This window comes from Victivallis vadensis (assembly GCF_003096415.1).
Taxonomy (GTDB): domain Bacteria; phylum Verrucomicrobiota; class Lentisphaeria; order Victivallales; family Victivallaceae; genus Victivallis; species Victivallis vadensis.
The window spans coordinates 173,015-227,857 of the sequence record NZ_QEKH01000003.1 but is presented as its reverse complement, the minus strand read 5'-3'; the positions used below and the strand labels follow the sequence as shown (position 1 = coordinate 227,857).

The following is a 54,843-nucleotide window of genomic DNA, read 5'->3' as shown; positions in this document are numbered from 1 at the left end:
TTCCACGGCTCTCCGGCGTGACCCCTCCCCCTTCCTATCAGGAATTCCGGGAGAAGGTCCGCACTTTTACGGCACGGATAAGAGGCTGAAAAAACAACTGCATTTCCATAATTTCTCACTTGCATTTTTCAGTAATAGTAACTATATTTATTTATCACCCGAAAAGAGGCGGCATCCAAAACAGCCGCCCGATAACACAGAAAAAAGGATTTTGAAACCATGAAGAAATTTGTCTGCACCATCTGCGGTTATGTTCACGAAGGCGATGATGCTCCCGAAAAGTGCCCGCAGTGCGGCGCCGCGAAAGGTAAATTCATCGAAAAGGCCCCGGAAGGAAAAATCGCCTTTGCCGACGAACACCGGATCGGCGTCGCCAAGGATGTCGATGCAGAAGTTCTCGAAGGGCTTCGCGCTCATTTCACCGGAGAATGCTGTGAAGTCGGCATGTACCTTGCGATGAGCCGCCAGGCCGACCGCGAAGGTTATCCCGAGGTTGCCGAGGCCTACAAGCGCATCGCTTTTGAAGAGGCTGAGCACGCCGCCAAGTTCGCCGAACTTCTCGGCGAGGTGGTCGTCCCCTGCACCAAAACCAACCTGACCATGCGCGTCGAAGCCGAAACCGGCGCCTGCGCCGGCAAGCTCGCGATCGCCAGGCGCGCCAAGGAGCTCGGTTACGATGCGATCCACGACACCGTTCACGAGATGTGCAAGGACGAGGCGCGCCACGGCGCCGCGTTCGCCGGATTGCTGAAGCGCTGCTTCGGCAAGTAATCTTTCTGTGCCGTTCTATGGACTCCGGAGCTCCTCGGTGAACTCCGGAGTTTTTTTATCCAGTTTCAGTTCAAATTTCCGCTTCGGCTTGAATTTAACCGGGAAACAGGTTATTTTTTACAGATAACTCAAATAGTTAACCTGTTCATCCCGGAAGGAATGTCCCCTATGTCCGTTGTCGTTACTTCGTTCTGCGGTTTGTGCGTATTGCTGGTATTGGGAAAAGTGCTCAGGACACTGGTGCCCCTGCTGCAGCGCCTTTATCTGCCCGCTTCGGTGATCGGCGGTCTCCTCGGCCTGCTCTGCCTGAACCAGCCTTTCTGCCGGATACCGCAGGAGTGGTACGCTTACTGGACCGATATTCCGGGCTTCCTGATCAACATCGTATTCGCCGCATTGTTCATCGGTGCGAAGCTTCCCAGACTCGGTGATGTCTGGAAGCTGGCCGCTCCGCAGTTCTGCTACGGCCAGCTGGTCGCATGGGGGCAGTATGTGATCGGACTCGGCCTGGCGGCGGTGCTGCTGATTCCGGTGTTCCATGTGGACCGCGCGTTCGGCACATTGCTGGAAATCGGTTTTGAAGGCGGGCACGGCACGGTCGGCGGCCTGAGCGCCACCTTCGACCATTTCGGCTGGCCGGTCGGACGTGACCTCGGTTATACCACCGCGACGGCGGGCATGGTGCTCGGAATCGTGATCGGTATGGCGCTGATCAATCTTGCGGTGCAGCGCGGCTGGGTCAAAAATGTGCGGCAATTTTCGGAGCAATCCATCCACGAACGGCGCGGCATTTACCCGAAAAAGGCGCAGCCACCGGCGGGACGCCAGACCGTATTCAGCGACTCCGTCGACTCGCTGGCGCTGCATATCGCGGCGATCGGCATGGCGGTACTGATCGGTTACGGAATCAAAATCCTGCTGGTCGCACTCAATACCGTGATGCCGGCCTCGGTGCAGAATCTTCAGGTGCTGCAAAGTTTTCCGCTGTTTCCGCTCTGCCTGATCGGCGGGCTGATCCTGCAAAAACTGCTGATATCGATCCGCCTCGACGCATTGGTCGATCACGGTCAGATCCAGCGGCTGGGCGGCGCGGCGCTCGATTTTCTGGTAGTGGCGGCGGTCGCGTCGATCCGCCTCGACTTCGTGGCGGCGTATTGGATGCCGTTGCTGATTCTGATCGTCGCCGGAACACTGTGGAATGTATTCGGTGTGCTCTTCATCGCTCCGCGCCTGTTCAGAGACGCATGGTTCGAACGGGCCATCGCGGAGTTCGGCCAGTCGATGGGCGTGACCGCGACCGGTCTGCTGCTGCTGCGCACGGTGGACCCGGAAAACAAGACCGTGGCGGCCTCCGCGTTCGGTTACAAACAGCTGCTGCACGAACCGATTATGGGTGGCGGTATCTGGACCTCGCTGGCGCTGCCGCTGGTAATTACGCAGGGCAACCTGACCGTCTGGCTGATCTGCGTGGGAATGATGATATTCTGGCTCTGTTTCTGGTATCTGGTAATCCGCCGCCAAGGGCATGTGTCGCGGTAAAGCCCGGTCATTCCACCGGAACGCCCAGACGAACCAGAAACGCGCCGAACATGGCCAGCAGATTCACCAGAGCATGAGTCGTTATTGCGGCCGCCAGGTTGCGGGTTTTCAGATAAACCAGCTGAAAGACCAGTCCCATCAGGAACAAAGAAGGAAAACCGAGCAGGAAAAAGTGAACGGCGGAAAAAAGCAGCGAGGTCACAATCAGAGCCGTCCATGCTCCCAGCGGCCGCAGCACTCCGTAAAGGCCGCGCCGGAAGAAAATCTCCTCCGAAATCGGCACCAGGATTATCACAACCGCTCCCATTGCGAAGAAACTTCCCCACCCGGTCTTTTCCGCCATTTCCAGCAGGTTCTGCTTTTCGATATGGGAGACCTTTAACAATTTGAGAATCCGCCCCCAGATGAAATTCAGCTGAATACTGCCGGTCAGGATCACGCAGAAGCCCAGCAGGCTCCACAACAGATCCTGCCATTTCAGGCGGCGGACTCCCAAGCGGGCGCCCAGAGTACGCAGCGGGCAGTCAAAGCCCAGAAACGCCAGATAAATGCTCAACGCTCCGACCGGAGCCGTCAACGCCCCGGTCCAGATTGCTTCATCCCGTTCGCAAAGTCCGCTGGACATCAGAAAGAATACAACCGGAAACGGAATCAGGAAATAGCCGATTGCGCCGGCGATCAACGCTCCGATGCCGATCGGCAAAGAAACCCGGCGCCGCCAGGGAATTCTGGTCGGGAACAACTGACGTCGCATCCGTTTTCCTCCTTGAAGTTCAGCAGTTTCCGGTAACCGAGATCTCCCGCTCCGTATCGGAAATATGCCGGATCCTCACCTGGATCGCATCGCCGGGGATGATATCCGCGATCCGTTCCGGCCATTCGATCAACGCCAGCGAATCCGGGTCGTCGAGAAATTCATCGACGCCGAACGCCAGTGCCGACGCGGAACCGGCGATCCGGTAAAGGTCCAGATGATAGAGCATTCCTCCGCCCGGCAGCGGATACTCCTGAATGATGGTATAAGTGGGGCTGGAAACCGGCTCCGTGATCCCGAGACCGCGGGCGAAGCCGCGTGAAAAAACGGTTTTTCCCGCCCCGAGGTCTCCATCCAGCGTCAGCACCCTGCCCCGCGGCAGCTCTTTCGCCAGTGTTTCAGCAAAGGCTTCCGTTTCCGATTCCGAATGACTCAACAACTTCCGATCAATGTTCATAACCGATTTTCCTGTTCCGGGAAAGTATAGTTCCGGCAGGGGTGCGCACTTCGCCGTTCCCCTGCTCCGCCGTCCCGATGCAATGGAGCGGCGCAAAATCCGAAGGCCAGTCCCGTTCCAGCTCTCCGCACCGGTCCTGCGGAACCGTGAATAAAAGCTCGTAATCCTCGCCGTCGCTGAATGCCGTCTCGCGGACGGCACCCGCCCGAAGCGGCACCTTCCCGGGATTCATCACCAGATCGACCTGCGACGCACACGCCAGCCGGACCGCGTCCAGCAGCAGCCCGTCGCTGACATCGAGCATCGCCGTCGCGAAATGTTTCCGCGCCAGCAGCCGCCCTTCCCGGAGGCGCGGAGTGAAATTCAGGTGATGGCCGCTCGTCAGGGAGTTGCCGAATTCGCCGGTCACATACAGCCGGTCTCCCGGCCGCGCTCCTGAACGCAGAATCACTTCCGAAGCGGCGATTTCGCCGAGAATCGTCAGGCTGCCGGCTTCGCCTTTGTTTTCCAGTTCAGCGAGATCGCCGCCGACCACCGGCACGCCGAAAGCGGCTCCCGCCTCATGAGCTCCCCGGCAGAATTCCAGAAGCCATTCCTCGGAGTGCCCGTTCACCGCCAGCGCCAGCAGCGCCCACTTCGGAGTTCCCCCCATTGCGGCAATATCGCTGAGATTGCGCTTCATCAGTTTCGCTCCGGCGGCCGCCGGACTGGTGATGCCGGAGTAATAGTGGACGCCGCCGATCACCTGATCGACCGCGGCCAGCAGCAGGAGCTCGCCGGAGGCTTTCAATACGGCACAATCATCTCCCGGGCCGGTCACCACATCCGGAGTCTGCGTCAATGTCGGCAGCAGCCGGTTCAGGATTTTTAATTCGTTCATCATGATGAAGTCAAATATAGTTGAAAATCTCCGTTTTGCAACTGGAAAAAGCGGCTTATCCGGCCAAAAAACGGGAAAGGCCGTTCCGGCTTCCCTTGTAAATCATCGGCATAAGATTATATTAAATTGAAGAGAGTAATGTTGCCGGGGGCGTGCCGAAGCCGGAGCGCCGGAGTTTCGCGTTTCATATCTTGAGGAGTAAGAGTTCATTTATGTGTGCCATCGCCGGAATCATCAATCATCATGCCACGCCGGACGTCGAACGGATCGTTCGGAAGATGTGCAACCAGCAGGCCCATCGCGGACCGGATGGCTCAGGCTTTTTCTGCAACGACGAAATCGCCTTCGGGCACCGTCGCCTGGCGATCATCGACCCGGCGCATGGGGCGCAGCCGATCTCCAACGAGGACGGCAGCGTAGTCGTGATTCTGAACGGTGAAATCTACAACTACCGCAAACTCCGGCAGGAGCTGGAGAAGCGCGGACACGAATTCAAAACCGACACCGACACCGAGGTAATCGTTCATCTGTATGAAGAGCTGGGCAGTGAATGCGTCGGCATGCTCGACGGAATGTTCGCTTTCGCCGTCTACAATTCCCGGACCCGCCGGGTGTTGCTGGCCCGGGACCGAATGGGGAAAAAGCCGCTGCTCTACTTCATGACCGGCGATACGCTGATTTTCGCCAGCGAACTCAACGCCTTGCGCTGCCACCCGCAAATGCCGCGGGAGCTGGATGAAACGGCGATCAGCGACTTTCTGTCTCTGCACTACATCCCCTGCCCCAACACGGTTTATCGCAATGTGCGCAAACTTCCCCCGGCCCATCAGCTGGAACTGCGTTTCTCCGAAGGGACCGTGTCGATCCGCAGTTACTGGCACCTTGACTATTCGTTGAAGCAGAATGAGTTGAGCTTTGATGACGCCGCACACGAATTACGCAGGCTGGTGGAACGGGCGGTGGGAAAGCGCCTGATGACCGATGTGCCGCTCGGGACGTTTCTTTCCGGCGGCCTCGATTCGACCATTGTGGCCGGCCTCGCGGCAAGATTTCGCGCTCCGGCGGAAACCGATGCATTCACCATCGGCTTTGAAGTCGCCGCTTACGATGAACGCAAATGGGCTTCGGCGGCGGCACGGTCGATCAACAGCCGGACCGGCGGAAAGCTGCGCCATTTTGAACAGGTGGTGGATCCGTGCGATTTCGCATTGCTGGAAAAACTCGCCGCCCACTACGGCGAACCCTATGCGGATGCGTCGATGCTGCCGACCTATCTGTTGAGCCGGTTCGCCCGGGAACACATCACCGTGGCTCTCTCCGGCGACGGAGCGGACGAGGTGTTTTCCGGTTACGAACGGTATCTGGCAATGCGGTATGCGGCCCGCGTGGATGCGCTGCCGGGGCCGGTGCGCAAGCTGCTGTTTCACGTACTGGTGCAGACCTTGCCGGACCGTGGCGAACGCACTCTGCTCGGCCGGACCCGCCGGCTGCTGCACATGCTGGCAAGCCAGCCGGAACGCCGCTACTTCGATATGCTCGACCACTGCCCGAATCCGATGAAGCAGGCGCTGTTCGGCGAACGGTTGCGGGGTGTGTTGCAGCATGATTCGGCGGAGCTTTTCGATTCGCTGCAATGGGAACTGACCAGCGCCAATCGCTTCGAGCGGCTCGCGGAGCTTGATCTGCACGCCTATCTGGCGAATGACATCCTCCCCAAGGTCGATATCGCCTCAATGGCCGCATCGCTGGAGGTGCGTTCCCCGTTCCTCGACCGCGAGGTGGTGGAGTTTGCCGCCAAGCTGCCGTTCGATTATAAGCTGCACGGGCGCAATCGGAAACGCATCCTGAAAGCGGCGTTTGCCGATCTGGTCCCCCCCGAACTGGCGGAGCGTCCCAAAAAAGGCTTCGGGGTACCGGTGTCGCTCTGGCTGCGCGGCGAATGGCGCGACCTGGCGGCGACGGAGCTGTTTGAAGGCACGCTCGTTTCGGACGGCTTCATCCAGCCGAAAACACTGCATACTTTGTGGGCCGCCCACCAGAGCGGACGCCGCGACCACGGCTATTTGCTCTGGGGCCTGCTGATTTTATCGATGTTCTTGAATCGCAACAAATGAAGAGGAGGAGTTCAAGATGCAGAAAGAAAAACTGGTGATTGTTGGAAGCGGACCGGCCGGCTACACCGCCGCGATTTATGCGGCGCGGGCCAACCTGAATCCGCTGTTGTATTCCGGCATGCTGCCCGGAGGCCTGTTGACCCAGACCACGGAGGTCGAAAACTTTCCCGGGTTTCCGGAGAGCGTCCTGGGCTTCGATCTGGTCACCGCCATGCAGGCGCAGGCGGAACGCTTCGGCACCCGGATCGAATATGACGCGGTGGAGAAGTTCGAGCTTACCGACGGCGGCATCCAGAAGTTGATCCTGCCTTCCGGCGATGTGGTGGAAACCGAGGCGCTGATCATTGCGACCGGCGCCAGCCCGCGCTACCTCGGCCTCCCCAATGAGGAACGGTTGCGCAACCACGGAGTTTCCGCCTGTGCCACCTGTGACGGCGCGTTCTTCAAGGATGTTCCGGTAGTGGTGATCGGCGGCGGCGATTCCGCGATGGAGGAAGCGACATTCCTGACCCGGTTCGCCAACAAGGTTTACGTGGTGCACCGCCGGGACGAACTGCGCGCGTCGCCGATCATGGCGGAACGCGCCCGGGCCAATCCGAAGATCGAATTCGTGTGGTCCAGCGTGGTTGAGGACATCCTCGGGCAGGAGTCGGTGGAGGGAATCCGGGTCAAAAGCCTGAAAACCGGCGCGACCTCCGAAATCGCCTGCAAGGGATACTTTGCGGCGCTCGGCCACATTCCGAATACGGCGCCTTTCAAGGAGTTCATTCAATTGGACGAACACGGTTTCGTGGTCCTTTCCGGCGACTCGTCGCGGACCACGCTGGCAGGCGTTTTTGCCGCCGGAGATTGTGCGGACCCGCACTACCGGCAGGCGATCACCGCCGCCGGAATGGGCTGCAAAGCCGGTATGGACGCCGAGCGTTATCTGGAATCGAAGGAGTGACTTACGCAGGAACCGCTGATCATCTATTCGCCCCGCCGCACCCGGATCGCCTTTTCCGTCCGTCCCGAAGACGGCCGGCTGGAGATCCGGGCGCCGCAGGGAGTTTCCGAAAAGCGGCTGCTGGAGATCGCGACGGCGAACCGCGCCGTGATCGAGGATCTTTACCGCCGCATGGAGCATTACCGGGCGCGGCTTCCGCGCTTCCGCTTCGTCGAAGGGGAACATTTCCTGCTGCTGGGCCGGGAGTATGAATTGCGCTTCAGCAGGCGGATTCTCGCTTTCGACGATGCGTTCATCGTTCCGCGGGGAGACGGGGAAGCGGTCAAAAACGCGCTGGAAAAGCTCTATCGCCGGCTGGCCCGGGAGATGATCGGGCGCAAAGTCCGCGAGCAGGCCGACCGGTTCAACCTCACTTACCGCACCATCAGGATCGGCGGAGCATCGACCCGCTGGGGCTCCTGCAACCGCAACGGCGACCTCAATTTCACCTGGAAGCTGATTCAGTGCCCCGAGCCGGTGGTCGATTATGTGATAATTCACGAACTGGCGCACCGGCTGGAGCTGAACCACTCGGCCCGCTTCTGGGCGGCGGTCCGGCGCATGTGTCCGGATTACAAGGCGCGGCAGCAGTTTTTAAAAGAAAATGCCGCCCGTTTTTCCGGCTGGTAAACGGGAGGCCCGTCTCAGGCTTTCGGCCGGCAGACCGGCAGCCGGAGCGTGAATGTGCTCCCCTGCCCCACGGTACTGTGCACTTCCGCGGAACCGTGGTGCAACTGCATCACATGCTTCACGATGGCCAGCCCGAGACCGGTTCCTCCGGCCTTGCGGCTGCGCGCCTTGTCCACCCGGTAGAACCGCTCGAAAACGCGCGGCAGGTGTTCCGCCGGAATACCGCAGCCGTGATCGGCCACTTCGATCACCGCCTCGCCGCTCTCCTCCCGGGCCGTGATCCTGACTTCGGACTTCTCGCCGCTGTGCTTGATCGCATTGTCAATCAAATTCAGGATGGCCTGTTCGACGAGCTGGACATCGATCAGCACTTCCGGATCGGCGGAGGTTTCCACCACCAGCTTCAGGCCGGCGGCATCCGCCCTGGCCTGCGCCAGCTCCACCGCGGTTGAAATCGGCGTGGAAACATTCACGGGAACCATATTGTAGCCGTCGCCGACCGCGCGGCACTCCAGCTGCGACAGGCTCAGGATATCCTGAACCAGCGCATTGAGCCGCTCGGAGTGCATCTCAATGATCTGCATGAACCGTTCGGCACTCTCCGGCTCGTGGATCGCCCCGTCCCGCAGGGTTTCCACCGCACCGCGGATCACGGTCAGGGGCGTTTTGATCTCGTGGGACACATTGGCGACAAAGTCGCGCCGGAAGTTTTCCAGCTTGCGCAGCTGCGTCATATCGTAGATCACGAGCAGGATGCCGGAGGCCTTGTCTTCGGACCATTTCAGCCGGGTGCCGCGCACCCGGAGCTGCTTATCGCCGGAAGGAAGCTGGACCGGAAATTCCGCTTCGACCGGAGCCCCCTCTTTTTTCAGCTTTTCGATGAAAGCGGAGATTTCCAGATTGCGGATAATCCCGCTCACCGGCAGGCCGCATGGCTCGTCTTTCAGCTTGAAAATCTGCCGGGCGGCAGTATTGATATCGATCACATTGTCCTGCCGGTCGAGTACGATCACCCCTTCGGCAAGCGCGGCGAAGATCGCATCACGCTCGCTTTTTTCTCGCGAAATTTCATTGATCCGTTTTTTCAGCTCTTCGGCCATCCGGCTCAGGTGTTCGCCCAATTCCCGGAGTACGCCGCGCTCCGGAATCGGCAGCCGGGTGTCGAGATCGCCGCCGGAGATGCGGGCCGCCGCCCGGCAAAGCTCCCATACCGGGCGGCTGACGGTGCGGAAAATCACATAGCACAGGATCGCGGCCACCAAAGCGGTCACGGTTATCGCCAGCAGGATATCCAGACGCGCCTGCCGCACCACCTTATCCAGATTATGAATCGAGAAAGCGGTGCGCAGCACGTAGGTTTTGCCGTCGATTTCGATCGGCGCGGCACAGTAGATCAGGCGGCGCCCCAGCGTGGAGCTGTGCCGAATCGTCGCATAAAACGGGCGGCCGTCCCGGAAGGAGTTGATCGCACCGATGATTTCGGGGCGCATCCGGTGGTTGTCCATTCTGGCCGGTTCCTCTTCCGAATCCGCCAGCACCTCGCCGTCGGGAGCGATCAGGGTGATCCGGGTTTCGGTGGCTTTGCCCTCTTCCTCGTAGAATCTCTGGAGCTGCCGGCGCCGGTCATCCTGAATCAGTTTCCGCGACTCGCGCGAGAGAAGCCGGGCGCGGGTCTGCAGCTCCATCTCCGTTCTGGTAATATAGAGCTGCTCCAACGACGTAGACTGACGCCACAGGAAAATCACCACCCCCAGGATAACTACCAGAAAAATCACCGGCCAGGACTGAATAAAACTGTTTTTCATATTCTCTTCCCGGAGTTGCGGTTCAATCCTGTACGAACCGGTAACCGACGCCGCGGACCGTTTCAATCAGGTCGCCGTGCGTGCCCAGTTTCCGGCGGATGCTGACCATCTGTACGTCGATGGCACGCTCCGTCACCGGGTAGTCGTCGCCCTTGACCTCATTGACGATCTGGCCGCGCGTATAGACCCAGCCGGGGCGGCGCGCCAGCAGATAAAGCGTTTCGAATTCGGAGAAGGTCAGCGTCATCGGCCGTCCGTCCAGCAGAGCCTCCCGGGTGCCGCGGTTCATGCACAGCGGACCGCGCTTGATGGTCCCGGCGGCGGCCTCGGCATCGGAGGGCTTCACCCGCCGCAGCACCGATTTGATCCGGGCGATCAGCACCTTGGGGCTGAACGGTTTGGGGAGATAGTCGTCCGCCCCCATTTCAAGGCCGATCACGATGTCGCTCTCCTCGGATTTCGCGGTCAGCATGATAATCGGAATCGCACTGGTGCGGGTATCGCTCTTCAGCCGGCGGCAGACCGCCAGCCCGTCCATTCCGGGAAGCATCAGGTCGAGCAGGATCAAATCGGGTGCGAATTCAGTCGCGGCGGCAAGCGCCTCCTCACCGGATTCGCAGCATCTGACGCGATCGTAACCATCCTTGTTGAGATTGTAACGGATCAACTCCTGAATCGCCTCTTCGTCCTCGACGACCAATATTTTTTCTTTACCCATCAGAAAGCCTCCAACTTGTTATGGAAGTTAATGTACCATGGAAATGTTCGGGTAAAATACGCAACCGGTTAGATTCCTGTTAGAATCCGTAAAAAACAGCCCCGTCCGGAGTATTTCGGGCGGGGCTGTGCAAGAATACTATTTGGAAAGTGTTTTGAGCCGGTACTTGCCGCCCGGAATATCCTCCACGATGAATCCGAGTCCGGCAATCTCATCTCGGAGCCGGTCGCTCTCGACAAAGTTTTTCGCTTTCCGTGCTTCGATGCGGGCTTCGGCCAATGCGGTCACTTCCGCCGGAAATTCTTCCGTTTTGACCGCGTCGACTTCAAAACAGCCGATGATCCGGTCGAACTTGCGGAATGCCGCCAGAACTTCGGCCCCGCCAGCGGCGGTCAGCTCTCCGGCATCCGCCAGCCGGTTCGCGGCGCGCTGCAGGTCGAACATCGCCGCCAGCGCTTCGGAGATATTCAGGTCATCGCCCATCGCCGCCGCGAATGCCTGTTCCGCCCCCGCGACGGTTTGTGAAATCTCCGTGCCGTCGCCCGTTTGGGCGATTTCCCGCATGCGCTGGAAAAATTCATCGAACCTGCCCAGTGTTTCCCGGGCCTGCTCCAGCGCCTCGAAAGTAAAGTTCAGCTTCTTGCGGTAATGGGCGCCGATCAGCACCCAGCGGATTTCGCGCCCCTTCCAGCCCTTCTGCTGCAGATCGCGCAGCGTGAAGAAGTTGCCGAGCGACTTGGACATCTTCTCGCCGTTGACCATCAGATGGGCGCAATGCAGCCAGTAGTTCACCCACTTCTTGCCGGAAGCGGCTTCGCTCTGGGCGATTTCGTCCTCGTGATGCGGAAACATGTTGTCGATGCCGCCGGTGTGGATATCAAACTGATCGCCGAGGTATTCGCTGGACATCGCGCTGCATTCGATATGCCATCCCGGGCGGCCCTTGCCCCAGGGCGAATCCCAGGCAACGTCGCCGTCGTTTTCGTCCCATGCTTTCCAGAGCGCGAAATCTGCGACGGAATCCTTCGCATATTCATCATTTTTGATGCGGACGCCGGAGCGCTGGTTTTCGCGGTCGATTTTGGCGAGCTTGCCGTAATCCGGGAACTTGTCGATCGAAAAATAGATCGATTTGTCCTCCGCCTGATAGGCGAACCCCTTCTCCATCAGCACCGAAATCAGCCGGATCATCTGGGGAATATGATCGGTGGCGGCGGGATAAACCTCCGCCGGTTCGATATTGAGCGTTTTCAGGTCTTCAAAAAAAGCCTGCTTGTATTTCGCGGTGAATTCGCGCAACGGCAGCCGGGCGGCGCGAGAATCGCGGATGGTCTTGTCGTCCACATCGGTCAGGTTCATCACCTGCCTGACGGGATATCCGAAATACTCCAGCGTGCGCCGCAGAAGGTCCTCGAACATATAGGCGCGGAAATTGCCGATATGGGCGAAATTGTAGACCGTGGGGCCGCAGGTGTACATGCGCACCAGTTTGGCGTCGATCGGCTGGAACGGAACGACTTTGCGGTCCATTGTGTTGAAAAACTGCAAATCCATGAAAAACTCCGATTTTTAAATATCCGGCCGGCTTCCGCACACGCTCCTGTGTAAGGAAGATTCAATCCGGTAAACAATCATAACATGCTATAATTTACCCGGAGAACCCGAAAAATACAAAAAAAAACGTGACTTTTTTATAAAACTTCCCTGTTTTTGTTTTGCCTTTTGGAAATTTTGAGGTTATATTAGCAATATCACCAGCGGAGAGATGGCTGAGTGGTCGAAGGCGACGGTCTCGAAAATCGTTATACCCTCACGGGTATCGAGGGTTCGAATCCCTCTCTCTCCGCCATTTTATTTATCATCTTGCTTCATGATTGTTTATTGAATTGCCGGTTTTATCTATTTTCCGACTTCCGCCTGAATATTATGAAAAGGAACTTTCATCGATGAACGCAGTGCAGGAACAGTCAGAGGAAGCGGCAGCCGGAAAATCTTACCGGGCGACTGTGCTGGCTTGTTATACCGCCAATTTCATCGGCGCGCTGGTGGTCAACCTGACCCCGATTCTATTCATCCCACTGAAAATGCTGTATGGACTGAGTTATACTCAGTTCGGCATCCTGCTCGCCGTCAATTATGTAACGCAGGTACTCTCCGATATCGTTTTCAGTTGGCCCGCGGACCGGTACGGCAGCCGGCCGTATCTGCTCGGCGTCGTCACCGACCGTGCCGCCGGATTCCCGCTGCTGAAAGAGCTGCAGCAGGCCGGCGGGCTTTCCTCCGAGCAGTTCGGCTTGCGTTCCGGGCTGCTGTTCGGCGCTTTTTTCCCGGCAGGAACTTTCTTCCTGCTGTTGTGGTTCAGAAAATATGGAAATTACCGGAAAACAGGTGATCAATAATGATTCAAAAAGATACCGCACTTCTGATTATCGATATGCAGCAGGATTTTGTCAGGGAGGGAACGCCGCTGTGCGTAGCCGGAGCCGCGGCGACGGTTCCGGTCATCGCCTCTTTGCTGGCGGATTGCCGCAACTCCGGCCGCATTGCGATTTTTCATATCGTCAGGGAGTATGAACCGGATGGAACGGACCTCGAACGCTGCCGTCTGGAGTCATTCCACCGCGTTCCCGGCGCGATCCGGGGGACGGCCGGTGCGGAAATCGTCCCCGAACTTCAGCCGCATCCGGGAGAAACGGTGATCGTCAAACCGCGTTACAGCGCTTTTTTCCAGACCAAGCTGGATTTATGCCTGCGCCGCCTTGGAGTCGATTCCCTGCTGATAGCCGGGACGCAATATCCGAATTGCATCCGCGCCACGGTGACCGACGCGCTTTCGCTGGATTATCAAGTCACCGTCATTTCAGACTGCTGCAGCGCCCGGACGCCGGAGATTGCGGAAGCCAACCTGACGGATATGCGCAATCTCGGCGCCCGCTGCCTGACGTTCGCCGAATGGCATCTGGAAATTTCAGGCCACCTTCTTCCGTCATCCTGTTGATCCGGCAGAAACCGGCGGAAGGCGTTACTTTTCATTTTCCGTTTATTTCTTCAGAAAGCCGAGCGCTTTCCTGCACAGCGCATCAAACTCACTGCTGCAGAAACCATCCTCATGATCAGCTTGGCTGAGCGCTTTGATCAGAGTTTCCGGAGAGCTTTGACCGTCAAGATATGCTTGCGCCGGAGCGGCAATCGATTTCCAGTCGGATTGGGCGAATTTACGCAGAATCCCCTGCAAAGCCCAGCGGCGGCACTGTTCAATCCGTGCTCCCGGCGGATTATCGCCATGTTCCTTGTCCTCGCATGAATAAGCGTAGAGTTGCCTGCAAGGCAACTCCGGACATTCTCCGCAATGGAGATATCCTCTGCTCTGGCAACATTTCGCCACAATGCATTCCCCATGGAACGGTACTCCCGCCGTGGCAATACAACCGCCGCAGTTACAACTTTCCCTGAAACTGCACACATCGCACCGCAAACCGCAGCGCGAAGTAATTGAAGTCATCATTTTACATTCTCCCGGATATTTTGAAATTATCATCACATCTTTCCATTCCTTAAAATATAATTGCTTTTAGTAAAAGCAAACCATTGTTGTTTCCGGTAATTGAAAACTTCGCCTGTCAGATGGGGGATTACGGTTGACCGAAGAGGTGTGAATCAAAGAAGCCCTTGCCGCCGCGAGCGGCCGCCCAGCCCGCCGGCTCCCGTACCGGCGAACCTCCGTGCTCTTTGCACTCAACCGCGGAAAGTTTCAGCAGGACTCCGGGCTGTTCACCGCCGAAGATGATTTCGACTTCCATACAATACCTGAAGTTCCTCGGGAACGCGTATCAGCTCCGAAGGCGAATAATCGCACGGGATTCGTAACACTCCGCAAAAAAAGAGAATCGGGGTGTCGTCCCCGATTCCCGCATATTGGGATTCCGGTCGTTTTACAACGTGATTTTCCCTGAGACCACAAGGCAGATCGCGAGCACGTCCAGCGCAAGCAGGATCGCCAGATACCATTTTTCGGAAGTCAGGAAGATCGGCGTATTGTCGCCGTGCGCGACCTGCTCTTTGCGCGCCCAGAAAAACAGCGGCACGCCCAAGGTCAGAAAGATCGGAACCATTGCGACATAATTCAGTCCGCCCGCGTAGAACATGAACAAACAGAACAGGAAACCGACAATTCCGCTGATCGTCGCCAGCACGATTCCCCTGGCGGCATATTGCCGGTACTGTTCCGTTTTACAGAGCTTGAACAAAAACAGAGTCGTCGTCAGGTATGCCGGAAGCATCACCAGCGAGCTTACGCTGTACATGGCCTGCCACGCATTGTTGGCGAAATGAACGACCAGCATCGCAATCTGCATGATGATGGTGCTCACCAGCAGGCCGACTCCCGCCGTGCCGTTTTTATTGACCTTGCTGAATGCTTTCGGGAACGTCCCGTTCAGCCCCGCCGCCAGCGGGATTTCCGCACAGAGCAGTGTCCAGGCGATCCAGCTGGTCAGAACGGAGATGATCAGTCCGATATTCATCAGCCATTCGCCCCATTTGCCGACGACGATCGCGAGCACGCCGGCCGTCGACGGATTCGGAATGCCTTCCAGCGTATGCTGGGTGGTTATGCCGAACGGCAGCACGGACAGCAGCATATAAAGGCAGAGGGCGGCCAGAAAACCGACCAGAGTCGCCTTGCCCACATCGGCCGGATTCTTCGCCCGTCCCGACAGAACCACGGCGCCTTCCACGCCGATGAAGCACCACAGCGCCACCAGCATCGGGGCTTTGATCTGCGCGGCGACCGATCCCAGATCCTGCGAAGCGACTTTGGCGGAATTTCCCCAGAAGTTCGCATCGAACTGCGTGAAACTGAACGAAAACAGCAGAATGATGATGAACAAAAAGAGCGGGAACATATTGCTGGCCGTTCCGATCAGGTTCACCAGACTGGCTTTTTTGACGCCGGCCAGCACCAGGAAATAGTAGAACCAGATCAGAACGGAACCGAAGATCACGGAATTCCAATTATTTCCTCCGGTGAAAACTCCGGGAAAGAAATAGTTCAACGAATCCATCAGAATCACGGCAAACGCCACGTTCCCGAATATGGTCATCAGCCAGTACCCCCAGGCAGTGATGAATCCGATGAATTTGCCGAATCCCTCCCGGGCATACATATAGACGCCGGCCTTCAAATCGGGCCGGATGTCCGACAGGATCCGGAAGGAATTGGCGATGAAATAGACGCCCAGCCCCACGATCAGCCAGGCGATGATGACCGGACCGGCCGCGGATGACTGCGCCGTGTTTTGCGGCAGGCTGTAAACGCCTCCTCCCAGCATGGAACTGACAACGACGGTGACCAGGGCAAAAAAACCGAGCTTTGCCGTGGCGGTTGTCTTGTCTTTGCTCTGTGTGTTTTCTTTTGACATAAGACGAAACCCCTCTTCTGGTTTTACTCAAATGCAAATTCAATCGCCCCGCCCTTTCAGGCGGGGCAGTCTCTCTTCTTTACATCCGGCCTTTTTTGATCGCGCCGGACACCTTGTGCGGCCTGAAAGACGTTTTCTGCCCGGCCGGGAGTTTTTTATCATCCTCGATGATTACCCTTACCCAGAAATCGCCGTTCTCATCGACGTTCACCCCCTGAATTTCATGTTCGAAGCCGGGGAAGTTTTTGTCGAATTCCTGCAACGCCTCAAGATATCCGATGATTCCTTTGTCGTCTCCGGAAATTCTTTCTCCGGGCATAAGCAACGGAATCCCCGGGGGATAAGGCACCAGCATGCCGGCGGCGATCCGGGACGGATAATCCTTGAGTCTGACATGCTCGACCTTGTAGCGCACCACCTTCTGATAGGCTTCCGCCGGCGACAGAACCGCTTCCGGGTCGGTATTGGCCGCCTTGTCCAGATGATCGATCAGGCCGAGTCTGCTCATCATATCGTGCATGGACTGGCACAGTTCCTTCAGCGTCATCCGCGCATATTCAGGTGAAATCTCCGCCAGCGACGGTATCGCGTCGGCGACCAATGCGCCGTTGTCATACAGCCGCTTGAACTCAAGCAGACTCTCGATCAGGGTCCCCCATTTGCCCTTGGTGGTGCCGACCGAGAACAGAATCAGCAACGTGTAATCACCGGTCCGGGCGATCTCCGTTCTCCGGTCATCCAGGAACTTGGTCATGATATAACCCGGAATACCCGTTTTCTGATATTTGCCGTCCGGAGTAATGCCGGGACAGGTGATGGTGACCTTGACCGGGTCGAGCATACAGTCGGTATCCGCGATATCTTCCCTGGCAAAGCCGTGCCACTTCGCATTCGGATCCAACGCCCAGCAGGAAGGCTCACGGCTCAACAATGAAACAGGAGCATCCTCAAAAGAGTACTTCCTGCCCGTTTTCGGGTCTTTGACTTCGACCGGCTGCATGATATCGAAGAACCAGTCCGCCGGATTCTTCTCTTTGATTTTACGTTTGATGCTCACGACCGCTTTCCGGAACGCAATCGCATCTTCGATAGACTCCTGCACCAGATGGGTTCCCGAACTCCCCTTCATCATGGATACGGCGACGTCAATCGATGCGATGATCGGGTAATACGGCGAGGTCGTCCCGTGCATCATGAACGAATCGTTGAAGTCGTCGAAATCCAGCGGCGCGCGGTCGCTTTTCTTCACATGAATCATCGAAGCCATGGAGAGAGCCGGAAGCATCTTATGCGTGGACTGAACCGCGAAAATAGTCGGCATATTCTTTATTTTTCCACTTACTCCCATCGCGAATCTTTCCGCATAAATCGGATGGAACTTCGCATATGCATACCATGCCTCATCAAAATGGATGCGCGGCACGCTGTCTTTCAGGGCATCGACGACTTTGCCGGCATTGTAGCAGAAACCGTCATACGTGCAGTTGGTCACCACCGCGTAGGTGGGCTCCTGCGACACCGCGTCTCTGGCGATCGGACTGGCTTTGATCAGTTTCTTGATATGCTCTTTGGACATCCGCCTGGCCGGAATGGGGCCGATCAGGCCGTAGCCGTTTCTGGTCGGCTTCATATAGACCGGACGCGCCCCGCAAAGAGTCAACCCGTGATTCAGGGACTTGTGGCAGTTTCTGTCGACTACGGTAATCTCATTGGCGCCAACCGCTCCCTGCGCTACAATCCGGTTGGAGCCGGATGAACCGGCGACGGTATAGAAGGTCCAATCCGCCCCGAAGGTTTTCGCGGCGATCTCCTCGGATTTCTTCACCGGACCGGCGTGGATCAGATAGTCGCCCATTTCCGACGTCGCCACGCCGATATCGGCGCGGAACATATTTTCACCGAAGAAGTTGAAGAACTCCACGCCGATGGGATGCTTCAGATAGGCCATCCCGCCCATATGCCCCGGACAATCCCAATAGTAATCGCCGTCCTGGGTAAAATCCTTCAAGGTTTTGAAGTAAGGCGGCAGCAGATGTTTGTTGTACTGAAAAATGGCGGTATAAATCCGATTGGCGGTAAACTCGGGAGTTTCGGAAAAAAGGTAAATATATTCCTTGACCTCACTGATCAAATCGAGCGGCAGCCTCGAAATCAGGTCCTCCCGGGTCAATGCGAAAACCGGCAAAGTCTCAGACACGGCGCGAATCGCCTTGATCAGCTGGACCGTCTCCTGTTCCGTACTGCTGTTTTCTGCGTCCAGATAGATGCCGATTGCGCTGTATTTGGGACTTTCGCTCAAAAGCGTGAGTCCGTTTTCCAGTGACCAGGCATAATGTACATCAAGGTTCAGGTCGGCCAATGCTTTCCCCAGGTTTTTAAGTGCGGCGACGGCCGGATGCTCTTCTGCCCAGTTCACAGAATTCGCGATAAACAGAATGTTTTTATTGATCTTCATTTTTCTCCTCCAATTGTACTTCGGTTTCCAAATCCGTCGAATGACAAGTTCCGTCCAATTCACCGGATTTCATTTTCATTTCCACTTGATTTTTGTCGCGGCACTCCTCCCCTTCTTGAATCATCCCTCTGGCGAAAAACAAAATCAACTCAAAGCAGCAATTAATTCACCATATCATATAAATACAAATACTATAATGCTACATAATACACCTATTTTTATTATTTTCAAATTTCCGCCTCAAAAAGCCTTGCAGGCCGGATTGATTTTTCTGTTCCGGGCAGGTAAATTATCCACACGGAACCTGATTATTTCAAGCGAGGAAAATAATGAGAGAAGAAGAAAAAATTTTCAACGGAATCCTTTTCAGTCCCGGCGATCCGGAACTGAAAGCAATCAAACTGCGTTCCCACAAATTAAGCGCGGCATACAGCAGAACCGACGAAGACGATGTCGAAATCCGCGCGGGACTCGTCAAACTGATGCTCGCGGAATTCGGCGAAGGCAGCTTCATGCAGGGCCCGGTATTTTTTCATTACGGCAAGCACACGAAGATCGGCAAGCGTTGTTTCTTTAATTACAATCTGACCATCCAGGACGATGCCCCGGTGGTGATCGGCGATGACAATAACTTCGGGCCCAACGTCACGATCGTCACGCCGGTTCACCCCATGCTGCCGGATGAACGCCGGGTCATCCTCGACAGGGACGGCACTCCGCGTCATCTCTGTTACGCCCGGCCGGTTACCATCGGCAATGACTGCTGGCTGGGAGCCAATGTCGTAGTCTGCCCGGGAGTTACGATCGGCGATGGATGTGTGATCGGCGCCGGAAGCGTCGTCACGCGGTCCATTCCTCCCAACTCCTTCGCCGCAGGCAACCCGTGCCGCGTCATCCGCGAGCTTTCCGAAACCGACAGCATGCAATACAAACCGGAAATCCTTGCAGACAATCAGATCGTTCCTCCCACCAAGTAAACCTCTCGGGGATTTCGCTCCTTTCGGAGCGAAATCCCGGTTCAAGAAACTTGTACGCGGCGTAAAGCTCTTAGAAATGTATGGGCTTCCCCTGTATTTGTTGAAAGCGCATCACTTCCCGTGCGACTGATAGTACACCGCGATCTTGGCATCCAGTGTGCAGATATGCTTGTTCAGCCATGTTTTCAGCAGCTCGATCACCTCGCCGCAGAAGGTGTGCAGGTCTTTTTCTGCCTCCAGCCGGGTGGAAAAACTGTCCACCACGTCGCGCAGCGCCTGATGCTGCGCCGCATGATTCGCCAGCTCGGGATAATCGATGGAACGCATGAAAAATTCCTCGTCGTCAAAGTGAGTCACCGTGTAATCCACCAAAGCGGCGAACTGTTTTTCCACCTCTCCGCGCTCCGGCTCGCCTTTCAGGTAGAGGCGTATGAACTTGTTGATGCACTCGAACAACGCCTCATGCTGGGCGTCGAGGCTGGCGATGCCGATTTTCATCGGCACGGATGCCGCATTCTTATTTTCCATCGCAATTCTCCTCTCCCCGGAACGCCGTGTTTTTCCTTGCGAACCCGGCATGGCGGGGCTTTGTCCTCTTTTGTAACTCTATATGATTTACAATATAGCACAAACTTCTAAGAAAGCAATTCTTCCACAGTTCCGAACGCCGTACGAAGCCATCATTCAATATTCAACTTCACACAGGCGCGATATTGCTTCGCCGATTTCATTGCGCAGCTTTGTCAGCACATCGGGGTCCGGCAGCAGCTTTTCCGAATTCCGTCCTCCGGCATTCGGGATCGGCGCGAGCTGTTTCGCCCGTTCCAGAAGCGCCTTCGCCGGGGCGTCGTTCTTTTCGTTCGCCAGTCTTTCCAGCAGCAGGTAATAAGAGCCGTCCTCGATTCCGTCGCGCAGCGACTCCAGCCGAACCGTGCTGACCGGCCCCCTAAGCCCGATCGGTTTGCCGGGATAGAAGATGTATCCGTCGCCATTCGGATAGCGGATCCGCTGCGGCTTGCCCGGCACGTCGCTCTGGGTATGAACCGCGTGAATCCCCCACTCGAAGGGATTGCGGGTCAGCCAGTCCGCGCCCCAGAATTCATAGCCGCGCGTACCGTATTTCCACGCGAACAAAGGCAGCATGCGTTCAATCGCGTTGTACGGAGTGTCAAGGCACATGTGCCCGTCGGTGGTGATCAGCAGCTGCGCCCCGGAGTCGCGGAGTTTTTTCAGGTTCTCCTCGGAAATCTGTCCCTGAACCCCGATGCCCCACACATCGAGCTTTCCCAGCCACTCCGGCACATATCCCCATGTGCTCGCGTAAATTTTCACTTCCGGTTCGGCCTCATGGAGCATGTCGCACAGCGCGATCATCTGCTCCTTGATTCCCGGAACCGAGGTGTGAGGTTCATCTGAGATATAGAGGATGAAGCGGTCCTGCCACCCCTTCCGCCGCAGATGCTCCATCATCAGCTTGAGCGCGGCCTGGCAGACCCGGCGGTATTCAGCGGTGAATCTGCCGCGGTCCACGCCCCGGTACGGCCATTTTCCTTCATACGGCTGCACGCCGAGAAACGGTTTGGGCGGATGCCCCCAGCCGAAATGCTCCCGGAACAGCGGCAGGTAGGCCAGCGGGATGTTCCACTCCTCAAACCAGACGCGGGCCGCCTTGTCAAATTCAGTGAAGTCGGCTTTCACCTTGCCGTTTTCCAGCCGGAACCTCGGCTTGGCCGGAATTTCATCGAAGCTGATTCGCTTTCGGGCCAGAAACTCCGCCGCCTCCATCGGCGTATACTCTTTAAACTGTCTGCCCGTGCCGTGGCGGTTGTCGAAAATGGCGCTCATTTCCGGCCGGTCGGGCAGCGTGAAATTCCACACCTGAACACTGTACGGCAGTTCCCGGAGCACTTTCTCTCCGGCGCGCAGCGCAATCGTCCCCCGATACCGGCCCGGTTCGGCGTCCGCCGGAGCGTTCACGCGAATATAAATTCCCTGCGTATGCTGAGGTTCCAACGCGAATTCCGATTTCGGGATCACCGGATCCGGATACAGCTCGCCTCTGGAATTTCCGGGAACGCAGCGCCGGTACGCCGGAATTCCGGTGAACTGGAAGTAGCGGCTCGGCGCGTCGATTCCAACATAGCCGATCACGTTCACCTCCGGTGCGGGCAGAGCGCTCCCCGCCTCGTTTTTCGGTTCCGAAACAGTCAACGAGAGCTTCGGATACGGTTTATCCGAGCGTATTCCGAGCTGAAGCCCCTCCGACTCGTTGCGGGCCAATGCCACATTGAGGTTGGTGCCTTTGCCTTTCGGCGTGCTGTCCGGAAAAATCTTGACCACCGGATTCACCTGCCATACGGCAATCCCGTTCTCATGCGTCTCTGCGGCGGAATGCTGGAACTTCACCTGATTGACGCCGACGACTTCAGCGAGCATGATGCCGTCATAATGCCGTTTCCCCCGGCTCATCGTCAGGAAAAGGCTATCTTATAACCGCACCGACAGAAGTTCTTTAAGGGAGGTGAACTATTATGCACATAACGAAAGTTCTAAAAATCATTAACGGACAAAGAAAAAAACAATATGCAGCATTATATGGTGAAATGACCCTTGAATGGAATTCAACTTCAAGTGTAGGATTCAGTTTACTATCGACTGCTGAAGTGTGACTGCATTACCACTGCACCTTTTGATGAACATCACGATGTTATTGTTGATGATGAAGGTCTTTTGAAAACACCAATCGTTGGTTTGTTTGAAACCCCTGATGGTGGTGAATATGCTGGCAATGGTCTTATTGTTGGCTTCAATGATGATGGAGACTGGATTTCCCACAAACTCAATTTTGAGACTGTGAAAAATTCAATTCGGTTCATTCAGTATGTTAGACTGAACGGGACATTGTTGAAGATCGTTTTGCAGCCTTCAAACGTAAAAAGGTGATCACTATGAGAATCAGTAAAAAACATGGTTTGAATCCGTCTATTCCACTTTGTCATTATTGCAAAAAGCCTAAGAATGAAATCATTCTCACTGGATATGAAGGTGAAGTTTGGGCAAAACAGAATGGTCATCCTGATGGGCAAATGCCGATGTATGTTTTCCTCAAAGGTGACATTCAGCCTTGTGATGAATGCAAGAAAATTGGCATTGCTGTTGTTGAAGTCAAAGCTGGAACTGATGGAGAGCTTACCGGGAGATGCTGGTTGATGAAGGAGGAAGCTATTAAGAAGATATTGGCTGATGATCCGATGTTATCCAGTGTGCTCCAGAAGAGGATTATGTTCATTTCAGAACAATCTGAATCATGAAGCCATAATTTACACCCATGGGATATATGTAATTACCAGAAGCTCGATCAGAGTAAAGTTCCTGTTCTTCATAACATTCTCCATCCTGTTTTCGGAACCGGTGGCCGAAAGCCTCCCGATCCTTTTGTTTCCTGTTTCAAAGGGAATTCAAATTGAAAACTTTACAAATCTTCCGGTCACTTCTTCTTCGGCAGAATCAGTTCCGGTTTGATCAGAACATCCTGATAACTCGCCTCCGGGTTGCTCAGGCGCCACAGCAGGCCATCCACCGCGCGCGACGCGATTTCGGCAATATGCAGGTCCACCGCCGGCAGCGGCGGATGAAGCTCATTCAGAAGATAGGTGTTGTCGCAGGAGATCACTTCAAGCTCTTTGGGCCTGCGCTGCAAACCGGCAAAGTCCAGCGTGTGACATACCTTGTACGCCACCTGATCGTTGAAAGCGAAGATTCCGGCCCGGTTGCCGAAATGCTCCAGCGTCTCGCGCAGCGCGGCGGGGAACGCCTGCGGCTCGTCGAGGTCGTTGCTGTAAGAAAGCTGCGCGAACTCCACGTTGGCTTCCGCCAGCCGCCTGCGGACGCCTTCCAGCCGGGGATGGCTCTCCGGGCGGTAGGCCATGCGCGCCTCCCAGATCAGCAACGCCTTTTTGAACCCCTGCTCGACCAAGTAGTTGGCGGCCAGTTTTCCGGCCAGCGTCTCATTGGGTTTGAAGCTGTCCCACGGGCCGATGTCGATCTCCTCGTGCATGATCGCCACCTGCGCGATCCCTTCCAGAATCGACGCGAACCACGGGCGGAAACAGTAGTGGTAAATCACCCCGGCAAAGCCTTCGATCAGCGCCGGATTGTCGTAAAGTTCTTCACAGGAGCAGGTCTCGAAAATCATCTTCTGCTCCGCAAGGCGCTTCATCACGCTGTTCATGATCTGCTGCGCCACCGGGTCGCCGACGTTGGCCGCCTCATACAGCACCATAACCTTGCCGGAGTTCCCGCCGCCGCTCCGGCGCCGCCGGTAGTTGCGCGCCTTGAAATCGGTCTTCGCCGCGATCGCCTGCACCTGGTCGCGCAGTTCCTGCGAAATCAGCGGCGAATTGCGCAGCGCCAGCGAAACCGACTGCGCGGTGATTCCGAGCATTTCGGCGATATCCGTCATATTCCTGGGTTTGTCTTTGGTCGCATTCATCCGTGAAATTCCTTTCGCTGCTTTTATTATACCTCAAAGCGGCCCGAATGTCAACAGTAAATTAAAATTAATTTTAAAATATTTGCAAATTAATTTTAAATTCGCCGCAAACCGGGCGCTTCGACGAAACTGCGACTTTTTGGATTCCGCCGTTTGTGAAACCCGGGAAAAAGGAGTATATTGGAAACGTGTACCAATCCTATAATTCCGGAGTGATTCATGACGCTCAAGAAACAACTCTATTCGCCGGAGGAGATGACCGCAGCGATTTCGATGATCGCGGCGGCGATCCGGCGGGATTTCGACACCGACGGTTCCGTGCCGTATGCGCTGGTCGGACTCTACAACCAGGGCGTGCCGCTGGCGGAACGCATCTGCGATGAAATCGAGCGGGCCACCGGGCGCCGTCCCGAACACGGCCGTCTCGACATCTCCATGTACCGCGACGACGTCGGGCTGCGCAGCGGCCTGCCGCTGATCCGCGAAACCGTGATCCCCTTCAACATCGACGGGCACAAGATCATCCTGGTCGACGACGTGCTCTCCTCGGGGCGGACCATCCGCGCCGCGCTGGACGCGATCACCGATTACGGGCGGCCGAATATGATCCGGCTGGCGGTGCTGGTCGACCGCGGCGATCCCGAATACCCGATCCGGGCGGACTACGTCGGCTTCAAGCTCGACCTCGACCCCGCCCACAAGGTCGCGGTGCAGTTCGACGAGGACGGCGACGAAGCCGGCATCTTCGAAGTGAACTGGCAGCAGAAACCGTTAAACCGATAGTTATAGAAGGACACACCGCCCTATGGAGTGGACCAGAAAAGATTTGCTCAGTCTCTACGACCTGAGCGCCGAGGAGATCACCTTCCTCCTCGACACCGCCGAGGAGTTCAAGAAGGTTTCGGAGCGGAACGTGAAAAAAGTTCCCGCCCTGCGCGGCAAAACCGTCGTCAACCTCTTCGTCGAACCCAGCACCCGCACCCGGGTCTCCTTTGAACTCGCCGAACAGCGCCTCAGCGCCGACATCGTGAATATGCAGGCTTCGAGCAGCAGTCTGCTGAAGGGCGAAACCCTGCTCGACACCGTCCGCAACATCGAATCGCTGCAGGTCGACCTGATCGTGATGCGCCACAGCGCCCCCGGCGCGCAGGCCTTCATCGCCAAGCATTTGAAGTGCGGCGTGGTCAACGCCGGAGACGGCGCGCACAGCCATCCGACCCAGGCGCTGCTGGATATTTTCACAATGCGCGAGAAGAAGGGCGCCCTCAAGGACCTGAAGGTCACCATCGTCGGCGACATCCTGCACAGCCGCGTCGCCCGCAGCAACATGTGGGGGCTTCTGAAACTCGGCGCCAAAGTGACCCTTGCCGGTCCCTCCACGCTGGTGCCGCGCGAATTTGAAGCGGCAGGCGTGCGCGTCTGCCACAACCTCAAGGATGCGGTGCAGGACGCCGACGTGGTCAACCTGCTGCGCATCCAGCATGAGCGCCAGAGTGCGGGCTTCTTCCCGAGCACCGGCGAATACGCGAAGTTCTTCGGGCTCAACCGGCAGAACCTGCGCTGGATGAAGCCTGACGTGCTGGTGATGCATCCGGGGCCGATCAACCGCGATGTCGAACTGACCAGCGAAGTGGCGGACGGTCCGAATTCCGTGATTCTCGAACAGGTAACGAACGGGTTGGCGGTCCGCATGGCGGTCCTCTTCCTGGTAGCGGGGTGTGTGAAAAAATGAGCAGTTTTATTTTCAGGAATGCCCGGGTGATCGACCCGGTCCGTAAAATCGATTCCAGGGGCGATGTCGGCGTGATCGACGGCCGCATCGCGGAGGCCTCCGAAGTCCGGGGCGGCGAGGTGATCGACCTCGGCGGCAAAGTGCTGAGTCCGGGTTTCATCGACCTGCACGTGCATCTGCGCCAGCCCGGCAACAATATGGCCGAAACCATCGCCTCCGGCACCGCCGCGGCGGCTGCGGGCGGCTTCACCTCGGTGGTAGCGATGCCGAACACCAATCCCCCCGCCGACACCGCCGGGGCGATCGAATTCCTGCGCCAGACCGCCGCCAAGAAGGCGGTCGTGCGCGTGCTTCCCTGCGGCTGCATGACCAAAGGATACGCAGGCGAGGAGATGGCCGGAATCGGTTCGCTGAAGGCCGCCGGAGTGGTCGCGCTCAGCGACGACGGCCGCTGCATTCAGGATCACGCGCTGATGCGCCATGTGGTTGAATACGCGAAGTCTTTCAACCTGCCGATCCTCGACCACTGCGAGGACAAGTGCCTCGCGGCGGGCGGCGTGATGCACGAAGGCAAGTGGTCGGTGCTGCTCGGCATGAACGGCATCTCCGGCGCTTCCGAGGAGCTGATGATCGCGCGCAACATCATTCTCGCGCGCCAGATCGGCTGGAAAATCCACATGCAGCACGTCAGCGTCAAGGAGAGTGTCGAACTGCTGCGCAACGCCCGCGCCAAAGGCATCCCGGTCACCGGCGAAGCGACGCCGCACCACCTGACGCTGACCGACGAGTGCATCAAGAAATACGACACCAATTACAAGATGAATCCGCCGCTGCGCTCCGAAGAGGACCGCCTGGCCCTGATCGCGGGCGTCGCCGACGGCACGATCACCGCGATCGCGACCGACCACGCGCCGCACACGATGACCGCCAAGATGGTGGAATTCGACTACGCGCCCTTCGGCATCATCGGTCTGGAAACCGCCCTGCCCGTCTCTTACGGAGAACTGGTCGCCAAAGGCGTGATTTCGCTGCCGAAGCTGGTGGAGCTTTTCACCGCCGGACCGGCCGATATCCTCGGCTTCGACGACTACAGCCTCGCGCCGGGAAATCCCGCCGACCTGACCGTGTTCGATCCGGAAGCGAAGTACACCGTGGACAAAGAACAGTTCAAGTCCAATTCGCGCAACACCCCCTTCGACGGCTGGGAAGTGCAGTGCAAAACCATGCTGACCATGGTCGGCGGCAAGATCGTGTACAACGAATTATGAAAACCGCAGCCGACATCCTGCCCGGAATCATCGAATTCCGCCACAACCTGCACCGGATTCCGGAGCTTGCGGGGCATGAAACGCTGACGCAGAAAGCGATCCGCGCCCGGCTTGAACCGCTGAATCTGGAGGTGCTCGCGCCCTTCCTCGGCACCGACACCGTCGCGCTGCTGCACGGGCGCGGCCCCGGCCGCAACGTGACGCTCCGCGCCGACATCGACGCGCTGAAAAACACGGAAAATACCGGTGTGGAATACGCTTCCGTCCATCCGGGCATGATGCACGCCTGCGGCCACGACGCCCACACCGCGATGGTGATGGGTGCCGCCGAGATCCTCGCCTCGCGGCGGGAGGAATTTTCCGGCAGCATCCGCTTCGTCTGGCAGCCGGGAGAGGAAAATCAGTCGATGGGCCGCGAGTTGATCGCCGCCGGGGCGCTGGAGAATCCGAAAGCCGACCTCGTGACTGCTCTGCACGGCATGCCCGGGTTGCCGGTCGGCATGCTCGGCTGCCGGACCGGTGCGATCATGGCTTCCTGTGCCCATTTCAAGGTCACGGTACACGGCAAAAGCGGCCACAGCAGCCGCCCGCACCAGGCGATCGATCCGGTGCTGGCGGCCAGTGCGATGGTCGTCGAACTCCAGAGCATCGTATCGCGCCGGATCAATCCGCAGCACGCCGCCGTGCTCAGTGTCTGCCGGATCGCCGGCGGCGACATCGCCAATGTGATCCCGGACGAAGTGGTGCTCGAAGGAACCGCCCGCTCCCTTGATCCGCACGATGACGCGATTCTCGAAACCGGTTTCCGTGAAATCGTCGAATCCGTCGCCCGCGCCCACGGCGTGACCGTCGACATCGACTATCACCTCGGCTACCCGGTCACCCTGAACCGCCCCGAAGCCACCGAGCTGGCCCGGCAGGTGATCCGCCGGACTTTCGGAGAAGCCGGTTATACCGAGCTTCCCGAATCCTCGATGGCGGCGGAGGATTTCGCCTACTATTTGCAGAGATATCCGGGAGTTTACGTGAAACTCGGAACCGGGGAGAATTGTCCGGCGCTGCATAACTCGAAGTTCGACTTCCCGGATGAGGCGCTGAAAGTCGGCATCGAATATCTGGTGGAATTCGCCCTCGCCGCCCTTCGCTGAGCAAGCAAAGCGGCGGGCGGCAAGATGCCGCTGCCGGATGCGCGCTCTACGCCCTTCGGGGGCGCGCGGGCGACTGGCACAGGTAAGGCACCGATCGGTTTCCACAATATTTTTGCAATTGCAAAATAACGAGGAACGATAGTGACGAAGCCGAACGCCATGACCGGTCTCCCCCCTTACGATTGGAGAGAGACCGGCCATGACGACCAGTTCGGACTTTGCGATGAATAGTTTCTAATCCACTACGGTTGGAGGGGAACCACGTTCTGATACGAAAAAGTATCTGTCATCTCATTGGTTTCTAATCCACTACGGGTGGAGGGGAACACCGGCCGCCAGCCGTAAACCGCGCGCTTTCCATCGTTTCTAATCCACTACGGTTGGAGGGGAACAGGGGATCGAGAGCGACCGGCTCCGCGCGAACGGCGAGTTTCTAATCCACTACGGTTGGAGGGGGACCATTTCCACATGACCCGGCAGGTATTTTTTTACAAAGTTTCTAATCCACTACGGTTGGAGGGGAACTTCACACTCTTGACCGTGCCTGCACCTTCGTCACTGGTTTCTAATCCACTACGGTTGGAGGGGGGACTGGACCAGATGCCTTCCGCCTTGTCCTCGGTCGTAAGCGTTTCTAATCCACTACGGTTGGAGGGGGACCCGGGCGGACAGGAAAAGGCGATCCAGATCATCCCGATGTTTCTAATCCACTACGGTTGGAGGGGGACGATCCGAACCGCCTCCCCCATCGTTTCGACTTCTTTCGTTTCTAATCCACTACGGTTGGAGGGGGACTCGTTACAGACGACAAATACGAGGATGTAGTCTGCCAGTTTCTAATCCACTACGGTTGGAGGGGGACGCCTGGAATCCCACTTTGTACTTGCGATTGTCGTTGATCGTCGCCATCGTCACGCCTCCTTTTCGCCTTTGAGCTTGAATACCGCGAGGTACTTCCCGGCAAGCTCGGCATCGGCCCTGCCGTCGCGCAGAGCGGCGAACTCCTCAAGCGTGCAGCCGATCAAACGGAGAATCACGCCCGGCTGCACGTCGCATTGCAGGAGCTCGGTGACTGCGTCGGGAATGTTCGTGCAACCGGCCCGGTCGATCACCTCCTGCAGGTCGGCGATCAGGGCGCGCTCGGCACGTTCCTGTTTCTTGCTCGCGGCACTGTACGGCCCGGCGGTCTTGGCCGGTCGGCCGCGGCGTTTGCCGGGAGCCTTCTCCGCCTCCGGCAAGGCGGAAACTTCGCCGGTCGCGGTATTCAGTACCATCGGCGGCGGCACCGCCAGCCCTTCAAGGCAGTAACGCGCCTCGTCGACGATGTCGAGCAGCTCGTGCATGGCCGGGTGCTTGACACCGGCGCGGAGTCCTTCGACCGCGACTTCGATCCGGGCGAAATAATACGCTTGTTTTTCCATAATGATCCTTTCTGCCCCGGAGGGCGTTAATAGATGACCTCAAGGTCGTTAAAACTTTCGTCAACCTCCAGCCGCACCGGCTGCAGGTAACGGCAGACGGTCGGCTGACTCACCCCGGCAACCTCGGCTAATTCCTCCTGCGACAGTTCCGGGCACTCATACGCAAGGCGCAGAACCCGCCACCGCTCCGGCTGCGCAGCGGCGAACGTGCAAAGTGCCACCGCATAGCGGTAGGTCCGGGAGGTGCAACCGGCCTCGAACCGGATGGAGACCGCCCGGAGCCACTCCGGGCATTCTCCGTCAAGCTCGCGTGCGGTGAAGTCCCCGGCGTCGCCGACTTCGGCTTTGGCAAGGTGGCGCATAATCGTCGTATGGCTGACCCCGCGGGCGACTGCCAGCTCGCGGTAGGAGAGTTCCGGGACCTCGAAGGCCATTCGACAACTGCCCCACCGGGCCGGATCAGCGGCAGCGAAGTCGGCCAGCCGCAGCATCCGGCGGCAGGTCACGGTCGACGGGTAGCGCCTGACGTCCACCCAGTTCGACCGGTCGCTGTAAAGTTCGCTCATGACTTCAAACTGATCCACGGTCAGCAGCCCCCTCGCAGTTCGAGCCGGCCCTGAATCCCAGCCAGCATGGTCAGGTCGGAGGCGCGCAGCGGTGCAACCGGGCGCTTCCAGATGACGTCGATCATGCGACAGAGCAGCCGCTTTTCGCAGTCCGAAAACTGCGATTTGACGCCGATCGCGGCATTGAGCTTGCCTTGAATTTCGATCAGCGTCACATATTCCGCGGCCGCCAGCGGAGTCTGCTGACAGCCCCACGCGATATCGATCGCCCGGCAGAGCAGCGAACGCTCGAACTTGGAGAGCCGCCGACAGGCGCGCGGCAGCGCCATCGGCAGCGGCGCGGTCATTTGTGCAGCAGTACGACGCATCAGCGAACCCTCCACTTGCAAGCCATCCGGCGGCAGGCGTTGCAGCGGCGCCGCTGCAGCAGGATCAGTCCCAGGTTAATCCCATGAATCAGCAGGGCCAGCCCCGCCAACACAAACGGCACGGACAGCAGGATGATATCATACATAGGCATATTAGCGATCCTCCTTGCATTTCATGGTTTCGGGTGCTAAATTGAAGTCAGTCACAGAAAGGGAGAGACTCAATGAGCAATTCAGGTTATATCCGGGAATTCCGTTCGTTCCGCAGTCAAATTCAATCCGCTTTGCCGACTGAGGAGTTTGCCGAGGGTGTTTACGAGCGTATCGACACGTTGCCGACACGCCTGACGGAGCTGGTGAGGCGGCGCGAAGAAGTCGCCGCATTTCTGCGCAAAACACCCGCGATGCAAAAGCGAGCTCTGACGGCGTTGCCGGTTCATGACGCGGCGGATTTGGCGGCGTTGGCCATCGGCGCGTTAAATATGGCGACAAACCTGTATGAGGCCCTTGACTGGCGTGCCGTTCCGCTGAGCGGCGGCTACCGGGAAAATGCGGCCGGCGCTTACCTGCTGGCGTGTGATGTACTGATGCGGACATGCAACGGTCTGGAAGAGATTGATTGAGTTCCCGGATTGCCCGCTCGATCACATTGACGTCACGGCGGTTCGGCAACCGTTTCTGTAATTTACGCAGGTCGCGGATTATTTTTTCCATGATTACCGGCCCTCCTGCGCGAAAGGAGATACAACCTGAAGTTGTGCCAGAAACGCACGGAACGCACTGACTTTCAGAGTCATGCCGATTCCGATCTTAACGGCTTCCTCGGTGTTGACCGTGGTATTGTTTCGGCGGACAATTCCCATGGTTTCCGCAGAAGCCGTCAGAGCATTTTCCGCCAATTCCTGAAACAGTTTGTTCGTGGCCCGTTTCAAACCGGGGATGGCCTCCGGGCAGGAAACTTCCTGCAGAATACGCACCGCGCGGTCGAGATACGCCTCCATGATGCCGAGCGCGACCATACAGCCCTCCGCTTTGGCGCGTTCGAGTTGGGTAAGCGGGGTGTCGTTCTGATTGATGTCCATGTTTCAATTCTCCTTTGCTTGTCCTCCATAGCCCGACGGGCGGCGGAGGGTGGTTGTTAAAGCTCGATGAGGTCGAGCGGGTTGCAGTTCAATGTGATACCGTTGTTTCCGGTTCTTCCAGTAAATCGTGCCAGGTATGGCCGGGAAAAGCTACTGCGAACTTCATCGCTGTGCGTGGGGTGCGCACGCCGCGAACCTCAGCATCATGTACGGTCTGTGGTGTTACCCCGGCCCTTTCCCCAATTTCCCGGAGAGTCAATTTGCTTTTGATTCTCAGGTTTCTAAGTTTTGTCATTATGGCCTCCTAAGTGTATCTACGCTTAAAATAAGCGAGATTACGTTTATTTCAAGCGTACTTACGCTTTTTTCTTGAATTTTCATGTTTTTTGATATAGTTTACGAAAAAAGGCGTAAATTATGACAGAACAAAATTTCTCCGATGCACTTTGGGAAGCGTATCGTCGTGCGGGGACACAACAATGCTTAGCCAAGCAAATTGGAATACCCCAAAGTACGATAGCCGGCTATTTTAGTGGGCGATATTCCATTGGAAACATGACGGTATCGACTTTGATAAAACTCTTCCCCGATATGGCGATTGACTTCTGGGGAAGCGATACTTTTGACGAAGAGCCGATGCGGGATGAACTGCTGGAGATTTTTGATTCTCTGGGGCCACGGGATCGAGCGCGCTGTCTGGCTTTGCTTGCGGCGCATTTCGGCGATAAACTGCGGGAGGAACCGCAGCCGGCTAAAAAAGTGGCCGGGAGTCAGGTTTCGTGAGAGGGTGGATTAGTCGGACCGGTCGGACTTGTCGGACTGGTCTGACAGAGAAATTGAACTTAAAAAACGGAGGAGGGTAAATCGACATGGCAACTTTAATCAAATGCCCGACTTGCGGGAAGCAGGTCTCCAGCAACGCGGCGACTTGTCCCGGCTGCGGTGAAGTTATCAACGCCAAAATGACAAAGCCGGCCGGAGCGATCAATCTGAAAGACCCTGTCCATCTGATCGGCGTAATTCTCGCCGGGCTGGTCATTCTCGGCGTGATTGTGGCAATCATCGCCAGATTTTCCTGCTTGTGAGGTCGGACTGGTCGGACCGGTCAGACTTGTCCGGCGGAAAGGGGAAAATAGTGTCCGAGCCATTGATTCCGAAACACGGCGGCTACCGACGGCTGATCACCTACCGGCTGGGCGTGCTGATCTATGACGCGACGGCGGCGTTTTGCGCCCGCTACATCGACCGACGCGACCGGACGCACGACCAGATGGTCCAGGCGGCCCGTTCCGGCGTTGCGAACATCGTCGAAGGTTCCGAGGCCGCCGCCACCAGCAAAAAGACCGAGCTCAAACTCACCAACGTCGCCAAGGCCAGCCAGGAAGAGCTGCTCTTCGATTATCAGGCGTTTCTGAGGCAGCGCAAGTTGCCGGAGTGGCTTTCCGACAGCCCGAAGGCGCTCGCAGTGCGGCAGGCCCGTCCCGAGAACCTCGCTCAATTGCGCAAACTCATGGGCCTTCTGATGTCGGACCAGTCGGACCGGTCGGACAAGTCAGACAAAAAAGCCGAGGTCGCCGCCAACACCATGATCGTTCTGATCAACCAGGAAACCTATCTGCTCAACCGCCAGATTGCCCGCCTTGCCGCCGATTTTGAGCATGAGGGCGGCTTCACCGAACGGCTCTATCGCGTTCGCCGCGAGCATCGGGACGGCAAAGGCTGACCATCAGACCACCTTGTAATCTTTCCCCGGCACGAGCTTGCCGGGATCGAACCGGTACCGGGGCGGCCGGGCCGGCCAGTTCCCGAAATACCAGGCCAGCAGCCGCCGGACCGCGCCCGCATCCATGCCGGCCGGCGGATCGACCGTGGCGACGGTTCCGCCGTAGGTGGTTCCGGTTTCGACCTCGCCCAATTCCGGCTTTCCGTAACGCTCCCACCGGCGCGCCGCGCAGTTGACCGCGTCAGCGGCGCTGAAGCCGTGCAGTTTAACAATAGCGAGCTGCCGCCGCAGCTCCGGCCCGATTCGTAATTTCATGCTTGCCTCCTGTCAGACTTGTCGGACCTGTCCGACCGGTCCGATGCGTCTTTACTATGTAGCAACTTTTTGAAAAAAAGTCAATGCTGCTTATGTAGCAAATTTGATTTTTTATGATTACTTCATGCCGGAACCGTGTTACAGCCTATTATATTAATATTCAACAAGTTGAATATTAAAAATCTGTTTTTGTGAATAAAAACGGCCTTTTGGCCCCATATATAGAGGGGCCTTTCCTCCTTCTCCGGGTCGTGGTTGTCCCGGTTTTCCCGCCGGGCGGCGTTCTCTCCGCGTCGCCCGGCTCCTTTTATCGCAATCACCGCCGGGCTCTGTCGGCCAACCGGCAAAAACCATGACCGAACGCAGCCCCGATTACGGGGTTTTCTCCGGGCGAATCGGAGAAATATTTATGCTCCTGTGGCAGAGAGAGGCACGTCCGGTGCGCGACAACGGGCGGTTTGCAGGGTTCCGCTGATCACGGGTCGACCGCTGCCGGGAGCGCCATTTTACGAACCTTTCAGACATCCCTTCGGGGTATAAAGGATCGGCCCCGTTGTGGGGCCAGGCCGCGTCGGTGTCGCTCACCGCTCCGCGGCTTTTTTTTCGCAGGCAAGTTTAACCCCCTCGCAACGGAGGCGACATGGATTTTTGGGCGGGATTGACGGGCGGGCTGGTGGGAACAGGCGGGGCGGGAGGCGTTTTTATGTTTTTTCTCAAACGCTTTTTCGCCCGGCAGGACCGGCTCGAAGAACGGTTGGAACGGTTGGAAAAAGAACGGTTTTCCCGGCTGGAAAAGCAGGTGGAAACCCATTTGAAGGAGGACAAGCCGGGCGAAGTCGCGCTGCAGTTGAAGCATCTGGCGGAGGCCCTGAAAGAGAACTCCAGTCTGCAGCGTGAGAACGCGCTGCAGATCGCCCGGATCGACAAGAACTGCGCCGCCGGCCACGCGGAGCTTATGAGAGAAGTTTCCGCCGACAAAGTCTGGCTGGCCAACATCAATGAGGCAGTGCAAAAGCACATCACCAATGGGAGGATACATCGTGGAAACTGAAATCGTTTTTATTCTGCGTCAGGCGATTCTGATCGCCGTGCGCGACTCCTACGGACCGACGACGCTGGAGCGGGCGCTGCGCCATTCGGAACTCTTCGGGGCCGAACCGGAAGCCGTGCTGCGCGAGTGGCGCGAACTGGAAAAACACGGCTATCTCGAACCGCTGCCGGGTTCATCCGGCAAATACCTGCGGCTGACCGAAAAGGGCGCGGCCCAGGCCGAATACCGGCCGGGCGCGGCAGACCCGTTCATTCACGGCGTCAAAGCGATGGGGTGACGGCATGGGCGGACCGCGAAGCAATCTCACGTATCATCCGCCGGAAATCCGCCGCCGGGTCTACCAGCTCCATTACGAGGGACGGACCGGCGCGGAGATCGTCGCCGACCCGGAGGTGGCCGAAAGCATCCGCCGTACCGGCTACCGGCTGCACGGCAACACGCTGACCGCCGCCTGGCGGAGCGACGACTATCAGGAGTACCGCCGCCGGCGCGAGGAAACCGAACAGCGCATCGGCAACGCCCGCTGGGCGGCGGAGGCACTGCGCGACACCGCCGGCATCGGCAGCGTCGCGGACATGGCGCAGATGGCGCTGCTGGAACAGTTGCGGGAACTGGCGGAAAAAGGTTCCGGCGATCCGGCGGAATTGTTGAAACTCGCAACCGCGGTCACCCGGATCAAGGCGGCGGACAGCGACGAGCGGAACGCCCGGCTCTCCCGGCAACTCGAAGAACTCAAACGTCTCCGGGAAGCCGCCGAGGCCGAACACCGCTCCCGCGAAGCGGAGCTGGAAGCGAAGCTCGCGGAGAAGGAAAAACAGCTCTCGGAACTGGAGAAACTGATTCCCGGCGTCGACTCCGGCAGGGTCGCCGACGCGATGGACCGGAAATTTGGAGTTGAAAGTTGAAAGATGAAAGTTGAAAGTCAGGACGAAAGCGAGGCAATCAATCCTTGCAGCATACGGGATATTTCTTTGAGTTCTTCTGTGAATTTCCGGCAATCCTCCCGTGTCATGATTCCAACTTCGGAAGCAATGTAAATCTGGGTACGAAGTTCCGCCGCGCTGCCTTTGGCAATAGCAAGAAAGTTGATGAATTCTTTATGGGTTCGCCGTTCCGCTCCTTCCGCGATATTGGATGGGATGGAAACCGCTGCCCGTGTCATCTGACCTTTCAGTCCGCAGTCGTTGCAGGAACGTAATGACTTGTAAAGTTCAACGGTCATCCGGCAACTGCGTTTCCATACGGTTAATTCTTCAAAAGATTTCATCGTTCTCTCCGTTTTCGACTACTTTACACTTTCAACTTTATACTTTCAACTCGAAAACCGGAGGTTTTCATGGGATATTTTCTGCCGTATCAACAGCGCTGGATCAACGACGAATCGCCGCTCAAGCTCTACGAGAAATCGCGCCGGATCGGCATTACCTACGGCACGAGCTACCGGGCCGTGCGCAAATGCCTGCGCGAAAAAGACGGCAGCAGTTTTGTTCAATGGGTCAGCTCCCGCGACACCCTGACCGCGAAAGAGTTCATCACCGACTACGTCGCGATGTGGTGCCGCGAGGCGAACGCCGTGGCGCGCGGTCTGGAAGGCGACAACGTCGAAGTCGTGGACGAACAGCACGGGATCACGGCATTCGTGGTGCGGTTCCGGAACGGGGCGCGAATCTGCTCGCTTTCGAGCAATCCGCTGGCATTCGCCGGCAAAGGCGGCGACATCCTGCTCGACGAAATGGACCTGCACGAAAATCAGGAAACCCTCTACGCGATGGCTTATCCGTGCATCACATGGGGCGGCCAGCTTGAAATCGTATCGGCATACAGCGCGGACGGCTCGGAAAATACGCAGTTTGCGCAGCTCTGCCGCGAGGCGGCGGGGGAGAATCCGAAAGGATTTTCGTTCCACCGAACCACGCTGGACGACGCGATTGCCGAGAGCTTCGTCGAAAAGGTCAACGAGGTCAAGCGCAAAAAGGGGCGTCCGGTACAGACGCGGGAGGAGTTCCGCGAACAGATCCGCCGCGGCTGCGTCAACCGAGGCGCGTTCGAGAGCCAGTATCTGTGCATTCCGAATCAGGCGACCGGGCAGCAGGCGATCACGCCGGTTGATCTGGCCGCGGCGAAACAGAAATTCGAGATTCTGCGCAAGCATCTGACCGGGAACGCCGGGCCGCTGGACCTTGCCGATCCGTGTGTCGGACTTTACGCCGACCGGCGCTACTGGTCGGACCTGTCCGACTTGTCCGGCTGGTCCGGCCGGGTCTGCTTCGGCTGGGACATCGCGGTAACCGGCGACCTCGCCTGCATCTGGCTCAACGAACGGCTGCCGGGCGACATCTACCGGCTGGCGGCGTGCCTGACCTTCAAGAACTGCAAGGTCGAAAGCCAGCGGCGGGTTGTCGAAGCGATTCTCGACGGGCTGCCGTATGCGGTCGGCGCGGGGGACGCGTCGGGGCTTGGAACCAGCGACTGCGCATCACTGGAGGCGCTCTATTTCGGCCGTTTTCTCGGACCGAAATTTACGGCCCCGTTCAAACTTGCGATGTATACGATGCTGCAGGGGGTCTATGAGGCGCGGCGACAGTTGCTGCCGGCGGCTTATCCGGAAATCGCTTCCGACGTGGCGGCGATGCGGAAGACCGCGAGCGCGTCGGACCGGCTCGTTTTCGCGGCGTCGCGAAACGAACTGCTGCCGGATTCGCACTGTGACCTGATGACTGCCGGCGCGCTGGCGGTCTGGGCGGGCGAAACGATCGACGGCGGCCCGTGTTTCATGGCGGTGCCGGAACGCCCTGCGGCGGCCGGCGGCGGAGAATACGACCGGTACGCCAGATACAGGACCGGCCGGAACGCATGGTAACCGGTCAAATCAGTCGGACCGGTCGGACCGGTCGGACAATGTTTTAACTTGAGAGGTGGTTTATGATTCTTGACCGATACGGGCGGCTGATACCGGAAACGACGGAGTCGAAACCGGCGAGCGGCATGCAGATCGTGATGCAGCCGCTGACGGACCGGGAGGGGCTGGACGTGTCGCGGGGGCTGACGCCGCGCGACGTGGACCGGATTCTGGTTCAGGCGAACGGCGGGGACGTCGAGGCGCAGTGCCGGCTGAGCCGGGAGCTGCCGGAAAAAAGCCCGGCGGTCGCTCACGCGCTGCGGACGCGCCGCAACGCGCTGACAGGATGCCGCTGGCACATCGAGCCGGGGGACGGCTCAACGCGCGCCACGGAGGCCGCAAAGCGGCTTAAAAGCGATCTTGACGCGGCGGGGACGGCGCACCCGAAGGCGGGACGGCTCTGGAGCTTCCCGCAACTTCTGGCCGGGCTGACCGACGCGGTGCTGCCGGGATTTGCGGCGGCGGAAATCGTATGGCGGCCGGGCGGGCTGGGATTTTACGGGTTCCGGCCGGTCGAACAGCGCTTTTTCAGCTTCACAAAAAGTTATTCGCCGCGGCTGCGCACGACCGGCCACCTCTACGAGGGCGAGGAACCGGGATACGGGAAACTCGTGTTTCACGCGCTGCACGACGGAATCGACCCGGTGCGCGGCGGGCTGATCCGGCCGTTGGCGTGGCTCTTTTGCTTTTCGCAGATCAACCACAAGGACCTGCTCAGCTTCATCGAACGGTACGGGATGCCGTTTGTCCGGGCGACGGTGGACCAGGCGACCTGGGAGAAGGAGAAGGTCACGCTGAACGACCTGATCAGCAATTTCGGCCCGCGCGGCGGCGGCGTGTTTTCGCGCAACGTCGAAGTCGAACTTCTGCAGGCGGCCAGCACCACCGGCGACGTCTATTTCCGGCTGCTGGAGTATCTCGACGACGCGATCACGAAGGTGCTGCTCGGCCAGACCGCTTCGAGCGGCGACTCCTCCGGCCTCTCCGGGGGCGATGCGCAAAGCGAGGTCCGGCACGACATTCTCGCCGCCGATGCGCGGGCGCTGGAGGAAACGGTCAACCGTGACCTCTTCGCGGTCTGGATGCGCTGCAATTATCCGCCCGGTGTTCCGTCGCCGCGGCTGCAGATCGAAACAGAGCCGCCGGAGGACGAAAAAGCCGCCGCCGAGAAGAACCTGATCCTGGCTCAGACGATTCAGTCGCTGGCCGCCGTCGGCTACAAGGCGGATGTCGCGGCGGTGTCGAAGATGTTCGGCCTGCCGCTGACCTATGAACCGCCGCCGGAAGTCGGCCAAGTCGGCCCGGCCCTTGAGCTGGCGGAGCTGCCGGACAAGCCGGACCGGTCTGACTTGTCCGACGCTCTGGAGGAGCTGTTCGGCCCGGCGGCGGATGCCGCCGACCGGATCGTGGAAATCCTCGACGACGAAACGCTCAGCGACGAAGAGCGCCGGGAGCGTCTGCGCGGAACTGAGTTTGAAATCACCGGCGGCTCCGGCATGGAAACATTGATGACCAGAGAGATGGAGAAGCGGTATGCCGAAGGTAAGAATCGAGGTAAATGACGCGGAAACGCTCCGGCAGCTTGACGCGTTAAGCCCGCAGGCCCATCTCGCCGCCTGGACGGAGGCGGTCCGGCGGCTCGTCGAACAAAAGGCGCTCAAGTTGGGCGACCGGATCGGTCCGCGGGTGGCGGACGCGATCACCACCCGCGAGGAGGGGCTCACGGCGGAAATCCTGCTGGATGGCCCCGACGCGCGCATCGGCGAGCATATCCATTCCGGCGGACCGATCCAGAGTTCCAACGGCAAGGTCCTGGCCATTCCGACGAAATGGAACTCCAACAAGGAGGACTTCGCGAGCACCTACGGCGAAAACTATTTTATCCTGCTCCGCAGCCGGAAACGAAATCGCGCGTATCTGTTCAAGACCCCCGGCAAAGGGGAGAAACTGGGGCGTCCGATGTTTGTGCTGACGCCGAAAACCAGACCGCAGAAGCCCCGGCCGTGGTGGCCCGATGATGCGGAACTTGAAGCCGCCACCGTGAATTTTTTTAAAGAGAACTTTTAGTCCGCCAAAGGAGAGAAGCCGATGCTGCATCAGGGCGCACAGCGCAACTTCATCGAAACCCGCGTGAATCTGCCGACCGCGAAAAGCAGCAGGGAAATCGCGCGGGACGTGCCGCCGGGCATCCGGGCGGGATCGTTTTTTTCCTCGCGCATTTCGCAGGCGCACGTAGCGGACTATTACCGCTCCACGCTGGACGATTACCTGAAAGGCGGAATCAGCCGGGACGAATGCCGGAACCGGATGCGCCGGTTCGCCCGGCAGCACGGTCTGGATGACGGGAGCAACGCTCTGACGAACATCGGTTCGACTTCGCGGCTGAATCTGATTATCGACCAGAATGCGAAAATGGCGAAAGCGGTCGGAACTTACGAGCGGATGTACTCTCCCGGCCATCTGGAGGCGTTCCCGTATGTGATCTACCGCGCGTCGGTACGGAGCAAAAAACCGCGCGCCTCCCATCAGAAATACGATGGAATGATCATCCGAAAAGATGATCCGTGGCTGCGGACGCATACGCCGCCGTGGGAATTCAACTGCACCTGCGAACTGGAGGAGTGCAGCGAGAAGCGGGCGGGGAAAGGCAAGGTCAAGACGCCGACGCCGTCGGATCAGGTGAAGCTCGAAAGCCGCAGCGGCTTTGCGTTTGACCCGGCGCAGGCGTTTGAAACGCACGATTTATCCAGCCTGCATCCGGTCAGCCGGGCTTCGATCGTTCGCCAGGCCGAGGAGGCGGTCCGGAATCAGGAGCTCGGCAGCGTCGGGCTGATCGCCGCGCCGCCGCTTCAGGGGACCGCGCCGTCGCCGCTGCCGGAACTCGGTGCGGTGAAGGACGGTTTCGACGCGATGAAGGAATCCGCGAGGAAAGAAATTGAAAAGGTCGGCCTTGACCCGGATCGCCTGCCGGACTACAAGGAGGTCAACCGGGCGTTCGAGCAGGCCGGCCGCCAGGGGAAGAACGTTCCCGGCAGCGTGATCGACAAGTTCCCGAAGGAACCGTTCGAGGTCGCAAAGTTGAATCCGCGCGCCGCCGAGGCTGCCGGGCTGCCGGAGCTGCCGGTCAAGCTCGGCCGCGGCAATCCGCATTATGGAATCGAACACCTGTGGCGGAACCACAAGGAGCTGTTCGCCGATCCGGACGCTGCGATCCGGCTGCTGAAGGAAACGCTCGGCAACCAGAACTGCCGCGTCGTCGTCAGCCTGAAGCGGGCGATGGTGACGGAGGGAACCCATAGAGAAATGAGAAAGGTTCCGATTTGCCTGAAGCGGATCGTGCTGCACAATCCGCAGACGCAGGCTTACTGCGTGCTGGTGTGGGACGGCAAGGAGCTGAAGCTGGTAAGCTGGAACAACGCCGGTGACGATTACGGCGATTCGGAATGGACGCTGAAATAAGAAAAGAGCGGCGAAAGGCACACTCAATCGTGAGCTAACGCGCCAAACCGCTCAACTTTCACTATACCACGTTTTACCGAAAAATCAAGTCGGACAGGTCTGACTGGTCGGACTTGTCCGACATTATCTAACAAAAGGTTTGCGCAAATGAAAATCACGGAATACTCCGGCCTGGAACTGTCGGAAGTGGGACGCGACGCGGAAGGGCTGCCGGTGTCGTGGCCGATCCTGCGCGCCGGGGACAACATCATCACGCGGCGCGATTCGATGCCGGTGAACCTCGAACTTTCAGCCCAGGAACTGCAGGACATCGCGGCCTATCAACAGGCGAAGGGCGCGAAAATCCCGATCGACTGCCAGCACGTGGTCAGCAATCTGGCCGGCAAGCTCGGCATCGACGAAACCGAACTCCTGAAGAAGCTGCCGCGTTACAGCGGCGTCGCGGGGTTCGGCAGGTTGGAGGCGCGCGGCGACGCGCTCTATCTGACCGACGCGGAGTGGCTGCCGATCGGCCGGGAGGTGATGAAGGCGGGGCAGTTCCGCTATTTCTCGCCGTCGATCCGGGGACTCGACGGCAAAAGCCCGCTGCGCGTCCAGAGCGTGGCGCTGACCAACAACCCCTGTCTGCAGCATCCGGCGGACCTCGCCGCGAGCGAAGATGAAGACGACGTGACCCCGGAGCAGGTCCGGGCGGCACAGGAATCCATAACCCAATCAAAGGAGGCCAAGATGCCTGAAGAAACCAAGACCCGGACGGCTCCGGAACCGGCCGCCCCCGCGGCACCCGAACCGGAGAAGAAAACCGACGGCGAACTGCTCGCCGTGCTGAAGGAGGTGCTCGGCGACGACGTGACGCCGGAAAATCTCAAAGTCACCCTTGCCGCGCTGAAAACCCAGGCGGAAGCGGCCGGGGAGCTTTCTGAAAAAGTCAAAGCTCTGGAGTGCGCGGAAGCCGCGCGGCAGGAGCGCGAGGAGGCGGAACACCGCCGGCGGGTCATCGCCGAAGGCTTCCGGCGCGGAGTCCTGACCCCGGCCCGGCTGGATACGCCGTACATCAAAAAGATGAGCGCGGCGGAACTCGCCGACTACTGCGACAGCCTGCAGGACGGCATCTTCGCCCCGGTCGGCGTGCTGGAGCTGTCGGACCTTGACGCCAAACCGGCCGAGTCCGACCTCTCCGGGCTGTCGGACGTGCAGAAGGCGATCCGCGAATCCACCAACAACGCCAGAACCATCAGGAGATAAGCAATGCCGAACGAAATCAAGACCTATTCGCTGACCAACAAGGCGCGCGACCTTTCGAGCGCGATGAACACCGTGATCGCCGGGAAAGGACGTTTTCTGTCCCGGTTCAAGTCGGCGTCGCCGGCGACCAACCACAAACACGAATGGCTGGAGGATCAGATCAAGGGGCGCGGCTTCACCGTGACCGCGTATGCCTCCGGCAAGGCGACACTTTCCGCCGCGGACTTCCTGCGGGTGAAAGTCGGAACGCGCTTCACCGTGGCCGGGCATCCGGTCGTATTCAAGGTCGCCACGCTGGAGGAGGCCGACAAAAAGATCACCGCCGCGGTCGTGGCGGCAAACGGCGACACCGCCAAAACCGCGCTCGCGGCGGGCGACATCTGCCGGATCGTCGGCACGCCGGTGCGGGAGAACTCGCGCGAAGGCGACGGCGAATACACCCGCCGGACGGTCGGCAGCGCGTACAATCATACGCAGATCATCCGCAAGGACCTCGGAATCAGCAATTCGGCGCTGGCCACGAAGACGATCGACCAGGTGGAGAACTCCATCGCGCGGCAGACGGAGTTCGCCCTTCAGGAGATCGACCGCGACATGAACCGTCAGGCGATCTGGGGCATCCGGACCGAACGCGATGAAGCGAACGACGTGTTCGGAGAGGCCGGCGGCCTTTACAACTTCGCGACCGCGCTCGCCGTGGACGCTTCCGGCGGCCGTCTGACCAGCAAACTGGTCAACGATGCGGTGATGAAGGTCACCGAGGAAGGCGGCAACCCGACCGCGCTGTACTGCACGCCGGATCAGGCGCGCGTGCTGGCCAACGAGTACAAGAACAACATCACCGTGATGCGCGACGACAAGGCGCGCGGCGTCTACGTCGCGGTGGTCGTCAACGAGGCGAACGGCCAGAACATCGAAATCATCGGGGACCCCGACTTCAACGATGCGGACGCCTGGCTCTGCGACGACGACTGCTTCGCGCTCAGTTGGATGCGCCCGGTCGGGGACACCGATTCGACGCCGCCGGACGCTGACGGAATCAGCCGGAAGATGGTCGGCGAGTTTACGCTGGAATTCCACAACGCGAACCAGCGGTGCTGCCGGATCAAGAACCTGAAGGCTCCGGCCGCCGCGCTCGCCGAGATCGCGACCGATCAGCGCAGCGTCAACATCGCGGCCGACACCGTGACCGTCAACTCCGCCGCACAGGCGTGACGGATGTACGCCGACGCGGATGAACTGCGCGTCAGGATCGGGGAGACCGTCTTCGATGAGATTTACTCTGAAGAGACGGACGCCGTGACTGACCTGACCGATGCGGAAGCCGAGATCAACGGCTGCATCGGCCGCCGTTACGCGGTCCCGGTGACGGCGGCTGCGTCGCTGCCGCTGCTGAAGGGATGGACGCTGACGCTGGCCGAGGAGCGGGCCTACGCCCGCGCCGCCGGTGCCGAGTATTCCGAAAAGGTCAGCTCACGGGTCGCGCAGGTGCGCAAATACCTTGAGGAGATTCGCAGCGGCCTTTTCCTGCTGCCGGATGCGACGGAGAACAGCACGAACGTGTTCACGCTCCACCAGAGCGACCCGGAGGTCTTCGGGCGCGACAACATGGAGGGGTTTTGAATGAAGCTGCATGAGATTGCGCGGGAACTGCGGGAACTGCTCGGCGAACACTTCCGGACGGTGCGCGTGACCGCCATCCAGAACGCCGACCAGTTTCTCGCCGAACTCACCGCGGTCAACCCGGACAAACTGCCGGGCGTGCTGGTCGTCTTCGACAACTTCCAGTTTGTCGCGACCGGCACGATCCGGGAGGACCGGATCACCCTGGTCCTGATCGACCGCTTCCGGAAAGGCAGCGACGACCGGGCGCTCGGGCTGTTCGAGGCGTCGGAGAAACTGCTCGAGCTGTTTCCGCCGGAAGGCCGGACGCTCGGCGACGTCTTCATTCGCCCGGAGGACTGCCTTGCGTCCTCTCCCAAAGCGGACTTCGCCGCAATGGCGTTGGGGCTGATCGTCAGTCAAGGGATTTAACCGTCGGACCTGTCGGACTTGTCAGACCGGTCGGACAGGTCCGACTATCAGAGGAGTTTTGATTATGAGTATTGTATTCGGCCTGGCCTCGTTCAAAAACGCCGTGGCGGGGCTGCATCTGCAAACCGTCACCTACGGCGAAACCGCCTCCACCGCGGAGGCGATCGACGAGGACGGCAACATCGAGCAGATCGATATGTACGGCAAGAAAAGGACCATCCAGTGCGAAGGAAACGTCGTGGCGGAGGGTGATATTTCCGCGCTGACCGTCGGCGGCGAACTGACCATCGGCGGCAAAAAGTACACGATCGACAATGTGTCGGTCAGGGAGGGCGTCAACGGCCACAAGACCGCCAGCATCAACGGTTCCGCTCCGATGGAGGCTGCCGAAGGAGGCGGATCGTGAGTCGATATGCCGCGGCTGAACTTCAACAGCTCGCCGGTGTGGAGTTCAACCGGATTCTGGCCGGCGACGGAGAGCTGCGCCGCCTGGAAAGCCTGAAATACGACAAAAACGCCGAGACGCGGCTGCTGCTGGAGGTTATGAACCTGGGCGACTTCCGCATCGGGAAACTTCCCGTCCGGCCCCTGACGGCCGCGAAATGGGCGTTTCTGTGGATGCTGGAGAACCGGTACGCAACCGGCGGCGCGATCCGGACGATCGATCTCGACGTCGCGCTTTACATCCTTTCCGCCCCCGATCTGCGGGAACTGCGCCTGGCGCCCTGGGAGATACCGGGAGCCGCCGCCGGTTATGCCGCGGCGACGGGGCTGGAGGCCGCGGACGCTCACCGGGAGGCCGCCGCCTGGCGCGACGCCGCCTTCCGGCCGCTGGAGCTGATGCCGCCCGCCGACCTTGCAGATGAGCCGCCGCGCTATGACGCCGAATGGCTGACCCGCATCTGCGGCGTCGCGGTGCGCGAAACCGGCGAACCGTGGGAACGGGTCATGCACGGGATGAGCCTTTCGACGGTCTGCTGCGCCTACGTGAACTTCGCCCGGCGCGAAAGCACGGAACCGCACCGGTTCCGCCGGCGGCCGGACGCCGAACTTGAGGCGCAGATATCCGCCCGAATCGATGAGCTTGCGGAAAAGTTTTTGTCGGACCAACAGTGAGGAGTATTTATGGCCACAGTCTGCAAAATAACGCTCGACGCCGCAGAGTACCGCAAGGAGCTGGAAGCGGTGGTAGCGGAAAGCCGCGCGGCGGCCGGCAGTCTGGCGAACCTGCCGGACCGGCAGGTTTCCGTCACCGCCGACACCACACAGGCAAAGGCCGCCGTGGAGGAGCTGGCCCAGACGCCGACGCCGGAGATCGACGTTCCCGTGACCGCCGACGACGCGCCGCTGGAAACGGTACGCGAGGAGCTGGAACAGACTGATGCCGCCGCGCGGAAGACCGGCGGGATTCTGGCGAAATTGATTCCGGTATCGTTGCGGGAGCAGGCGGCTCAGGCTTTCGGCGCGATTCGCGAGGAGATGAACAAGACGCGGGGCGGCGCCGGAAATTTTCTTGGAAAATTCCTGGCCGGCGGCGGGGCGATCGGAATCATCGCGGCCGGAATCGCCAGTCTCGGCAAAATCGCCGTGACAGCTTACCGCAACTGGATCAACGGCATGAAGGAAGCCGGCGAACTTGCGCAGCGGAATGCGGCAAATATCCGGGAAGCCGCCGAAGCGAACGAGCAGCTCCGGCAGAAGTCGGATGGTTATTTGTCGCGCCTGTCGGAATTGAGTTCGGCGGAGCAGCTCTCCAACTCCAACAAAGCGGAAGCGCGGAAACTGATCGCCGACCTGACCAAATCCTACGGCGACCTCGGCGTCAAACTGGATGAAACCACCGGCAAGCTCTCCGGCGTCGATGAAGCGATGGTGAAAAAGCTCCAGCGCGACAAAGACCGGCGGATCGCGGAAATGGAAACCGAGTTGAGGCAGTTGCAATCCGACAATGCCGCTCAGGCGCAGGTCCGCGACAATGCGGGAATACCGGTCTGGTTTGGCGGCGATGTCCGGCTCGGCGGCGAAGCGGACGCCAAAGAGGCCGGGCAGAAGATCGAGGAGAACGTAAAACGCATGACGGAGCTGCGCAGACAGCTCCACGAGCAGCGCCGCTCCGATCCCGTTGCCGACTTCCGCGCGAAGCGGCAGGCCGAAAATGCCGACCTTGCAAAGGGGAATCAGGAACGAAACCGTTCTTTTGGACAGCGCAAATCCGACGACGCCTTCAATGCCGCCAAAGACATCGACGTCAAAATCGCAAACCGCCGTCAGGGAATCGATGCGGAGCGCAGCAGCCGGCAGCGGGTCGAAGCGGAAGCCGCGCTCGGTTCTGCGCAAACCGATTATGAAAAAGCGAAGAGCGCTGGTGACCGGGATGGTATGCTGGACGCGGAAAAGCGGATTCTGCAGGCCAAGCAGGCAATCCTGGCATCAGATGAGAAAATTTATGCGTTCGAGCAGCAGATCGACACTCTCAACCGCCAGCGGGCGGAGGCCGTCAAGAAGATTACCGACCAGGCGAAGTATGAGCTTGATTACAACAAGCTGATCGCCGCCGCGGAGTTTGAAAAAGCCGCCGTGCTGAAGCTGGAAAAAGAACTCAAGGATCAGAATCTGAAACTCTCCGAGGAGGAGAAGAAAAAAATCCTCGAACAGCGGGAAGCCCTCCAGAAGCAGGACACGGCCAAACAGATCGCGGAAGCCAAAGAGGAGGTCGCTCTTCAGCAACTTCTGGTCGACGGCAATTATGAAGCCTATGAAGCCGAAAAGCTCCGCCTGGAGATGAAACGTCAAGGCAAAAAGCTGACCGAGGAGGAAACACAGGAACTGCTCGAACAGCGGAAGGCCTTGAAGGAACTGAACCTCCGGCAGAACCTGCAGGAGCAGGCCTACGGCCTTTACGGCGAGGCGATGACCAAAGCCGGACGCGGCCGGGAGTTCGAGGAGCAAAAGGCGCTGCGCGATGCCAGGAAAGCCAAAGGCGGCGAACTTTCCGAGGAAGAAACGGCGATGGTCAAACAACTGTCGGCCATCAGTTACGCGATGGCGAACACGCGGGAAACCTCGCTCGGCGACACATCGGTCAAGACCAACAGCCTGACCGCACGCGGCGGTTTCGCCGGCGGCGCCAAGCTGCCGGAGTCGGACAAGATCAACCGCGAAATCGCCAACACCAACAAACAGCAGCTTGAGCAGATGAAACAGATCGCGGCAATCTGCGAAAAACTTGGAACGTTTTAAGCTGTCGGACCAGTCAGACCAGTCGGACAGGTCGGACCCGTCTGACCGGTCCGACGGGAGGAAAAGTCATGGGAGTAAAGTTTCAATCTCGGGTGACGGAGCGCACTTCGGACGGCATCACCACCACGATCGTCTGGAACGGCTCGAAAGAGGAGATGGCCGCCACAGCAGCCGGCACGCCGGTCGGAGCCTGCACTGACGACGGGCAGCTCAAAAGCGTCCGGGTCTATCAGGAAAGCCCGCGCATCTGGCATTGCGAACAGCGGTTCACTCTGGCCGCCGACGGCGAACTCACCGAAAAGCCGGACAACGCCTACGGCAAAAAATCGGCGCAGTTGAAAGGTTCGATGCTGTCGATGCCGCTGGAAACGCATAAAAAATACCAGGCCCGCTGGAACTGCTATCTGGCCGGGGCTCCCGGCGTGAAAGCCGCTCCTTCCTGGTGGGAAACGGCGAAAGACACGGTTCTCAACCACGCCGATTCTCAGAAATACGCCTGGATCAAAACGCCGGGCGAGCTGCCGAACGGCAAAGAGGGCCGCTGGCACATCCTGAAAGACCCCGTCAAGCCCGGTTACGAAACCTACGACGTGGCGACCTATTCGGTCACCGAAACAGCCCGCTTCCGTTCGGCGAACGCGGCGGGGAAAATGGTTGCGAACAACCTGAATAAAATCGGGAAACCGGACAACGACTTCGGCATCAAAAGGGGCGACTGGAAGTGTGACGACGCCGGCGTCTCCTGGAATGGAAACGACTGGCTGGCGACGCTGACCTGGACGCTCTCCGGCAACGAAGAGGGATGGGACAAGGAACTTTACAGTTAAGTCGGACCGGTCCGACCAGTCGGACATGTCGGACGGAAAGGAAAAAATGCTGCCGCGCAAACTGCTTAAAAACGACAAGTTTATTGTTCTGTACGATCTCTGGAACCAGTTGATCGACCATCTGCAGAGCTGCCGCCCCGTCGCCGGGGCGGGCATCCGGATTCAGCGGCTTCCGGCCGGAACGGTGTTCTCCGCCTCAGCCGGCAGCACCGGCGGAGGCGCGGCCGGCGTGACCGCGGGGGGCGACGAAGGCCCGTTCGCGGTCACGGTCGAACCCGTCGACGAAGAACAGGAAAATCCGGGGCAGGTCGTCAGGCTGCACAACACCGCCTCCGAAAGCGGCGTCGCCGGGATGCTGACGATCGGCAGCCGGAGAAAGCAGATCGCCGACCAGGAGTGGCCGCCGAAAGCCGGCGTCGTGATCCTCGACATCACTTATGATGACGAAACGGAGGATTACACCGCGACTTTCAGTCTGGAGGAAACGCTGCCGGAAACGAAGGACGAAAAACGTTACATCCTGCGGATCGCGGAAATCTCCTACAACGACGATACGAAAAGCTGGAGCGCCGCGCAGGTGCATCCGGTCGGCGACATTGAGGTGACCGGCCGCTGGGTGAAATAACCATCGGACCAGTCCGACCAGTCCGACCGGTCGGACAAAAGAGGGAGAGAGGCCATGCAAGGGTTAAATTGGCAGACGTTTGGTTTTCCGCAGCCGGGTTTTCTGCCGGCGCGGACTCCGGCCGAGGGGCTGCGCAAGGCGCTGGAGGAGCGGCGGCTGCCGTTCGCGAAAGAATGGGATGTCGAGACGATTGCGCAAACCGATTATCTGCCGATGCTCGCCGCCTCCGGCGACGGGCAGACCTGGTGCCGCGAGTTCGACCGGGAGCTCCGGGAAGTCGCGAGGCGTTATTTCAACCACACCCTGCTCGATTTTTCCGGCCTGACGGACTGGGCCGACATCATGTGGACGTGGGACGAGTTGCTGCTGGAAGCCGCCGGAGGCGATGAAAAGGCGGTCTCCGATCCGGAGAAAGGCGATCTCTCCCCGGAGTGGAATCTGACCTGGGCGATCCAGCGGATGCGGGCGATCAATTTGCTGCTCTACGCGCCGGTACAATATCTGTGCGATTACGTTTCCGGCAGCGTTCACACCGGCGAACCGTCCAGCCCGGCGGCGGCGGTCGCGGCGGCGCTGAAAGATGCGCGCCCCGCTTCGGACGGAAGTTTCCCCGCCAGTTATATTCATAACATCTACGGCCCTGATCACGGCTGGCGCGAGGGTTCCTACTGCTGCAACGCGACCGTGACAAAAAGGATTTACGCGGACCTGCCGGAGGGATTCACGCCGGACGGCAATGTGTATTTGTTTATGAAAGTGGCCGGAGCCGGCGGCGACGATGAAAATTTCTTCGGTTCCGGCGTTTCGATCGGGATGAATCAATTCACCGCCGATGCCGACGGCGTTTTCGTGGAGTTTCGGAATGACGATTTCACCGCCGGGATCACCACGCCGACGAAGGATCATGAGACTTACAACGGCTGGGAGGCGACGCAGTGTTCGGCGTTCGCCGACTACACAAGCTGGTTTCATTTCAAGGAAGGGGACGCGATGTCATGATATTGTGCTATAATCTGACGCGGCAGGTGCCGGTAAATCTGGACAACTGCCGGATCAACACGAAGCCGCTGCTCTTTTTCGGTGAGCGGCCGATGTGGGAGCTGCACTTTTTCGAGGGGGAACCGGGTTCCGAATGGACGGCGGCGGATCTCTCCGAGGTCGTCAGCCTGCGTGCGGCGGTCGATGTCGACTGGGACGGCGCCACCGTTCCGATGTGCCGCACCGTGGACGGCATCGACAAGAGCCGCGCCGCCGAGGGCGTGATCGGCGTTCCGGTGGACGCCAACACCGCCGTTTTCCTTGAAAAGCTCGACAACAAGAAAAGCGTCGACGCTGTTTTCGAGCTGCGCGGCTTCGACGACGCGGGCGATGCGGTTCTGATCGTGCAGATCGACATCACCTGTCGCGGCGCGGTCGATCCGGAGGGCGGGGAAGTTCCGGCGGAACCGGATTCCGATCTGGCGAGCAAATCGTGGACGAAGGGCGTGCTGGCGCAGAAGCTGTACTGGGAATACTCCGCCGATGGCGTTTCGTGGCATTCGGAATGTGTGAACCATGTCGACCGGTTTCAGCGCGTCAGGCACGGCGAGGACGGCACGTGGAGCGATCCGCAGCCGATTCCCTACGGAGAGGACGGCCTTACCGTGGCGCCGGATGCGACCGGCCCGGTTGCCGACCGTCCGGAAAATGCGGCGGAGGGAAGCTGTTTCGTTTCGACCGATGAGGGCAAAGTCTACTGGTTCATCGGCGGGGCCTGGACCGCCGGCGCGCCGCTGACGACGGTGCCCGGTCCGGAAGGCAAACAGGGTCCGGAAGGCAAGCAGGGGCCGGAAGGCAAGCAGGGTCCGGAGGGGAAACAGGGCATTCAGGGACTCAAGGGCGACGACGGCAAGCAGGGACCGCAGGGCATTCAAGGCGAACCCGGCGACGGTCTGGCGATCGATGCGACCGGCACGCTGGCGAACCGCCACAACTACGATGCCGCCGACCGCGGCTTTCGTTACATGGCGACAGACCTTTACTGCGAATCGGTCACGGCGCGGGAGTCCGGCGCGGTGTTCGCCCGGGCGGAAGCCGGCGACAACGGCGCCAAAGCCTATGCCTGGACGGACGGGGAAACGACGGTCTACACGGAATTGTCCTGCCCGTCGCCGCTCGATGCGCTCTATTCCGACAACGAACTCAAGACCGAAATCTGCAGGATTGCCGCGACCGCGCAGAAGTATCAGCTCTATTACCAGAAAACGGCGGCCGACCTCGGCGCATGGAGCGCGGGACTCCGCCTCTACTGCGGCCCGGAAGGCCCGGTTGGCCCGGTCGGCCCGGTCGGCCCGGCCGGACCGCGCGGTGAGAACGCTTCGGTCGCCTCTCCGATCAAATTCGGCACCGGCGAAAACGGCGCGCTGGAGATCATCGCCAACGCGGTTGCGCTGACCGGCGTCAAGCCGATCGCCACCGTTGAACTCTACTTTGACGATCCGGCCGATCCGGGGGAAGTCAAGACGCTGGACGTGACGCACCGCGTCACGATCCATTACTGCGACACCGACAACAAGACCCATATTTATTTTACAGATCAGACGCTCGACCTTTCCCGCGGCGGCCGCATCCGTTTCGCGCAGGGACTGCTTGAAAAAACAATGTATCAGGAATATCTGGATCAGGGCGGCGACATGCAATATCCGATTTTTCTGCGCAAGCTCTTCGCCTGGCTCGGCACCGCGATTCTGACCGGAACCACCAGCTACGCGATCACCGGGACGGTCGGCGACGCGGTGGATATCGCATTCGACGCGGTGAGCCTGAAAGAGGAAACGGTGACTTATGATCTCACCTCCGGCACGCTTCCGGCCGGGCTGACGCTGGCGGACGGCAAAATCTCCGGCACGCTGCAGGAGGCGGGCGCAACCGTCGCGACGGTCACGGCGACCGCCGGAACCGAAACGCTGGTCATCACCGTGACCGGAACCGTCGCCGGAATCATAACGCCGCAAACCATGCACTACGGCTACATCGCCGACGGCGTCACCTGGCGCGTCGCGGACATCACTTCCGACATGCTGACCGCCGAAACCGTGGTTTCGGGGCCGCTTCCGACCGGCAAAATTGCAATCGAGGCCCCTGCCGGAGCGGTGGTGTTCGCGCTGGTCCCGGCCGGCTGCATCGTGACCAAAGACGACGGGCTGGGCGGAAAAACCGCGTTTGAAACCGACAACGGCGCAGCGGGCTCCGGCGCGAACGGCGTTGCGCTGACGCTTGACGGCGTGGAATACCGCGCGTTCGGGGAGTTCAATCTGCTCGACGGTGAAACATTCATTTATTTTGATCAGGAGGTTTAAACATGGCAACCGTCAAAACCGCCGGCGGGCTGATTCCCGGCACCGTCGACACTCCGCTCGACGCCCGCAGCCGCGTATCTGCCGAAGCGGAAATCATGAACATCGAAAATCCCGTTCTCGGCGCTCTGGTCTTCTGCTCCGGAAACTGGAAATACTACAAGATCACCGCGCTCAAGTCCAAACAGATCGGCCCGCTGACTGTCGAAAACGCCGCAGTCGCGGAATACGAGGAACTTCAAAGCGGCGGCTTCGGAGAAAACAACGTTGCGCTGACGGAACAGGCGCAGGTGTCCGGTTTCTACAACGTGGCGGGCGGCACCCCGTACCGGATCACCGGGTACGGAGCGGACAACCGCACCCTGACGCTGGCGCTGCCGACCGGTGAAACGCTTCCCGCCGCTGCCGCCGGAACCGTCGTCTATGTGCATGTCAGCAAAAGCGACGACGCTTCGCCGCAGGCCGCGACCGTCGAATCCGTCGACGCCGCCGCCGGAACCGTCGTGCTGACCGCCGCCCTGACGCTGCCGACTTCCGTCACCGAACTCTCCGCCGACGACGATCCGGCGTTTCTGGTGTTTCCCGCCACCTCGTGGGAGACTGACGAATCCAGCCTGACCGCAGGAGACTACAACCTCAACGCCGGGTGCGGCGCAACGGTGCAAGGCAGCATCTGCGTCAATGTTGCCGATTACGCTTCGGTTTCCGGCTTGTGCAATGTGAATTCCGGGGAATCGGCAGCCGTTTCCGGCGTCGGCAACGTGAACCACGGTCCCGAATCCGACCTCGGCGGCGTCAATAACCTGAACACCGCAGGACGCGGCGTATTCATCCGCGGCGGTAACAACAAAGCGGCCTCCGACGACGTAGTGATCTTCGGCCGCGGCAACACCGTCTCCGGCATGGGTGCGGTCGTGTTCGGCAACTGCAACACCGAAATCTCCGGCCGCGAGGCGTTCGGCTTCGGCAACCGCCTGACCCTGACCGGAAAATATGCGCACGCCATCGGCTACAGCCTGACCGTGGCCGCTCCCGACGCGATGCTGATCGGCCGCCACGGCGCTCTGGCCGACACCCCGGACAACGAGGGCGCGTTCGGAATCGCCGGCGGCGAAAAGGACGCTCCGGCGATCGGTTTTCTGCACCGCGTCCGCAAGTCCGTCGCGAATCCGCTGTACGCCCCGGCGAAAGACGCCGGTCAGACCGGCGTCGATTCGGACGGCGAAAAGCAGTACATCGCCGAACCGGCCTTTTCGACCGAATACCGGGGCCATCTGCTGGCGGTCTCCGAAACCGTCACTCTCTCCGGCGTGCAGACCGTCACGCTGGATCACGACCGGTTCGCCCGCTGGCTGCTGGCCGGATACGGAAGGGCGACGCTCGCGCTCGCCAACTGGAAAGACGGCGACAGCGGGGAGCTGATCGTTGACACAACAAAGCAGACAATCAACATTCCGGCGGAATGGGTCACGCTCGGCGCGGACATCGCCAAAACGCCCGGCGTTTATGTACTTGAAATCGCGATGGTCGGCGATACGGTCTTCTACGCGATCAAATGGCCCAATTCCGGCGGCACGGTCAGCAGCATCGGCGATCACATCTCCATCGTGAACGACTACTGGTACATCGACGGAGTCAGCACCGGCGTCAAGGCGCGCGGCGATAAAGGCGATAAAGGCGATACCGGCGCGCAGGGACCGCAAGGCGAAACCGGCCCCAAGGGCGACAAAGGCGATACCGGTGCCGCCGCCGGCTTCGGAACGCCGACCGCCGCGGTCGCCGCGTTGGCCGCCGGAGCGACGCCGACCGTACAGGTAAGCGTCTCCGGGGCGAATACCGCCAAGGTATTCTCGTTCTCCTTCGGTATTCCGAAAGGCGACAAAGGCGATAAAGGCGATAAAGGCGAAACCGGAGCCACCGGAGCCGCCGGAGCCGCCCCGGTCCGGGGAACCGATTACTGGACTGCGGCGGATATCGCCACAATCAAAAGTTACGTTGACACCGCCATTTTAAACGGAACATGGTGATGAAATGAGTGAACTCGACAATCAACTGACCGCGCTGGCGAACGCGATCCGGGAAATCGCCGCCCCGGAGGGAACCGGCGCGATGTCGCTCGATGATATGGCGACGCTGCTCGGCGCGGCGGAGTGGCGCGACGACTTTCTCAAATCCCTGATCGAACGAACCGCGACCTCGATCACGATTCCGAACGGCGCCACCTGCATCGGAATCAGGGCGTTTTCCGGCTGTACTGCTTTGACCTCGATCACGATTCCGAACGGTGTCACCAGTATTGAAGACAATGCGTTTTCCGATTGTGTCGCTTTGACCTCGATCACACTACCGAGCAGCGTCACCCGCATCGGACGTTATGCGTTTATTAGCTGTGCCGCGTTAGCCTCGGTCACGATACCGAATAGTGTAAACAACATCGGAGGCGGTGCGTTTTGGGGCTGTACCGCATTGGCCTCGGTCACAATTCCAGGCAGCGTTACCAGCATCGGA

The 54,843-nt window shown here is 59.2% G+C and carries 59 protein-coding genes, 1 tRNA gene and 1 CRISPR repeat array (2 of these 61 only partly in view); of the genes, 40 read left to right on the top strand and 20 right to left on the bottom strand.

The annotated features are described in order from the left end of the window. The 3 genes from C8D82_RS03280 to C8D82_RS03270 all read left to right on the top strand — a co-directional run. Positions 1–89, top strand: the 3' end of a protein-coding gene (locus C8D82_RS03280; protein ID WP_116882839.1) for an acyltransferase family protein. The gene continues 1,036 nt to the left of window position 1, outside the view; 89 of the gene's 1,125 nt are visible here — the last part of the coding sequence; its start codon lies beyond the left edge, outside the window; the stop codon is at positions 87–89. Positions 90–219: 130 nt separating this feature from the next. After that, complete coding sequence (locus tag C8D82_RS03275) at positions 220–771, top strand: NADH peroxidase (RefSeq protein WP_116882838.1); 552 nt, start codon at positions 220–222, stop codon at positions 769–771. 168 nt (positions 772–939) lie between these two features. Beyond that, positions 940–2,310: a sodium/glutamate symporter gene (locus C8D82_RS03270; protein ID WP_116882837.1), complete on the top strand. Its 1,371-nt coding sequence runs from the start codon at positions 940–942 to the stop codon at positions 2,308–2,310. A gap of 7 nt (positions 2,311–2,317) precedes the next feature. On the opposite strand, the gene C8D82_RS03265 is transcribed toward C8D82_RS03270, so the two are convergent. The 3 genes from C8D82_RS03265 to thiL are packed head-to-tail and all read right to left on the bottom strand — an operon-like array spanning position 2,318 to position 4,404. After that, positions 2,318–3,064: a CPBP family intramembrane glutamic endopeptidase gene (locus C8D82_RS03265; RefSeq protein ID WP_116882836.1), complete on the bottom strand. Its 747-nt coding sequence runs from the start codon at positions 3,062–3,064 to the stop codon at positions 2,318–2,320. 19 nt (positions 3,065–3,083) lie between these two features. Beyond that, complete coding sequence (gene tsaE, locus C8D82_RS03260) at positions 3,084–3,521, bottom strand: tRNA (adenosine(37)-N6)-threonylcarbamoyltransferase complex ATPase subunit type 1 TsaE (protein WP_116882835.1); 438 nt, start codon at positions 3,519–3,521, stop codon at positions 3,084–3,086. Then, the gene (thiL, locus tag C8D82_RS03255; RefSeq protein WP_116882834.1) at positions 3,511–4,404 is read right to left on the bottom strand and encodes a thiamine-phosphate kinase; all 894 of its coding nucleotides are present in this window, start codon (positions 4,402–4,404) and stop codon (positions 3,511–3,513) included. Before thiL ends, tsaE begins: the two co-directional genes overlap by 11 nt. A 209-nt stretch (positions 4,405–4,613) precedes the next feature. On the opposite strand from thiL, the gene asnB reads away from it, so the two are divergent. The 3 genes from asnB to C8D82_RS03240 are packed head-to-tail and all read left to right on the top strand — an operon-like array spanning position 4,614 to position 8,130. Continuing rightward, a complete protein-coding gene (asnB, locus tag C8D82_RS03250) occupies positions 4,614–6,515 on the top strand; it encodes an asparagine synthase (glutamine-hydrolyzing) (RefSeq protein ID WP_116882833.1) in 1,902 nt (633 codons plus the stop codon). Positions 6,516–6,531: 16 nt separating this feature from the next. Continuing rightward, positions 6,532–7,461 carry a thioredoxin-disulfide reductase gene (gene trxB / locus C8D82_RS03245; RefSeq protein ID WP_116882832.1) on the top strand — a complete coding sequence of 310 codons (930 nt, stop codon included), beginning with the start codon at positions 6,532–6,534 and terminating at the stop codon, positions 7,459–7,461. Between the two features lie 15 nt (positions 7,462–7,476). Then, positions 7,477–8,130 carry a YgjP-like metallopeptidase domain-containing protein gene (locus C8D82_RS03240; protein WP_116882831.1) on the top strand — a complete coding sequence of 218 codons (654 nt, stop codon included), beginning with the start codon at positions 7,477–7,479 and terminating at the stop codon, positions 8,128–8,130. A gap of 14 nt (positions 8,131–8,144) precedes the next feature. Here the strand turns inward: C8D82_RS03240 and C8D82_RS03235 are convergent, their stop codons facing one another. From C8D82_RS03235 to cysS, 3 genes are all read right to left on the bottom strand, one after another. Next, positions 8,145–9,935 (bottom strand): HAMP domain-containing sensor histidine kinase, encoded by a 1,791-nt coding sequence (locus C8D82_RS03235; RefSeq protein WP_116882830.1) that lies wholly within the window; start codon positions 9,933–9,935, stop codon positions 8,145–8,147. Between the two features lie 22 nt (positions 9,936–9,957). After that, positions 9,958–10,653, bottom strand: a complete 696-nt coding sequence (locus tag C8D82_RS03230) for a response regulator (RefSeq protein WP_116882829.1) — start codon at positions 10,651–10,653, stop codon at positions 9,958–9,960. A gap of 138 nt (positions 10,654–10,791) precedes the next feature. Next, positions 10,792–12,207 (bottom strand): cysteine--tRNA ligase, encoded by a 1,416-nt coding sequence (gene cysS, locus C8D82_RS03225; RefSeq protein ID WP_116882828.1) that lies wholly within the window; start codon positions 12,205–12,207, stop codon positions 10,792–10,794. Between the two features lie 205 nt (positions 12,208–12,412). Between cysS and C8D82_RS03220 the strand changes: the two genes are divergently transcribed. The 3 genes from C8D82_RS03220 to C8D82_RS03210 all read left to right on the top strand — a co-directional run bounded on the left by C8D82_RS03220 (position 12,413) and on the right by C8D82_RS03210 (position 13,651). Further along, positions 12,413–12,502, top strand: a tRNA-Ser gene (locus C8D82_RS03220). 97 nt (positions 12,503–12,599) lie between these two features. Beyond that, positions 12,600–13,052, top strand: coding sequence for a hypothetical protein (locus C8D82_RS03215; RefSeq protein WP_116882827.1), 453 nt, complete (start codon positions 12,600–12,602; stop codon positions 13,050–13,052). Next, on the top strand, positions 13,052–13,651 hold the full coding sequence (locus C8D82_RS03210; RefSeq protein WP_116882826.1) for a cysteine hydrolase family protein: 600 nt from the start codon (positions 13,052–13,054) through the stop codon (positions 13,649–13,651). The genes C8D82_RS03215 and C8D82_RS03210 overlap by 1 nt, the downstream gene beginning before the upstream one ends. A gap of 42 nt (positions 13,652–13,693) precedes the next feature. On the opposite strand, the gene C8D82_RS03205 is transcribed toward C8D82_RS03210, so the two are convergent. The 4 genes from C8D82_RS03205 to C8D82_RS03195 form a co-directional block, all read right to left on the bottom strand. Next, positions 13,694–14,158, bottom strand: a complete 465-nt coding sequence (locus tag C8D82_RS03205; protein WP_116882852.1) for a DUF3795 domain-containing protein — start codon at positions 14,156–14,158, stop codon at positions 13,694–13,696. Positions 14,159–14,285: 127 nt separating this feature from the next. Continuing rightward, positions 14,286–14,453, bottom strand: coding sequence for a hypothetical protein (locus C8D82_RS21010; RefSeq protein ID WP_165832802.1), 168 nt, complete (start codon positions 14,451–14,453; stop codon positions 14,286–14,288). Between the two features lie 132 nt (positions 14,454–14,585). Then, positions 14,586–16,073: a basic amino acid/polyamine antiporter gene (locus C8D82_RS03200; protein WP_116882825.1), complete on the bottom strand. Its 1,488-nt coding sequence runs from the start codon at positions 16,071–16,073 to the stop codon at positions 14,586–14,588. Between the two features lie 79 nt (positions 16,074–16,152). After that, positions 16,153–18,528, bottom strand: coding sequence for an Orn/Lys/Arg family decarboxylase (locus C8D82_RS03195; RefSeq protein ID WP_116882824.1), 2,376 nt, complete (start codon positions 18,526–18,528; stop codon positions 16,153–16,155). A 329-nt stretch (positions 18,529–18,857) separates the two neighbouring features. Between C8D82_RS03195 and C8D82_RS03190 the strand changes: the two genes are divergently transcribed. After that, positions 18,858–19,505, top strand: a complete 648-nt coding sequence (locus C8D82_RS03190; RefSeq protein WP_116882823.1) for a sugar O-acetyltransferase — start codon at positions 18,858–18,860, stop codon at positions 19,503–19,505. Positions 19,506–19,616: 111 nt separating this feature from the next. Here C8D82_RS03190 and C8D82_RS03185 read toward each other — a convergent pair whose 3' ends face one another. After that, entirely contained in the window at positions 19,617–20,033 is a 417-nt protein-coding gene (locus C8D82_RS03185; RefSeq protein WP_165832801.1) for a bacteriohemerythrin, read from the bottom strand. Positions 20,034–20,189: 156 nt separating this feature from the next. Continuing rightward, positions 20,190–21,941 carry a DUF4091 domain-containing protein gene (locus C8D82_RS03180; protein WP_165832800.1) on the bottom strand — a complete coding sequence of 584 codons (1,752 nt, stop codon included), beginning with the start codon at positions 21,939–21,941 and terminating at the stop codon, positions 20,190–20,192. Between the two features lie 219 nt (positions 21,942–22,160). Here C8D82_RS03180 and C8D82_RS22265 point away from each other — a divergent pair, with 219 nt between their 5' ends. Both C8D82_RS22265 and C8D82_RS20530 read left to right on the top strand, forming a co-directional pair. Continuing rightward, the gene (locus tag C8D82_RS22265; protein ID WP_420882994.1) at positions 22,161–22,448 is read left to right on the top strand and encodes a hypothetical protein; all 288 of its coding nucleotides are present in this window, start codon (positions 22,161–22,163) and stop codon (positions 22,446–22,448) included. A 5-nt stretch (positions 22,449–22,453) separates the two neighbouring features. Then, positions 22,454–22,816 carry a hypothetical protein gene (locus C8D82_RS20530; protein ID WP_133245040.1) on the top strand — a complete coding sequence of 121 codons (363 nt, stop codon included), beginning with the start codon at positions 22,454–22,456 and terminating at the stop codon, positions 22,814–22,816. A 176-nt stretch (positions 22,817–22,992) separates the two neighbouring features. On the opposite strand, the gene C8D82_RS03175 is transcribed toward C8D82_RS20530, so the two are convergent. Then, a complete protein-coding gene (locus C8D82_RS03175) occupies positions 22,993–23,997 on the bottom strand; it encodes a LacI family DNA-binding transcriptional regulator (RefSeq protein ID WP_116882820.1) in 1,005 nt (334 codons plus the stop codon). Between the two features lie 219 nt (positions 23,998–24,216). Here C8D82_RS03175 and pyrR point away from each other — a divergent pair, with 219 nt between their 5' ends. The 4 genes from pyrR to C8D82_RS03155 are packed head-to-tail and all read left to right on the top strand — an operon-like array spanning position 24,217 to position 28,145. Continuing rightward, positions 24,217–24,780, top strand: coding sequence for a bifunctional pyr operon transcriptional regulator/uracil phosphoribosyltransferase PyrR (gene pyrR / locus C8D82_RS03170; RefSeq protein WP_116882819.1), 564 nt, complete (start codon positions 24,217–24,219; stop codon positions 24,778–24,780). 22 nt (positions 24,781–24,802) lie between these two features. Next, positions 24,803–25,729 carry an aspartate carbamoyltransferase catalytic subunit gene (locus tag C8D82_RS03165; protein ID WP_116882818.1) on the top strand — a complete coding sequence of 309 codons (927 nt, stop codon included), beginning with the start codon at positions 24,803–24,805 and terminating at the stop codon, positions 25,727–25,729. Beyond that, the gene (locus C8D82_RS03160) at positions 25,726–26,997 is read left to right on the top strand and encodes a dihydroorotase (RefSeq protein ID WP_116882817.1); all 1,272 of its coding nucleotides are present in this window, start codon (positions 25,726–25,728) and stop codon (positions 26,995–26,997) included. Before C8D82_RS03165 ends, C8D82_RS03160 begins: the two co-directional genes overlap by 4 nt. Next, positions 26,994–28,145 (top strand): M20 metallopeptidase family protein, encoded by a 1,152-nt coding sequence (locus C8D82_RS03155; protein ID WP_116882816.1) that lies wholly within the window; start codon positions 26,994–26,996, stop codon positions 28,143–28,145. The genes C8D82_RS03160 and C8D82_RS03155 overlap by 4 nt, the downstream gene beginning before the upstream one ends. A 230-nt stretch (positions 28,146–28,375) precedes the next feature. Then, a CRISPR array of direct repeats spans positions 28,376–29,007; the repeat unit is 30 nt; unit sequence GTTTCTAATCCACTACGGTTGGAGGGGGAC. Positions 29,008–29,056: 49 nt separating this feature from the next. Here the strand turns inward: C8D82_RS03155 and C8D82_RS03150 are convergent. Genes C8D82_RS03150 through C8D82_RS21005 form a run of 4 tightly spaced genes read right to left on the bottom strand, consistent with a single transcriptional unit; the run spans position 29,057 to position 30,652 of the window. Continuing rightward, on the bottom strand, positions 29,057–29,566 hold the full coding sequence (locus C8D82_RS03150; protein WP_116882815.1) for a hypothetical protein: 510 nt from the start codon (positions 29,564–29,566) through the stop codon (positions 29,057–29,059). Between the two features lie 26 nt (positions 29,567–29,592). Next, positions 29,593–30,150, bottom strand: a complete 558-nt coding sequence (locus tag C8D82_RS03145; protein ID WP_116882814.1) for a helix-turn-helix domain-containing protein — start codon at positions 30,148–30,150, stop codon at positions 29,593–29,595. A gap of 2 nt (positions 30,151–30,152) precedes the next feature. Further along, entirely contained in the window at positions 30,153–30,500 is a 348-nt protein-coding gene (locus C8D82_RS03140; RefSeq protein WP_133245039.1) for a hypothetical protein, read from the bottom strand. Beyond that, positions 30,500–30,652 carry a hypothetical protein gene (locus tag C8D82_RS21005; RefSeq protein WP_165832799.1) on the bottom strand — a complete coding sequence of 51 codons (153 nt, stop codon included), beginning with the start codon at positions 30,650–30,652 and terminating at the stop codon, positions 30,500–30,502. Before C8D82_RS21005 ends, C8D82_RS03140 begins: the two co-directional genes overlap by 1 nt. A 72-nt stretch (positions 30,653–30,724) precedes the next feature. Between C8D82_RS21005 and C8D82_RS03135 the strand changes: the two genes are divergently transcribed. Next, positions 30,725–31,123, top strand: coding sequence for a hypothetical protein (locus C8D82_RS03135; protein WP_116882812.1), 399 nt, complete (start codon positions 30,725–30,727; stop codon positions 31,121–31,123). A 93-nt stretch (positions 31,124–31,216) separates the two neighbouring features. Here C8D82_RS03135 and C8D82_RS03130 read toward each other — a convergent pair whose 3' ends face one another. Further along, complete coding sequence (locus C8D82_RS03130) at positions 31,217–31,582, bottom strand: hypothetical protein (protein ID WP_116882811.1); 366 nt, start codon at positions 31,580–31,582, stop codon at positions 31,217–31,219. Positions 31,583–31,999: 417 nt separating this feature from the next. Between C8D82_RS03130 and C8D82_RS20525 the strand changes: the two genes are divergently transcribed. The 3 genes from C8D82_RS20525 to C8D82_RS03115 all read left to right on the top strand — a co-directional run bounded on the left by C8D82_RS20525 (position 32,000) and on the right by C8D82_RS03115 (position 33,305). After that, positions 32,000–32,365, top strand: coding sequence for a helix-turn-helix domain-containing protein (locus tag C8D82_RS20525; protein WP_133245038.1), 366 nt, complete (start codon positions 32,000–32,002; stop codon positions 32,363–32,365). 86 nt (positions 32,366–32,451) lie between these two features. Further along, entirely contained in the window at positions 32,452–32,667 is a 216-nt protein-coding gene (locus C8D82_RS03120; protein ID WP_116882809.1) for a zinc-ribbon domain-containing protein, read from the top strand. A 50-nt stretch (positions 32,668–32,717) separates the two neighbouring features. Beyond that, positions 32,718–33,305 (top strand): four helix bundle suffix domain-containing protein, encoded by a 588-nt coding sequence (locus C8D82_RS03115; RefSeq protein ID WP_206212701.1) that lies wholly within the window; start codon positions 32,718–32,720, stop codon positions 33,303–33,305. A gap of 3 nt (positions 33,306–33,308) precedes the next feature. Here C8D82_RS03115 and C8D82_RS03110 read toward each other — a convergent pair whose 3' ends face one another. After that, positions 33,309–33,620 (bottom strand): hypothetical protein, encoded by a 312-nt coding sequence (locus C8D82_RS03110; RefSeq protein WP_116882808.1) that lies wholly within the window; start codon positions 33,618–33,620, stop codon positions 33,309–33,311. Between the two features lie 703 nt (positions 33,621–34,323). On the opposite strand from C8D82_RS03110, the gene C8D82_RS03105 reads away from it, so the two are divergent. The 3 genes from C8D82_RS03105 to C8D82_RS03095 are packed head-to-tail and all read left to right on the top strand — an operon-like array spanning position 34,324 to position 35,576. Then, the gene (locus C8D82_RS03105; RefSeq protein WP_133245037.1) at positions 34,324–34,671 is read left to right on the top strand and encodes a hypothetical protein; all 348 of its coding nucleotides are present in this window, start codon (positions 34,324–34,326) and stop codon (positions 34,669–34,671) included. Then, on the top strand, positions 34,661–34,948 hold the full coding sequence (locus tag C8D82_RS03100) for a hypothetical protein (RefSeq protein ID WP_116882806.1): 288 nt from the start codon (positions 34,661–34,663) through the stop codon (positions 34,946–34,948). The genes C8D82_RS03105 and C8D82_RS03100 overlap by 11 nt, the downstream gene beginning before the upstream one ends. Before the next feature lie 4 nt (positions 34,949–34,952). Next, on the top strand, positions 34,953–35,576 hold the full coding sequence (locus tag C8D82_RS03095; protein ID WP_116882805.1) for a hypothetical protein: 624 nt from the start codon (positions 34,953–34,955) through the stop codon (positions 35,574–35,576). Between the two features lie 17 nt (positions 35,577–35,593). On the opposite strand, the gene C8D82_RS03090 is transcribed toward C8D82_RS03095, so the two are convergent. After that, on the bottom strand, positions 35,594–35,938 hold the full coding sequence (locus C8D82_RS03090) for a four helix bundle protein (protein WP_116882804.1): 345 nt from the start codon (positions 35,936–35,938) through the stop codon (positions 35,594–35,596). Between the two features lie 69 nt (positions 35,939–36,007). On the opposite strand from C8D82_RS03090, the gene C8D82_RS03085 reads away from it, so the two are divergent. The 17 genes from C8D82_RS03085 to C8D82_RS03005 all read left to right on the top strand — a co-directional run. Then, on the top strand, positions 36,008–37,531 hold the full coding sequence (locus tag C8D82_RS03085; RefSeq protein WP_116882803.1) for a hypothetical protein: 1,524 nt from the start codon (positions 36,008–36,010) through the stop codon (positions 37,529–37,531). A 62-nt stretch (positions 37,532–37,593) separates the two neighbouring features. After that, the gene (locus tag C8D82_RS03080) at positions 37,594–39,132 is read left to right on the top strand and encodes a phage portal protein family protein (protein WP_116882802.1); all 1,539 of its coding nucleotides are present in this window, start codon (positions 37,594–37,596) and stop codon (positions 39,130–39,132) included. Further along, positions 39,104–39,637: a hypothetical protein gene (locus tag C8D82_RS03075; RefSeq protein WP_116882801.1), complete on the top strand. Its 534-nt coding sequence runs from the start codon at positions 39,104–39,106 to the stop codon at positions 39,635–39,637. Before C8D82_RS03080 ends, C8D82_RS03075 begins: the two co-directional genes overlap by 29 nt. A 21-nt stretch (positions 39,638–39,658) precedes the next feature. Then, positions 39,659–41,029 carry a phage head morphogenesis protein gene (locus tag C8D82_RS03070; protein WP_116882800.1) on the top strand — a complete coding sequence of 457 codons (1,371 nt, stop codon included), beginning with the start codon at positions 39,659–39,661 and terminating at the stop codon, positions 41,027–41,029. A 147-nt stretch (positions 41,030–41,176) separates the two neighbouring features. Further along, complete coding sequence (locus C8D82_RS03065) at positions 41,177–42,274, top strand: phage protease (protein ID WP_116882799.1); 1,098 nt, start codon at positions 41,177–41,179, stop codon at positions 42,272–42,274. A gap of 3 nt (positions 42,275–42,277) precedes the next feature. Continuing rightward, complete coding sequence (locus C8D82_RS03060; RefSeq protein WP_116882798.1) at positions 42,278–43,489, top strand: SU10 major capsid protein; 1,212 nt, start codon at positions 42,278–42,280, stop codon at positions 43,487–43,489. 3 nt (positions 43,490–43,492) lie between these two features. Beyond that, complete coding sequence (locus C8D82_RS03055; protein ID WP_116882797.1) at positions 43,493–43,897, top strand: phage protein Gp36 family protein; 405 nt, start codon at positions 43,493–43,495, stop codon at positions 43,895–43,897. Then, positions 43,898–44,308: a hypothetical protein gene (locus C8D82_RS03050; protein ID WP_116882796.1), complete on the top strand. Its 411-nt coding sequence runs from the start codon at positions 43,898–43,900 to the stop codon at positions 44,306–44,308. Between the two features lie 64 nt (positions 44,309–44,372). Further along, positions 44,373–44,714 (top strand): hypothetical protein, encoded by a 342-nt coding sequence (locus tag C8D82_RS03045; RefSeq protein ID WP_116882795.1) that lies wholly within the window; start codon positions 44,373–44,375, stop codon positions 44,712–44,714. Beyond that, positions 44,711–45,424, top strand: a complete 714-nt coding sequence (locus C8D82_RS03040; protein ID WP_116882794.1) for a hypothetical protein — start codon at positions 44,711–44,713, stop codon at positions 45,422–45,424. Before C8D82_RS03045 ends, C8D82_RS03040 begins: the two co-directional genes overlap by 4 nt. A 9-nt stretch (positions 45,425–45,433) precedes the next feature. After that, positions 45,434–47,548, top strand: coding sequence for a hypothetical protein (locus C8D82_RS03035; RefSeq protein WP_116882793.1), 2,115 nt, complete (start codon positions 45,434–45,436; stop codon positions 47,546–47,548). Between the two features lie 68 nt (positions 47,549–47,616). Beyond that, complete coding sequence (locus C8D82_RS03030) at positions 47,617–48,375, top strand: hypothetical protein (protein WP_133245036.1); 759 nt, start codon at positions 47,617–47,619, stop codon at positions 48,373–48,375. A gap of 46 nt (positions 48,376–48,421) precedes the next feature. Further along, a complete protein-coding gene (locus C8D82_RS03025; protein ID WP_116882791.1) occupies positions 48,422–49,000 on the top strand; it encodes a hypothetical protein in 579 nt (192 codons plus the stop codon). Positions 49,001–49,054: 54 nt separating this feature from the next. Next, on the top strand, positions 49,055–49,999 hold the full coding sequence (locus C8D82_RS03020; protein WP_116882790.1) for a hypothetical protein: 945 nt from the start codon (positions 49,055–49,057) through the stop codon (positions 49,997–49,999). Further along, positions 49,996–52,338, top strand: coding sequence for a putative Ig domain-containing protein (locus C8D82_RS21525; protein ID WP_116882789.1), 2,343 nt, complete (start codon positions 49,996–49,998; stop codon positions 52,336–52,338). Before C8D82_RS03020 ends, C8D82_RS21525 begins: the two co-directional genes overlap by 4 nt. 2 nt (positions 52,339–52,340) lie before the next feature. Then, entirely contained in the window at positions 52,341–54,362 is a 2,022-nt protein-coding gene (locus tag C8D82_RS21520; protein ID WP_187144105.1) for a hypothetical protein, read from the top strand. Positions 54,363–54,366: 4 nt separating this feature from the next. Next, on the top strand, positions 54,367–54,843 hold the 5' portion of the coding sequence (locus tag C8D82_RS03005; protein ID WP_116882788.1) for a leucine-rich repeat domain-containing protein. It continues 123 nt past the right edge of the window; 477 of the gene's 600 nt are visible here — the first part of the coding sequence; the start codon lies at positions 54,367–54,369; its stop codon lies beyond the right edge, outside the window.

What these genes read in the sequence shown, in the direction of transcription:
- C8D82_RS03275 (WP_116882838.1), top strand. Translation starts at nt 220, where the DNA reads ATGAAGAAATTTGTCTGCACCATCTGCGGTTATGTTCACGAAGGCGAT.
- C8D82_RS03270 (WP_116882837.1), top strand. Translation starts at nt 940, where the DNA reads ATGTCCGTTGTCGTTACTTCGTTCTGCGGTTTGTGCGTATTGCTGGTA.
- C8D82_RS03265 (WP_116882836.1), bottom strand. Translation starts at nt 3,064, where the DNA reads ATGCGACGTCAGTTGTTCCCGACCAGAATTCCCTGGCGGCGCCGGGTT.
- tsaE (WP_116882835.1), bottom strand. Translation starts at nt 3,521, where the DNA reads ATGAACATTGATCGGAAGTTGTTGAGTCATTCGGAATCGGAAACGGAA.
- thiL (WP_116882834.1), bottom strand. Translation starts at nt 4,404, where the DNA reads ATGATGAACGAATTAAAAATCCTGAACCGGCTGCTGCCGACATTGACG.
- asnB (WP_116882833.1), top strand. Translation starts at nt 4,614, where the DNA reads ATGTGTGCCATCGCCGGAATCATCAATCATCATGCCACGCCGGACGTC.
- trxB (WP_116882832.1), top strand. Translation starts at nt 6,532, where the DNA reads ATGCAGAAAGAAAAACTGGTGATTGTTGGAAGCGGACCGGCCGGCTAC.
- C8D82_RS03235 (WP_116882830.1), bottom strand. Translation starts at nt 9,935, where the DNA reads ATGAAAAACAGTTTTATTCAGTCCTGGCCGGTGATTTTTCTGGTAGTT.
- C8D82_RS03230 (WP_116882829.1), bottom strand. Translation starts at nt 10,653, where the DNA reads ATGGGTAAAGAAAAAATATTGGTCGTCGAGGACGAAGAGGCGATTCAG.
- cysS (WP_116882828.1), bottom strand. Translation starts at nt 12,207, where the DNA reads ATGGATTTGCAGTTTTTCAACACAATGGACCGCAAAGTCGTTCCGTTC.
- C8D82_RS03215 (WP_116882827.1), top strand. Translation starts at nt 12,600, where the DNA reads ATGAACGCAGTGCAGGAACAGTCAGAGGAAGCGGCAGCCGGAAAATCT.
- C8D82_RS03210 (WP_116882826.1), top strand. Translation starts at nt 13,052, where the DNA reads ATGATTCAAAAAGATACCGCACTTCTGATTATCGATATGCAGCAGGAT.
- C8D82_RS03205 (WP_116882852.1), bottom strand. Translation starts at nt 14,158, where the DNA reads ATGATGACTTCAATTACTTCGCGCTGCGGTTTGCGGTGCGATGTGTGC.
- C8D82_RS21010 (WP_165832802.1), bottom strand. Translation starts at nt 14,453, where the DNA reads ATGGAAGTCGAAATCATCTTCGGCGGTGAACAGCCCGGAGTCCTGCTG.
- C8D82_RS03200 (WP_116882825.1), bottom strand. Translation starts at nt 16,073, where the DNA reads ATGTCAAAAGAAAACACACAGAGCAAAGACAAGACAACCGCCACGGCA.
- C8D82_RS03195 (WP_116882824.1), bottom strand. Translation starts at nt 18,528, where the DNA reads ATGAAGATCAATAAAAACATTCTGTTTATCGCGAATTCTGTGAACTGG.
- C8D82_RS03190 (WP_116882823.1), top strand. Translation starts at nt 18,858, where the DNA reads ATGAGAGAAGAAGAAAAAATTTTCAACGGAATCCTTTTCAGTCCCGGC.
- C8D82_RS03185 (WP_165832801.1), bottom strand. Translation starts at nt 20,033, where the DNA reads ATGGAAAATAAGAATGCGGCATCCGTGCCGATGAAAATCGGCATCGCC.
- C8D82_RS03180 (WP_165832800.1), bottom strand. Translation starts at nt 21,941, where the DNA reads ATGCTCGCTGAAGTCGTCGGCGTCAATCAGGTGAAGTTCCAGCATTCC.
- C8D82_RS20530 (WP_133245040.1), top strand. Translation starts at nt 22,454, where the DNA reads ATGAGAATCAGTAAAAAACATGGTTTGAATCCGTCTATTCCACTTTGT.
- C8D82_RS03175 (WP_116882820.1), bottom strand. Translation starts at nt 23,997, where the DNA reads ATGAATGCGACCAAAGACAAACCCAGGAATATGACGGATATCGCCGAA.
- pyrR (WP_116882819.1), top strand. Translation starts at nt 24,217, where the DNA reads ATGACGCTCAAGAAACAACTCTATTCGCCGGAGGAGATGACCGCAGCG.
- C8D82_RS03165 (WP_116882818.1), top strand. Translation starts at nt 24,803, where the DNA reads ATGGAGTGGACCAGAAAAGATTTGCTCAGTCTCTACGACCTGAGCGCC.
- C8D82_RS03160 (WP_116882817.1), top strand. Translation starts at nt 25,726, where the DNA reads ATGAGCAGTTTTATTTTCAGGAATGCCCGGGTGATCGACCCGGTCCGT.
- C8D82_RS03155 (WP_116882816.1), top strand. Translation starts at nt 26,994, where the DNA reads ATGAAAACCGCAGCCGACATCCTGCCCGGAATCATCGAATTCCGCCAC.
- C8D82_RS03150 (WP_116882815.1), bottom strand. Translation starts at nt 29,566, where the DNA reads ATGGAAAAACAAGCGTATTATTTCGCCCGGATCGAAGTCGCGGTCGAA.
- C8D82_RS03140 (WP_133245039.1), bottom strand. Translation starts at nt 30,500, where the DNA reads ATGCGTCGTACTGCTGCACAAATGACCGCGCCGCTGCCGATGGCGCTG.
- C8D82_RS21005 (WP_165832799.1), bottom strand. Translation starts at nt 30,652, where the DNA reads ATGCCTATGTATGATATCATCCTGCTGTCCGTGCCGTTTGTGTTGGCG.
- C8D82_RS03135 (WP_116882812.1), top strand. Translation starts at nt 30,725, where the DNA reads ATGAGCAATTCAGGTTATATCCGGGAATTCCGTTCGTTCCGCAGTCAA.
- C8D82_RS03130 (WP_116882811.1), bottom strand. Translation starts at nt 31,582, where the DNA reads ATGGACATCAATCAGAACGACACCCCGCTTACCCAACTCGAACGCGCC.
- C8D82_RS20525 (WP_133245038.1), top strand. Translation starts at nt 32,000, where the DNA reads ATGACAGAACAAAATTTCTCCGATGCACTTTGGGAAGCGTATCGTCGT.
- C8D82_RS03120 (WP_116882809.1), top strand. Translation starts at nt 32,452, where the DNA reads ATGGCAACTTTAATCAAATGCCCGACTTGCGGGAAGCAGGTCTCCAGC.
- C8D82_RS03110 (WP_116882808.1), bottom strand. Translation starts at nt 33,620, where the DNA reads ATGAAATTACGAATCGGGCCGGAGCTGCGGCGGCAGCTCGCTATTGTT.
- C8D82_RS03105 (WP_133245037.1), top strand. Translation starts at nt 34,324, where the DNA reads ATGTTTTTTCTCAAACGCTTTTTCGCCCGGCAGGACCGGCTCGAAGAA.
- C8D82_RS03095 (WP_116882805.1), top strand. Translation starts at nt 34,953, where the DNA reads ATGGGCGGACCGCGAAGCAATCTCACGTATCATCCGCCGGAAATCCGC.
- C8D82_RS03090 (WP_116882804.1), bottom strand. Translation starts at nt 35,938, where the DNA reads ATGAAATCTTTTGAAGAATTAACCGTATGGAAACGCAGTTGCCGGATG.
- C8D82_RS03085 (WP_116882803.1), top strand. Translation starts at nt 36,008, where the DNA reads ATGGGATATTTTCTGCCGTATCAACAGCGCTGGATCAACGACGAATCG.
- C8D82_RS03080 (WP_116882802.1), top strand. Translation starts at nt 37,594, where the DNA reads ATGATTCTTGACCGATACGGGCGGCTGATACCGGAAACGACGGAGTCG.
- C8D82_RS03075 (WP_116882801.1), top strand. Translation starts at nt 39,104, where the DNA reads ATGCCGAAGGTAAGAATCGAGGTAAATGACGCGGAAACGCTCCGGCAG.
- C8D82_RS03070 (WP_116882800.1), top strand. Translation starts at nt 39,659, where the DNA reads ATGCTGCATCAGGGCGCACAGCGCAACTTCATCGAAACCCGCGTGAAT.
- C8D82_RS03065 (WP_116882799.1), top strand. Translation starts at nt 41,177, where the DNA reads ATGAAAATCACGGAATACTCCGGCCTGGAACTGTCGGAAGTGGGACGC.
- C8D82_RS03060 (WP_116882798.1), top strand. Translation starts at nt 42,278, where the DNA reads ATGCCGAACGAAATCAAGACCTATTCGCTGACCAACAAGGCGCGCGAC.
- C8D82_RS03055 (WP_116882797.1), top strand. Translation starts at nt 43,493, where the DNA reads ATGTACGCCGACGCGGATGAACTGCGCGTCAGGATCGGGGAGACCGTC.
- C8D82_RS03050 (WP_116882796.1), top strand. Translation starts at nt 43,898, where the DNA reads ATGAAGCTGCATGAGATTGCGCGGGAACTGCGGGAACTGCTCGGCGAA.
- C8D82_RS03045 (WP_116882795.1), top strand. Translation starts at nt 44,373, where the DNA reads ATGAGTATTGTATTCGGCCTGGCCTCGTTCAAAAACGCCGTGGCGGGG.
- C8D82_RS03035 (WP_116882793.1), top strand. Translation starts at nt 45,434, where the DNA reads ATGGCCACAGTCTGCAAAATAACGCTCGACGCCGCAGAGTACCGCAAG.
- C8D82_RS03030 (WP_133245036.1), top strand. Translation starts at nt 47,617, where the DNA reads ATGGGAGTAAAGTTTCAATCTCGGGTGACGGAGCGCACTTCGGACGGC.
- C8D82_RS03025 (WP_116882791.1), top strand. Translation starts at nt 48,422, where the DNA reads ATGCTGCCGCGCAAACTGCTTAAAAACGACAAGTTTATTGTTCTGTAC.
- C8D82_RS03020 (WP_116882790.1), top strand. Translation starts at nt 49,055, where the DNA reads ATGCAAGGGTTAAATTGGCAGACGTTTGGTTTTCCGCAGCCGGGTTTT.
- C8D82_RS21525 (WP_116882789.1), top strand. Translation starts at nt 49,996, where the DNA reads ATGATATTGTGCTATAATCTGACGCGGCAGGTGCCGGTAAATCTGGAC.
- C8D82_RS21520 (WP_187144105.1), top strand. Translation starts at nt 52,341, where the DNA reads ATGGCAACCGTCAAAACCGCCGGCGGGCTGATTCCCGGCACCGTCGAC.